The organism is Trujillonella humicola (assembly GCF_046233715.1).
In the GTDB taxonomy this organism is placed as follows: Bacteria; Actinomycetota; Actinomycetes; order Mycobacteriales; family Geodermatophilaceae; genus Trujillonella; species Trujillonella humicola.
This window is the reverse complement of record NZ_JBJNRJ010000005.1, coordinates 1-56746: the sequence shown is the minus strand read 5'-3', so window position 1 is coordinate 56746 and position 56746 is coordinate 1. Positions and strand designations below refer to the sequence as shown.

51 protein-coding genes and 1 pseudogene (1 of these 52 cut by a window edge) are annotated in these 56746 nt (G+C 74.8%); 29 read left to right on the top strand and 23 right to left on the bottom strand.

Annotation, left to right across the window (positions count from 1 at the left end; translation table 11 throughout):
- On the bottom strand, positions 1-201 hold the 5' portion of the coding sequence (locus tag ACK586_RS04460; RefSeq protein ID WP_409329246.1) for an IclR family transcriptional regulator domain-containing protein. 540 nt of this gene lie to the left of the window's left edge; the window shows 201 of its 741 coding nt (coding positions 1-201); the start codon lies at positions 199-201; its stop codon lies off the left edge, out of view.
- 93 nt (positions 202-294) lie between these two features.
- Here ACK586_RS04460 and ACK586_RS04455 point away from each other — a divergent pair, with 93 nt between their 5' ends.
- From ACK586_RS04455 to ACK586_RS04400, 12 genes are all read left to right on the top strand, one after another.
- Positions 295-1740, top strand: a complete 1446-nt coding sequence (locus ACK586_RS04455) for a Rieske 2Fe-2S domain-containing protein (RefSeq protein ID WP_409329245.1) — start codon at positions 295-297, stop codon at positions 1738-1740.
- A complete protein-coding gene (locus ACK586_RS04450; RefSeq protein WP_409329244.1) occupies positions 1737-3182 on the top strand; it encodes a glutamine synthetase family protein in 1446 nt (481 codons plus the stop codon). The genes ACK586_RS04455 and ACK586_RS04450 overlap by 4 nt, the downstream gene beginning before the upstream one ends.
- A gap of 316 nt (positions 3183-3498) precedes the next feature.
- Positions 3499-5229: a 2,3-epoxybenzoyl-CoA dihydrolase gene (gene boxC / locus ACK586_RS04445; protein WP_409329243.1), complete on the top strand. Its 1731-nt coding sequence runs from the start codon at positions 3499-3501 to the stop codon at positions 5227-5229.
- Between the two features lie 3 nt (positions 5230-5232).
- On the top strand, positions 5233-6714 hold the full coding sequence (boxB, locus tag ACK586_RS04440; RefSeq protein ID WP_409329242.1) for a benzoyl-CoA 2,3-epoxidase subunit BoxB: 1482 nt from the start codon (positions 5233-5235) through the stop codon (positions 6712-6714).
- A gap of 106 nt (positions 6715-6820) precedes the next feature.
- Positions 6821-8524, top strand: a complete 1704-nt coding sequence (locus ACK586_RS04435; RefSeq protein ID WP_409329241.1) for a benzoate-CoA ligase family protein — start codon at positions 6821-6823, stop codon at positions 8522-8524.
- Complete coding sequence (locus ACK586_RS04430) at positions 8521-9588, top strand: NAD(P)/FAD-dependent oxidoreductase (protein WP_409329240.1); 1068 nt, start codon at positions 8521-8523, stop codon at positions 9586-9588. Before ACK586_RS04435 ends, ACK586_RS04430 begins: the two co-directional genes overlap by 4 nt.
- A gap of 37 nt (positions 9589-9625) precedes the next feature.
- Entirely contained in the window at positions 9626-9955 is a 330-nt protein-coding gene (gene fdxA, locus ACK586_RS04425) for a ferredoxin (protein WP_409329239.1), read from the top strand.
- The gene (locus tag ACK586_RS04420; protein WP_409329238.1) at positions 9952-10470 is read left to right on the top strand and encodes a gamma carbonic anhydrase family protein; all 519 of its coding nucleotides are present in this window, start codon (positions 9952-9954) and stop codon (positions 10468-10470) included. Before fdxA ends, ACK586_RS04420 begins: the two co-directional genes overlap by 4 nt.
- 85 nt (positions 10471-10555) lie before the next feature.
- Positions 10556-11473, top strand: a complete 918-nt coding sequence (locus tag ACK586_RS04415; RefSeq protein ID WP_409329237.1) for an LLM class flavin-dependent oxidoreductase — start codon at positions 10556-10558, stop codon at positions 11471-11473.
- A 271-nt stretch (positions 11474-11744) separates the two neighbouring features.
- Positions 11745-12668 carry an SDR family NAD(P)-dependent oxidoreductase gene (locus ACK586_RS04410; protein ID WP_409329236.1) on the top strand — a complete coding sequence of 308 codons (924 nt, stop codon included), beginning with the start codon at positions 11745-11747 and terminating at the stop codon, positions 12666-12668.
- Positions 12669-12819: 151 nt separating this feature from the next.
- Positions 12820-13860, top strand: coding sequence for an agmatinase (gene speB / locus ACK586_RS04405; protein ID WP_409329235.1), 1041 nt, complete (start codon positions 12820-12822; stop codon positions 13858-13860).
- Positions 13857-15797, top strand: coding sequence for a primary-amine oxidase (locus tag ACK586_RS04400; protein ID WP_409329234.1), 1941 nt, complete (start codon positions 13857-13859; stop codon positions 15795-15797). The genes speB and ACK586_RS04400 overlap by 4 nt, the downstream gene beginning before the upstream one ends.
- A 22-nt stretch (positions 15798-15819) precedes the next feature.
- Here the strand turns inward: ACK586_RS04400 and ACK586_RS04395 are convergent, their stop codons facing one another.
- Positions 15820-16320: an Lrp/AsnC family transcriptional regulator gene (locus ACK586_RS04395; RefSeq protein WP_409329233.1), complete on the bottom strand. Its 501-nt coding sequence runs from the start codon at positions 16318-16320 to the stop codon at positions 15820-15822.
- A gap of 144 nt (positions 16321-16464) precedes the next feature.
- Between ACK586_RS04395 and ACK586_RS04390 the strand changes: the two genes are divergently transcribed.
- The gene (locus ACK586_RS04390; RefSeq protein WP_409329232.1) at positions 16465-17853 is read left to right on the top strand and encodes an aspartate aminotransferase family protein; all 1389 of its coding nucleotides are present in this window, start codon (positions 16465-16467) and stop codon (positions 17851-17853) included.
- Positions 17854-17904: 51 nt separating this feature from the next.
- On the opposite strand, the gene ACK586_RS04385 is transcribed toward ACK586_RS04390, so the two are convergent.
- Together ACK586_RS04385 and ACK586_RS04380 are read right to left on the bottom strand one after the other, a co-directional pair.
- Entirely contained in the window at positions 17905-18333 is a 429-nt protein-coding gene (locus ACK586_RS04385; protein WP_409329231.1) for a universal stress protein, read from the bottom strand.
- Complete coding sequence (locus ACK586_RS04380) at positions 18330-19838, bottom strand: APC family permease (RefSeq protein WP_409329230.1); 1509 nt, start codon at positions 19836-19838, stop codon at positions 18330-18332. The genes ACK586_RS04385 and ACK586_RS04380 overlap by 4 nt, the downstream gene beginning before the upstream one ends.
- A gap of 107 nt (positions 19839-19945) precedes the next feature.
- Here ACK586_RS04380 and ACK586_RS04375 point away from each other — a divergent pair, with 107 nt between their 5' ends.
- Positions 19946-21154: a saccharopine dehydrogenase family protein gene (locus tag ACK586_RS04375; RefSeq protein WP_409329229.1), complete on the top strand. Its 1209-nt coding sequence runs from the start codon at positions 19946-19948 to the stop codon at positions 21152-21154.
- A gap of 526 nt (positions 21155-21680) precedes the next feature.
- Here ACK586_RS04375 and gabT read toward each other — a convergent pair.
- Positions 21681-23036 (bottom strand): 4-aminobutyrate--2-oxoglutarate transaminase, encoded by a 1356-nt coding sequence (gene gabT, locus ACK586_RS04370; RefSeq protein WP_409329228.1) that lies wholly within the window; start codon positions 23034-23036, stop codon positions 21681-21683.
- Between the two features lie 161 nt (positions 23037-23197).
- Between gabT and ACK586_RS04365 the strand changes: the two genes are divergently transcribed.
- Positions 23198-24700 (top strand): PucR family transcriptional regulator, encoded by a 1503-nt coding sequence (locus tag ACK586_RS04365; protein ID WP_409329330.1) that lies wholly within the window; start codon positions 23198-23200, stop codon positions 24698-24700.
- 49 nt (positions 24701-24749) lie between these two features.
- Here ACK586_RS04365 and ACK586_RS04360 read toward each other — a convergent pair whose 3' ends face one another.
- From ACK586_RS04360 to ACK586_RS04345, 4 genes are all read right to left on the bottom strand, one after another.
- Positions 24750-25796 carry an LLM class flavin-dependent oxidoreductase gene (locus tag ACK586_RS04360; protein WP_409329227.1) on the bottom strand — a complete coding sequence of 349 codons (1047 nt, stop codon included), beginning with the start codon at positions 25794-25796 and terminating at the stop codon, positions 24750-24752.
- Positions 25793-27328: an APC family permease gene (locus tag ACK586_RS04355; protein WP_409329226.1), complete on the bottom strand. Its 1536-nt coding sequence runs from the start codon at positions 27326-27328 to the stop codon at positions 25793-25795. Before ACK586_RS04355 ends, ACK586_RS04360 begins: the two co-directional genes overlap by 4 nt.
- A 162-nt stretch (positions 27329-27490) precedes the next feature.
- Complete coding sequence (locus ACK586_RS04350) at positions 27491-28204, bottom strand: cache domain-containing protein (protein ID WP_409329225.1); 714 nt, start codon at positions 28202-28204, stop codon at positions 27491-27493.
- Entirely contained in the window at positions 28201-28989 is a 789-nt protein-coding gene (locus ACK586_RS04345; protein ID WP_409329224.1) for a FadR/GntR family transcriptional regulator, read from the bottom strand. Before ACK586_RS04345 ends, ACK586_RS04350 begins: the two co-directional genes overlap by 4 nt.
- A gap of 234 nt (positions 28990-29223) precedes the next feature.
- Between ACK586_RS04345 and ACK586_RS04340 the strand changes: the two genes are divergently transcribed.
- The 4 genes from ACK586_RS04340 (at position 29224) to ACK586_RS04325 (ending at position 34202) form a co-directional block, all read left to right on the top strand.
- On the top strand, positions 29224-30717 hold the full coding sequence (locus ACK586_RS04340; protein ID WP_409329223.1) for a (Fe-S)-binding protein: 1494 nt from the start codon (positions 29224-29226) through the stop codon (positions 30715-30717).
- A gap of 2 nt (positions 30718-30719) precedes the next feature.
- A complete protein-coding gene (locus tag ACK586_RS04335; protein ID WP_409329222.1) occupies positions 30720-32294 on the top strand; it encodes an FAD-binding oxidoreductase in 1575 nt (524 codons plus the stop codon).
- Positions 32281-32649 (top strand): hypothetical protein, encoded by a 369-nt coding sequence (locus ACK586_RS04330; protein WP_409329221.1) that lies wholly within the window; start codon positions 32281-32283, stop codon positions 32647-32649. The genes ACK586_RS04335 and ACK586_RS04330 overlap by 14 nt, the downstream gene beginning before the upstream one ends.
- Positions 32650-32756: 107 nt before the next feature.
- A complete protein-coding gene (locus ACK586_RS04325) occupies positions 32757-34202 on the top strand; it encodes a gamma-aminobutyraldehyde dehydrogenase (protein WP_409329220.1) in 1446 nt (481 codons plus the stop codon).
- An 85-nt stretch (positions 34203-34287) separates the two neighbouring features.
- Here ACK586_RS04325 and ACK586_RS04320 read toward each other — a convergent pair whose 3' ends face one another.
- From ACK586_RS04320 to ACK586_RS04310, 3 genes are all read right to left on the bottom strand, one after another.
- Positions 34288-35730 carry an aldehyde dehydrogenase family protein gene (locus tag ACK586_RS04320; RefSeq protein WP_409329219.1) on the bottom strand — a complete coding sequence of 481 codons (1443 nt, stop codon included), beginning with the start codon at positions 35728-35730 and terminating at the stop codon, positions 34288-34290.
- Between the two features lie 144 nt (positions 35731-35874).
- Positions 35875-37488 carry a CYTH and CHAD domain-containing protein gene (locus tag ACK586_RS04315; RefSeq protein ID WP_409329218.1) on the bottom strand — a complete coding sequence of 538 codons (1614 nt, stop codon included), beginning with the start codon at positions 37486-37488 and terminating at the stop codon, positions 35875-35877.
- 67 nt (positions 37489-37555) lie between these two features.
- On the bottom strand, positions 37556-38527 hold the full coding sequence (locus ACK586_RS04310) for an NADPH:quinone oxidoreductase family protein (RefSeq protein WP_409329217.1): 972 nt from the start codon (positions 38525-38527) through the stop codon (positions 37556-37558).
- A gap of 123 nt (positions 38528-38650) precedes the next feature.
- Here ACK586_RS04310 and ACK586_RS04305 point away from each other — a divergent pair, with 123 nt between their 5' ends.
- From ACK586_RS04305 to ACK586_RS04295, 3 genes are all read left to right on the top strand, one after another.
- A complete protein-coding gene (locus ACK586_RS04305) occupies positions 38651-39391 on the top strand; it encodes an SDR family oxidoreductase (RefSeq protein ID WP_409329216.1) in 741 nt (246 codons plus the stop codon).
- Positions 39388-40530 carry a phosphotransferase family protein gene (locus ACK586_RS04300; RefSeq protein WP_409329215.1) on the top strand — a complete coding sequence of 381 codons (1143 nt, stop codon included), beginning with the start codon at positions 39388-39390 and terminating at the stop codon, positions 40528-40530. The genes ACK586_RS04305 and ACK586_RS04300 overlap by 4 nt, the downstream gene beginning before the upstream one ends.
- A gap of 137 nt (positions 40531-40667) precedes the next feature.
- On the top strand, positions 40668-41630 hold the full coding sequence (locus tag ACK586_RS04295; protein ID WP_409329214.1) for an anti-sigma factor RsbA family regulatory protein: 963 nt from the start codon (positions 40668-40670) through the stop codon (positions 41628-41630).
- Here the strand turns inward: ACK586_RS04295 and ACK586_RS04290 are convergent.
- A complete protein-coding gene (locus ACK586_RS04290) occupies positions 41623-42372 on the bottom strand; it encodes an SDR family oxidoreductase (RefSeq protein ID WP_409329213.1) in 750 nt (249 codons plus the stop codon). The genes ACK586_RS04295 and ACK586_RS04290 overlap by 8 nt on opposite strands.
- 144 nt (positions 42373-42516) lie before the next feature.
- On the opposite strand from ACK586_RS04290, the gene sigJ reads away from it, so the two are divergent.
- Complete coding sequence (gene sigJ / locus ACK586_RS04285) at positions 42517-43404, top strand: RNA polymerase sigma factor SigJ (RefSeq protein ID WP_409329212.1); 888 nt, start codon at positions 42517-42519, stop codon at positions 43402-43404.
- 58 nt (positions 43405-43462) lie between these two features.
- On the opposite strand, the gene ACK586_RS04280 is transcribed toward sigJ, so the two are convergent.
- The 5 genes from ACK586_RS04280 to ACK586_RS04260 all read right to left on the bottom strand — a co-directional run bounded on the left by ACK586_RS04280 (position 43463) and on the right by ACK586_RS04260 (position 48915).
- Positions 43463-44206: a YcnI family copper-binding membrane protein gene (locus ACK586_RS04280; RefSeq protein WP_409329211.1), complete on the bottom strand. Its 744-nt coding sequence runs from the start codon at positions 44204-44206 to the stop codon at positions 43463-43465.
- Between the two features lie 172 nt (positions 44207-44378).
- Complete coding sequence (gndA, locus tag ACK586_RS04275; protein ID WP_409329210.1) at positions 44379-45845, bottom strand: NADP-dependent phosphogluconate dehydrogenase; 1467 nt, start codon at positions 45843-45845, stop codon at positions 44379-44381.
- Positions 45846-45882: 37 nt separating this feature from the next.
- On the bottom strand, positions 45883-46950 hold the full coding sequence (locus ACK586_RS04270; RefSeq protein WP_409329209.1) for an oxidoreductase: 1068 nt from the start codon (positions 46948-46950) through the stop codon (positions 45883-45885).
- A gap of 9 nt (positions 46951-46959) precedes the next feature.
- Positions 46960-48567: a PP2C family protein-serine/threonine phosphatase gene (locus ACK586_RS04265; RefSeq protein WP_409329208.1), complete on the bottom strand. Its 1608-nt coding sequence runs from the start codon at positions 48565-48567 to the stop codon at positions 46960-46962.
- Between the two features lie 105 nt (positions 48568-48672).
- Complete coding sequence (locus tag ACK586_RS04260) at positions 48673-48915, bottom strand: hypothetical protein (protein WP_409329207.1); 243 nt, start codon at positions 48913-48915, stop codon at positions 48673-48675.
- A gap of 224 nt (positions 48916-49139) precedes the next feature.
- Here ACK586_RS04260 and ACK586_RS04255 point away from each other — a divergent pair, with 224 nt between their 5' ends.
- Together ACK586_RS04255 and ACK586_RS04250 are read left to right on the top strand one after the other, a co-directional pair.
- A complete protein-coding gene (locus ACK586_RS04255) occupies positions 49140-49343 on the top strand; it encodes a cold-shock protein (protein ID WP_040339721.1) in 204 nt (67 codons plus the stop codon).
- A 130-nt stretch (positions 49344-49473) separates the two neighbouring features.
- Positions 49474-49710, top strand: a complete 237-nt coding sequence (locus tag ACK586_RS04250) for a hypothetical protein (protein ID WP_409329206.1) — start codon at positions 49474-49476, stop codon at positions 49708-49710.
- Between the two features lie 9 nt (positions 49711-49719).
- Here ACK586_RS04250 and ACK586_RS04245 read toward each other — a convergent pair whose 3' ends face one another.
- Positions 49720-50184, bottom strand: a complete 465-nt coding sequence (locus ACK586_RS04245; protein WP_409329205.1) for a hypothetical protein — start codon at positions 50182-50184, stop codon at positions 49720-49722.
- A 72-nt stretch (positions 50185-50256) separates the two neighbouring features.
- Positions 50257-50904: a hypothetical protein gene (locus ACK586_RS04240; RefSeq protein ID WP_409329204.1), complete on the bottom strand. Its 648-nt coding sequence runs from the start codon at positions 50902-50904 to the stop codon at positions 50257-50259.
- A gap of 177 nt (positions 50905-51081) precedes the next feature.
- Here ACK586_RS04240 and ACK586_RS04235 point away from each other — a divergent pair, with 177 nt between their 5' ends.
- The 3 genes from ACK586_RS04235 to msrB are packed head-to-tail and all read left to right on the top strand — an operon-like array spanning position 51082 to position 54364.
- Positions 51082-53250 (top strand): sensor histidine kinase, encoded by a 2169-nt coding sequence (locus ACK586_RS04235; protein ID WP_409329203.1) that lies wholly within the window; start codon positions 51082-51084, stop codon positions 53248-53250.
- Positions 53247-53903: a response regulator transcription factor gene (locus ACK586_RS04230; RefSeq protein WP_409329202.1), complete on the top strand. Its 657-nt coding sequence runs from the start codon at positions 53247-53249 to the stop codon at positions 53901-53903. Before ACK586_RS04235 ends, ACK586_RS04230 begins: the two co-directional genes overlap by 4 nt.
- Positions 53904-53947: 44 nt before the next feature.
- Entirely contained in the window at positions 53948-54364 is a 417-nt protein-coding gene (msrB, locus tag ACK586_RS04225) for a peptide-methionine (R)-S-oxide reductase MsrB (RefSeq protein ID WP_409329201.1), read from the top strand.
- 43 nt (positions 54365-54407) lie between these two features.
- Here msrB and hemQ read toward each other — a convergent pair whose 3' ends face one another.
- From hemQ to ACK586_RS04210, 3 genes are all read right to left on the bottom strand, one after another.
- Positions 54408-55124 carry a hydrogen peroxide-dependent heme synthase gene (gene hemQ, locus ACK586_RS04220; RefSeq protein ID WP_409329200.1) on the bottom strand — a complete coding sequence of 239 codons (717 nt, stop codon included), beginning with the start codon at positions 55122-55124 and terminating at the stop codon, positions 54408-54410.
- Between the two features lie 393 nt (positions 55125-55517).
- Entirely contained in the window at positions 55518-56042 is a 525-nt protein-coding gene (locus tag ACK586_RS04215; RefSeq protein WP_409329199.1) for a YceI family protein, read from the bottom strand.
- Complete coding sequence (locus ACK586_RS04210; RefSeq protein WP_409329198.1) at positions 56039-56401, bottom strand: hypothetical protein; 363 nt, start codon at positions 56399-56401, stop codon at positions 56039-56041. The genes ACK586_RS04215 and ACK586_RS04210 overlap by 4 nt, the downstream gene beginning before the upstream one ends.
- A 119-nt stretch (positions 56402-56520) precedes the next feature.
- Between ACK586_RS04210 and ACK586_RS04205 the strand changes: the two are divergent.
- A pseudogene (locus ACK586_RS04205) lies at positions 56521-56746 on the top strand (IS701 family transposase); the annotation flags it as partial.

The following is a 56746-nucleotide window of genomic DNA, read 5'->3' as shown; positions in this document are numbered from 1 at the left end:
CACCGCCCGGCGCACCGTGGCCCGGGGCAGGTCCAGCTCGCGGGCCAGGTCCGCGAGCGTCTGCCCACCGCCGCCTTCGCCGAGCGCCTCCAGCACCGCAAGGCCGCGGGCCAGCGCCTCGGAGTAGTCGGCCGGCGCGGCGGCGCCCTCCAGCCGGCGGGACGCCCGCCGCTGCGCGGCGTCCGGACTCAGGCGAGGCATTGCGGTCTCCTCCGGATCGCGAGACAGTAGTCGCACAACGAACAGGCGTTCGGTAATCGAACACAGTGAAGCACACGAGGGGTGGACGCCGCCATGGCGATGTCGGCTGCGGACAACGAGCGGATCACGCAGACGGGCCCGGGCACGCCGGCCGGGGAGTTCATGCGCCGGTACTGGCAGCCGGTGGCGCTGGCCGAGGAACTGGCCGGGGACCGGCCCGTCGTGCCGCTGCGCCTGCTGGGCGAGGACCTCGTCCTCTTCCGCGACGACACCGGCGACCTCGGCCTCATCGACCGCCGCTGCCCGCACCGCGGCGCCGACCTGGCGCTGGGCCGCCTGGAGGACGGCGGGCTGCGCTGCTACTTCCACGGTTGGCTGCTCGACGGGGACGGGCGCTGCCTGGAGACGCCCGCCGAGCCGGAGGACAGCACCCTCGCGGCGAAGGTGCGCTTCACCTCCTACCCGGTGCGCGAGCGCAACGGCATCGTGTGGGGCTACCTGGGCCCCGGCGACCCGCCGGAGTTCCCCGCGCTGGACTGCTTCGCCGCGCCGGACGAGTACACCTTCGCCTTCAAGGGCTACCTCGACTGCAACTGGCTGCAGGCGCTGGAGGTCGGCATCGACCCGGCGCACGCCTCCTACCTGCACCGCTTCGAGCAGGACGAGGACCCCGAGGAGAGCTACGGCAAGCAGTTCCGCAGCGCCTCGCTGGGCACCGACCTGCCCATGACCAAGATCCTCCGCGAGTACGGCCGCCCGGAGATCGTCAACGCGCGCACCGACTACGGGCAGCGGATCGTCGCCCTGCGCACGCTGGACCGCGACGGCGAGGACGGGAGCCGGACGCACGTGCGGATCACCCACCAGGTGTTCCCGCACGGGATCACCATCCCGCTGTCGTCGACCATGTCGATCACCCAGTGGCACGTGCCGGTCGACGACGTCTCCTGCTACTGGTACGCGATGTTCACCAGCCTGGACACCCCCGTGGACAAGGAGACGATGCGCGCCCAGCGCCTCGAGGGCATCACGCTGCCGGACTACAAGCCGGTGGCGAACCGGGCGAACAACTACCGGTTCGACCCGGAGGAGCAGCGGACGACGACCTACACCGGCCTGGGCCCGGACATCAACGTGCACGACCAGATGGCCGTCGAGGGCCAGGGGCCGATCCACGACCGGACCCGGGAGAAGCTCAGCCGGTCGGACAAGGCGATCATCACCTACCGGCGGATGCTGATGGCGGCGATCGACGCGGTCGCGGCCGGGCACAGCCCCCAGACGCTGCTCGACGACCGCGCCGAGGTGGAGAGCCGCGGCCCCATCCCGCTGGACGGCATCGGCCCGACCGGGGCCTGGGAGGACTTCTGGGCCGACGCGATCGCCCGGCTGCGGGCCGCGAGCCCCTGGGCGGCCGGGTGGACCGAGGCGCTGCGGACCGGCCCCGCCGGCGTCCGCGCCGAGGACGCCGAACCGGAGGACCCGACCCAGCTGGCCCCGCGCGCCACCTCGGCGGCCGGCACCCCGGACGCCCGGTGAGCCGCCCCGGCTTCGTGGCGCGGCACGGTGACTGGACCGACGAGCAGCGCGCCGCCGCCCGAGAGGTCGCCGAGCGGGTGTCCGCCGAGGAGCTCGAGGCCGTCCGGGTCGGCTTCGTCGACCTGCACGGGCTCGTGCGGTCGAAGACGGTCTCGGCCGAGCACATCCCCGGCGTCCTCGCCGAGGGGCTGCCCATCGTGAGCACCCTGCTGTCCAAGGACACCTCCGGGCGCACCGTGTACCCGGCCTTCTCCCCCGACGGCGGCGTGGGGGTCGCCGGGATGGGCGGCGCCGGCGACGTGGTGATGGTCCCCGACCCCACGACCTTCCAGGTGCTGCCGTGGGCCCGGCGCACCGGCTGGCTGCTCAGCGACCTGCGGCTCAAGGACGGCGCGCCGGTGCCGTTCGACCCCCGCGGCGCGCTGCGGACGGCGTTGCGGCGGGCCGCCTCCCGGGACCTGGACCTGGTCACCGGGCTGGAGCTGGAGTTCCACCTGCTGCAGGTGGAGGAGGGACCGCTCGACCCGCTGGAGGTCAACCGCCCCGGCGCCCCCGGCCGGGCGCGCACGGTGAGCCCGCTGGACCGGGGCTACCAGCTGCTCGGCGACGACCGCGGCGACGCGCTCGAGCCGGTGCTCGGGGAGCTGTCCCGCGTGCTGCGCCGGCTCGGCGTCCCGCTGCGCACCGTCGAGGTCGAGTTCGGCCCGGGGCAGGTGGAGATCACCACCGCACCGCTGCGCGGGCTGGCCAGCGCCGACGCGATGGTCCTGATCCGCTCGGCGGTGCGTGCCGTCGCCCACCGGGCCGGGCTGCTGGCCACCTTCATGTGCCGCCCGCAGATCCCCGAGGGCTGCTCCAGCGGCTGGCACCTGCACCAGTCCCTGGTGCGGGCCGGCGACGGCGGGAACGCGTTCGTCGGCGAGGGCGGCCTGTCCCCCGTCGGCGCCGGCTACCTCGCCGGCCTGCTGCGGCACGCCCGCGCCGGCTGCGTGTTCGCCGTCCCGACGGTCAACGGCTACAAGCGCTTCCAGCCGCACTCCATGGCCCCCGACCGGGTGCTGTGGGCACACGACAACCGGGCCGCGATGCTCCGCGTCGTCGGCTCGGCCGAGCGCGGCGACCTGCACGTGGAGAACCGCGCCGGCGAGCCCGCGGCCAATCCGTACCTGGCGATGGCCGCCCAGCTCGTCGCCGGCCTGGACGGCGTCGACCGCGGCCTGGACCCCGGCCCCTCCGCCGACCAGCCCTACGCCACCGAGGCCCCCCGGCTGCCCACCAGCCTCGCCGAGGCGGTGCGCGCGCTCGACGAGGACACCGAGCTGCGGGAGCTGCTGCCGCCGTCCCTCGTCGACCACTACGCCGGCGTCAAGCGGGCCGAGGTGGCCCGCTTCGAGGCGACGGTGACCGACTGGGAGCAGCGGGAGTACCTGCACCTGTTCTGACCGGCGGTCCGTGACCGTCGACACACCACGGCGGCCGGGCGCCGGCCCGCAGCCGGCCGTCACGGGATCCGGCGGGAGCCTCCGCAGCCCCGCGCCGGCACATCCGCGCAGGTCGGAACCGGGTGCCGACCTCGCGGTCCGGCGGCCCCGGCGTCCCGCGGCCCCTGCACGCCTCCGCGGCCGCGCCTAAGATGGTGACCTGGCCCACACATCTACAGAAAGCCTGCCACTTGCACCCTTTGCTGTAGCACGTCACCATGGGTGCACGAGGCCTGCGGGGATCCCCTGCGCCTGTTCCATCCCCTTGGGAGGCACCGTGACCACGCTGGACGACCGCTCGCCGACGACGACGGAGGGCCCGGCCCCGGTGGCCGAGCCGGCCGCGACCGTGAAGGTCTCGTTCCAGACCTCGCCGGAGCAGTACCGGCACTGGCGGCTGTCGGTGGACGGGGAGATCGCGACGCTGACGCTCGACGTCGACGAGAACGGCGGCCTGGTCCCCGGCTACGAGCTCAAGATGAACAGCTACGACCTCGGCGTCGACATCGAGCTGCACGACGCCGTCCAGCGGCTGCGCTTCGAGCACCCCGAGGTCAAGGCCGTGGTGGTGGCCAGCGGCAAGGAGCGCATGTTCTGCGCCGGCGCCAACATCCGGATGCTGGCCGCCTCGCCGCACAGCTGGAAGGTGAACTTCTGCAAGTTCACCAACGAGACCCGCAACGGCATCGAGGACGCCACCCGCAACTCGGGTCTGCCGTTCGTCGCCGCGGTCAACGGCACCGCGGCCGGTGGCGGCTACGAGCTGGCCCTGGCGTGCGAGCAGATCGTGCTGGTCGACGACAACTCCTCGGCGGTCTCGCTGCCGGAGGTCCCGCTGCTGGGCGTGCTGCCCGGCACCGGCGGCCTGACCCGCGTGGTCGACAAGCGCGGCGTGCGGCGCGACCTGGCCGACATCTTCTCCACCACCGCCGAGGGCGTCCGCGGCGAGCGCGCCGTGCAGTGGCGGCTGGTCGACGCCGTCGCCAAGGCGCGCGACTTCGACGCCGAGGTGGCCCGCCGCGCCGGCGAGCTCGCCGCCGCCTCCTCCCGCCCGGGTGCCGGCGCCCAGGGCGTCGCGCTCACCCCGCTGCAGCGCGAGACCACCGACGACGGCTTCCGCTACGAGCACGTACGCGTCGTCCTGGACCGCGACTCGGGCACCGCGACGATCACGGTGCTCGGCCCCTCCGCCGTCCCGGCCTCGGTCGAGGAGCTGCAGGGCCAGGGCGACGCCGGCTGGTTCCTGGCGATGACCCGCCAGCTCGACGACACGATCCTGCACCTGCGCACCAACGAGCTGGCGCTGGGCACCTGGCTGCTGCGCACCGAGGGCGACCCGGCCACCGTCGCCGCCTACGACGAGTTCCTCCTCGCCCACCGGTCGCACTGGCTGGTCAACGAGCTGATCGGCTTCTACAAGCGCACGGCCAAGCGGCTGGACACCACCTCGCGCAGCCTGTTCGCGCTGGTCGAGCCGGGCAGCTGCTTCGTCGGGGCGCTCGCCGAGATCGCCTTCGCCGCCGACCGGCAGTACATGCTCGAGGGCCAGTTCGAGGACGACGACGACCCGAAGCCCCCGGCGGCCCTCCGGCTCGACGAGTTCAACACCGGCCTGCTCCCGATGGGCAACGACATGACCCGGCTGCAGGTCCGCTTCCTCGGCAGCGCCGACGAGCTGGCCGCCGCCGAGGCCGCGGTGGGCCGCGACCTGCTCGCCGCCGACGCCGAGGAGCTCGGCCTGGTCACGGCGACGCCGGACGACATCGACTGGGAGGACGAGGTCCGCCTCGCCATCGAGGAGCGGGCCAGCTTCTCCCCCGACGCCCTGACCGGCATGGAGGCCAACCTCCGCTTCGCCGGCCGGGAGACCCCGGAGACCAAGGTCTTCGGCCGGCTGACCGCCTGGCAGAACTGGATCTTCCAGCGACCGAACGCCGCTGGCCCCGAAGGAGCACTGCGCCGCTACGGCACCGGCAAGCGGGCCGACTACGACAGGAAGCGGGTCTGAGCCATGACCACCACCGAGAGCACACCGCAGACCGGCACGGTCACCGGGGACGCCCCCGAGCCCACCGGGCCGCTGTCGCGCATCGACTACAGCGAGCGGATCCCCAACAACGTCGACCTGGCCGGCGACCGCAAGCTCCAGCGCGCGCTGGAGGGCTGGCAGCCCAAGTTCCTCGACTGGTGGAAGAACCTGGGCCCGTCCATCCCGACCTCCGACGTGTACCTGCGCACCGCGGTCGCCGTCGGCCGCGACGGCTGGGCGCACTTCGACCGGGTCCCCATGGAGGAGTACCGGTGGGGCATCTTCCTCGCCGAGCGCGACCCGGACCGCAAGGTGAACTTCGGCCAGCACAAGGGCGAGCCGGCCTGGCAGGAGGTCCCCGGTGAGTACCGGTCGGACCTGCGCCGGCTGATCGTGGTGCAGGGCGACACCGAGCCCGCCTCGGTCGAGCAGCAGCGCCACCTCGGCGCGACCGCGCCGTCGCTGTACGACATGCGCAACCTCTTCCAGGTCAACGTGGAGGAGGGCCGCCACCTGTGGGCGATGGTCTACCTGCTGCACGCCTACTTCGGGAAGGACGGCCGCGAGGAGGCCGAGCAGCTGCTCAAGCGCAACTCCGGTGACTACGACAGCCCGCGCATCCTCGGTGCCTTCAACGAGGACACCACCGACTGGCTGCAGTTCTTCATGTTCACCTACTTCACCGACCGGGACGGCAAGTACCAGCTCGGCACGCTGAAGGAGAGCGGCTTCGACCCGCTGGCGCGCACCTGCGAGTTCATGCTCAAGGAGGAGGCGCACCACATGTTCGTCGGCACCACCGGCGTGCAGCGGACCGTGGAGCGCACCGCCGAGCTGATGAAGCAGCACGGCACCGACGACATCTGGGAGCACGGCGGCATCCCGCTGTCGGTCATCCAGAAGTACCTCAACTTCCAGTTCTCGGTGTCGATGGACCTGTTCGGCGCGGAGACGTCGTCGAACGCCGCGGCCTACTACACCGCCGGGCTCAAGGGCCGGTGGATGGAGACCCGCCGCAAGGACGACCACCTGCTGCACGACTACACGATGGAGGTGCCGGTCATCGAGGACGGCCGGCTCACCACCAAGACGGTGCCGATGCTCACCGCCCTCAACCTTGACCTGCGCAACGAGTACGCCGCCGACTGCGAGAACGGCGTCAAGCGCTGGAACCAGGCGCTGGAGGAGGCCGGGCTCTCGGAGCGGCTGACCCTGCCGCACCAGGGCTTCAACCGGAAGGTCGGCGCCTTCGCCGGGCACTCCGTCTCGCCGTCCGGCGAGGTGCTGGACGCCGCCGCCTGGGAGCGGCAGGCCGACCAGTGGCTGCCCACCGCCGAGGACCGCGCCCGGGTGGCCGAGCTGATGAAGCCCTGCCACGAGCCCGGCCAGTTCGCCGGCTGGATCGCCCCGCCCTCGGTCGGCATCAACTCCCTGCCGGTCGAGTACGACTACGTCCGCTTCTGAGCGGGCGGACCCTCCCCCTCGGCGAGATCTGCACACTCGTCGCCATCAGCGCCCGATGGTGACGAGTGTGCAGATCTCGCCTCCCGTGCGAGAAGGGACCTGCACCGTGGCCACCCTCGACACCGCTCCGCCCCCCGCGCCGGCGCCCGTGACCACCGGCCCCGAGCCGTTCAACGCCGCCGAGTGGCTGGTCACCCGGCACGCCCGCGCGACACCCGACCGGCGCGCGATCACGGCCGTCGACCTCGACGGCAGCGTCCGGGTGCTGAGCTACGCCGAGCTCGACGACGCCGTCACCCGGTTCGCGGCCGCACTCGTCGCCTCCGGCGTCCGCCCCGAGGAGCGGCTGCTGCTCTGCATGGGTGACACCCCGGAACTGCTGACCGCGTTCCTGGCCGGTCTGCGCATCGGCGCGGTCCCCGTGCCGGTCAGCACGATGCTCAAGCCCAAGGACATCGCGGCCCTCGCCGGCGACAGCCGCGCCCGGCTGGTCGCGCTGAGCTCGGAGTTCGCCGGACTGGCCGAAGGGCTGGCCGGCCACCGCGACCTCGCCGACGTCGTCGTCCTCGCCACGCCCGCGGAGGCCCCGGCGGCCCTGCCCGAGGTCCCGGACGCGCGGGTGCGGTCCTGGGACGCCTTCGTGGCGGCCGGCGCGGACTTCCTGGAGCAGGTGGCGGCCCCCTACCCGACGGTGGCCGACTCGCCGGCGTTCTGGCTCTACACCTCGGGCACCACCGGCACGCCCAAGGGCGCGATGCACCGGCACGGGTCGCTGCGCGACACCGCCGAGACCTACGCCCGGGACGTGCTGGCCATCGGCCCGGACGACGTCACCTTCTCCGTCGCCAAGTTCTTCTTCGCCTACGGCCTGGGCAACACGCTGACCTTCCCCTTCTCGGTCGGGGCCGGCACGGTGCTCGACCGCTCCCGGCCCAGCCCCGCCGGCACGCTGCGGGTGCTGCAGGAGCACCGCCCGACGCTGTTCTTCGCCGGCCCCACCTTCTACGCCGCGCTGATCAACGCCGGGCTGCCGGACGACGCCTTCGCGGGCGTGCGGGCCTGCGTCTCGGCCGGCGAGGCCTTCCCCGCGCCGCTGTTCGAGCGCTTCACCTCGACGTTCTCCGTGGAGATGCTCGACGGCATCGGCTCCACCGAGATGCTGCACATCTTCATCAGCGGCCGGCCCGGCCGGACCCGGGCCGGGGCGACCGGGGAGATCGTCGCCGGCTACGAGGCCAAGATCGTCGACGACGACGGGAACCCGGTGCCCGACGGGACCCCGGGCAACCTGTGGGTCAAGGGGAGGTCGGCGGCGACCGGCTACTGGCAGCGCACGGACGTGACCCGGCGGGTGTTCCAGGGCGACTGGGTGCGCACCGGCGACACCTACGTGCGCAGCGCCGACGGCTACTTCTCCTCGCTCGGCCGCACCGACGACATCATCAAGGCCGGCGGCATCTGGGTCTCCCCGACCGAGGTCGAGGAGCGGCTGCGGGCCCACCCGGAGGTCAGCCAGGTGGTCGTCGTCTCCGTGCCGGACGAGACGGGCCTGGACAAGCCGGTGGCCTGCGTCGTCCTCGCCGCCGGAGCGACCGTCACGGACGACGGGCTGGTCGCCTTCTGCCGCGACGGGCTGGCGGCGTTCAAGCGGCCGCGCAACATCCTCGTCTTCGACGAGCTGCCGCAGACGGCGACCGGGAAGCTGCAGCGCTTCCGCGTCCGCGAGCTCGCGCTCGAGCGGCTGGGCAGCGCCCGCGCCGACGCGATCCGGCCCGACCTGACCGCCACCACCCCCGGGAGCCCCGCATGACGGCCACCGCCGCGCCCCACCCCGTCGCCGGCACCGGCGGCGGAGGACGCGACGTCCAGGTGGACCTGCTGGTCGTCGGCGCGGGTCCGGCCGGCCTGTATGCGGCCTACTACGCCGGCTTCCGCGGCCTGCGCACCGCCGTCGTCGACAGCCTGCCCGAGCCCGGCGGGCAGGTGATGGCGCTGTACCCGGAGAAGGCGATCTACGACGTCGCCGGCTTCCCCGGCATCCGCGGCCGCGACCTGGTCGCCAACCTGGTGGCCCAGGCGGCGCGCTTCGACCCCGTCCACGTCCTCGGCGAGCGCGCCGAGACGCTGACGAACGAGGCCGGCGCCACCCCGCGCGCCGGGGACCGGCTCGTCGTCACCACCGACAAGGGCACCCGTATCCACTGCGGTGCGGTCGTGATCACCGGCGGCATCGGCACCTTCACCCCCCGCCCGCTGCCCGGCGGCGACGCGTGGGAGGGCCGCGGCCTGACCTACGTGGTCCGCGAGCTCGCCGCCCACGCCGGCCAGGACGTCGTCATCGTCGGCGGCGGGGACAGCGCCGTGGACTGGGCGCTCGCGCTCACCGGCATCGCCGGCTCGGTCACCCTCGTCCACCGCCGGAAGGCCTTCCGCGCGCACGCGGCCAGCGTCACGGAGATGGTGGCCGGCCCCACCACCGTCGTCACCGACGCCCAGGTGTCGCACCTGGAGGGGGACGACCGCCTGCGCACCGTGCACGTGGAGCACAAGGACGGGACCGTCACCGCGCACCGCGCGGACGCGGTCATCGCCGCGCTCGGCTTCACCGCCGACATCGGCCCGCTGGAGCGCTGGGGCATCGACATCGCCGACCGCAAGATCCTCGTCGACACCGCCATGCGCACCACCGTCCCCGGCGTCTACTCCGCCGGCGACATCACCGAGTACCCCGGCAAGGTCCGTTTGATCGCCGTGGGATTCGGGGAGGCCGCCACGGCCGTCAACAACGCCGCGACCTACCTCGACCCGGACCAGCCGCTCTTCCCCGGGCACAGCAGCGACGACCCCGCCGGCCTCGGCGCGGCCGCCGCCTGACCGCCCGCACACCGCCCTTCACCGAGGAGACACCCCCGTGCCCTACGTCATCGGCTCCGAGTGCATCGACACCACGGACATGTCCTGCGTGGACGAGTGCCCGGTCGACTGCATCTACGAGGGTGACCGGAAGCTCTACATCAACCCCAAGGAGTGCATCGACTGCGGGGCGTGCGAGCCGGTGTGCCCGGTCGAGGCGATCTCGCAGGACCGCCGGGTGACCGAGGAGAACGAGCCGCACATCGCGGACAACCGGCGCTTCTTCATCGAGCCGCTCCCCGGCCGCGACCAGCCGCTGGGCAGCCCCGGTGGCGCGTCGAAGGTGGGCAAGATCGGCGTGGACACCGAGCTCGTCGCCGACGCGTGACGCTCTGGGCGCTCGACGGCATCGCGCCGGTCGTGCACCCCACCGCCTGGGTGCACCCCGACGCGACGGTCATCGGCCGGGTGGAGCTCGGCCCGGAGGTCAGCATCTGGCCGCAGGCGGTGCTGCGCGGGGACTACGGCGAGATCCGGGTGGGGGCGCGCACCTCCATCCAGGACGGCACGGTCCTGCACACCACCGCGGACTGGCCGACCGTCGTCGGCGCCGAGTGCGTGGTCGGCCACCTCGCCCACCTCGAGGGCTGCACGATCGGCGACCGCTGCCTGATCGGGTCCCAGTCCGTCGTCCTGAACCGGGTGGTCGTCGGGGACGAGGCCCTGGTCGGCGCCGGTGCCCTGGTGTCCGAGGGCACCGCGGTCCCGCCGGGGTCCCGCGCGCTCGGCGTCCCCGCCCGCGTCCGCGAGGGCACCGGGACCGGCGCGTGGGTGGAGGACGCCGTCGCCCTGTACGTCGAGAACGCGCGCCGGTACCGCTCGGGCCTGACCCGCGTCGGCTGACCCCCGCTCCCCCGCGGACCGCGCCGTGCCCGCGGACCGCCGGAGCTGCCGCGACCCCCTGCCCCGACATCGGAAGGAGAACCGGATGCGGGTCTTCCTGACCCTGAGCTTCGACGGCCGCACCGCCGCCGCCGAGGCGCGGGCGGCCGAGGCCGCCGGGTACGACGGCGTGGCGACCGGCGAGCACCTGTTCTTCCACGGGCCGCAGACCAACGGCTTCGTGTCCCTCGCCGCGGCCGCCGGGGCCACCGAGCGCATCCGGCTGCTCAGCTCCCTCACCGTCCTCCCCCTGTACCCGGCCGCGCTCGCCGCGAAGCTGGCCACGACGCTCGACCAGGTCTCCGGGGGCCGGTTCGACATGGGCGTCGGGGTCGGCGGCGAGTACCCGCCGGAGTTCGTCGCCGCCGGCGTCGACGTCACCGAGCGCGGCGCGCGCACCGACGAGGCGCTGACCCTCCTGCAGCAGCTGTCGTCGGGCGGGCCGGTCGACTTCGACGGCCGCTTCACCCGGGTCCCCGGGCTGGCGCTCGACCCCGGCGTGGTCCAGCCGGGTGGCCCACCCATCTGGCTCGGCGGGCGGAGCCCGGCCGCGATCCGCCGCGCGGGCCGCTTCGCCGACGTGTGGATGCCGTACATGTACACCCCCGAGCAGCTGGCCGGCAGCCTCGCCGAGGTGCGGGCGGCCGCCGAGGCGGCCGGCCGCGACCCCGCCGCCGTCCGCGGCTCGGTGTTCTGCTGGGGCGGCGTCGACCCGGACGCCGCGCGCTCCCGGCAGGAGGTCGTGGACGGCGTCAGCGCCGTCTACCAGCAGGACTTCAGCCGCCTCGCCGACCGGTACCTGCTGCACGGCGATCCGGACCGGGTCGCCGCGCGCGTCCGCGAGTACGCCGACGCCGGCGCGGAGACGGTGATCTTCTCCCCGGTCGGGGACGGCGCGCGCCGGCGGGAGATCGTCGGCACCTTCACGGCCGGCGTGCTCCCGCGCGTCCGGCCGGGGTCCTGAGGAGCGGCGCACGCCGGGACGCGCGGGCCGTCGTCGGCCGAAGTCGGCGGGCCGACGGCACCGGCGGACCGGGCGAGTCCTGCGAGCCCGGCCGACGGCACCTTCTTCGCAGTTCCGCCGACGGGCGGCAGGCAGGCCCGATCCCCCCGCCCGCCGCGGGCGGCGGGGCACCGGCACCGCACGCCCGCGCTCCCCGGCGGCCCCGCGTCGGGCAGCATCTGCGCACCGTCGGCCGGAGCACGGGCCGGCACCCCAGCACGAGGAGCGCGACATGAGCACCGACTTCACCGGCCGGGTGGCGGTCATCACCGGTGCCGGACGGGGGCTGGGGCGCAGCTACGCCCTGGCGCTCGCGCAGCGCGGTGCCAGGGTCGTGGTGAACGACCCGGGGTCGGCGGTGGACGGCGGCGCCGGCGAGGAGGACGCGGCGGGCAGCGTCGTGGCCGAGATCCGGGCCGCCGGCGGCGAGGCGATCGCCGACCGCGCCAGCGTCACCGACCCCGCCGGGGTGCAGGGGATGGTCGACGCCACCCTCGACGCGTTCGGCCGGGTCGACATCCTGGTCAACAACGCCGGCATCCTGCGCGACCGGTCGTTCCACAAGGTCGACCTCGACGACCTGCTCGCCGTCCTCGACGTCCACCTCACCGGGTCGCTGCGCTGCACCCACGCCGTCTGGCCGCTGATGCGCGACCAGGGCTACGGCCGCGTGCTCCTCACGTCCTCGCAGAACGGCACCTACGGCAACTTCGGCCAGGCCGGCTACGCCACCGCCAAGGCCGGGGTGCTCGGGCTGATGAAGGTCCTGGCCATCGAGGGCGCCGCCAGGGGCGTGCACACCAACACCATCGTCCCGGTCGCCCGGTCCCGCATGACCGAGGGCACGATCATCGGCGACCGGAGCGACGCCGAGAGCCTCCCCCCGGAGTCGGTCACGGCGGGCGTCCTGCACCTGGTGGGCGAGGACGCACCCAACGGCGTCATCCTCAACGCCGGCGGCGGCGCCTTCTCCGTCACCGAGCTCCCCGAGACCCGCGGGGTGTTCCTGGGCCGGGACGCCCGGCCCGAGGACGTCCGGGCGCACTGGGACCAGATCTGCGCCGGCGGCTACGTCGACGTCCTGGAGGACGGGCCCGCCCAGTTCACCAAGTTCCTGGGCATGGCCCGCGCCGGGCGGTCCGGCGAGGACGCCTGAGACCGATCCGCTCCACCGGAACCGGCGCGCTCGACCGCCCCGGCGACGGGATCGGTCGCCGCAGCCACTTGACACCACCGATCGGGTGGCCACGATGGCAGCCGTACCCTGCGGCCATGCGGACCGCCCGACCGATCGGACCTCCGACGCGATGACGCGCTACGGCGCCCAGTACGGGCCCGACATCACCTTCCTCGGCGTCGACCGCTGCGACCTGGACGACCCGGCGTCCTTCGCCGGCGCCGACGTGGTCGTGCTGGGCGCGCCCTTCGACGGCGGCACCTCGCACCGGCCCGGCACCCGGTTCGGTCCCCAGGCCATCCGGATGACCGACTACCTGCCCCACGACGGGTCGCGGCCGAGCCTGGCGCTGCGCACCGACGGGCTGCGCGACCTGCGGGTCCTGGACGCCGGCGACCTGGAGATGTACTCCGGGGACATCGAGACCGCGCTGCCGGCGCTGGAGGCCGCGGTGGAGACCGTCGCGCGTTCCGGCGCGATCCCGGTGGTGCTCGGCGGCGACCACTCGATCGCCTTCGCCGACGCGAAGGGCGTGGCGAACGTGCTCGGCCACGGACGGGTGTCGATGGTCCACTTCGACGCGCACGCCGACACCGGCGACATCGAGTTCGGCTCGCTGTGGGGCCACGGCCAGCCGATGCGCCGGCTGATCGAGTCCGGCGCGCTGCGCGGCGACCGGTTCCTGCAGATCGGCCTGCGCGGCTACTGGCCGCCGCCGGCCACGCTGGACTGGATGGCGGCGCAGCGGATGCGCTCCTACGAGATGACCGAGATCGGCCACCGCGGGCTCGAGGAGTGCCTGACGGAGGCCTTCGGCATCGCCACCGACGAGTGCGAGGGCGTCTTCCTCTCCGTCGACATCGACGTCTGCGACCCCGGGCACGCCCCCGGCACGGGCACGCCCGAGCCCGGCGGGCTGACCGCCCGCCAGCTGCTGGACGCCGTGCGCCGCGCCTGCCTGGAGCTGCCCGTCGTCGGCGTCGACGTCGTCGAGGTCAGCCCGCCCCACGACCACGCCGACATCACCGCCGCGCTGGCCAACCGGGTGGTCCTGGAGGCGCTGTCGGCCATCGCCCGCCGCCGGCGGGACGCCCGGGAGGGGAGCCGGTGGGACCCGTCGCTGCCGCTGCTCGCCGACCGCCCCGACCCTGCCCAGGAGAGGCCCTCATGACCGAGCACGCGCCGTCCTGCCACCCCTCCGGCAGCAGCGGCCGCCCGGCCGGTGCCGGCACGCCCCACCCGCTGGACCCGCTGACCGCCGACGAGTTCCGGGCCGCCGCAGCGATCCTGCGCCGGGACCGGGGGGTGGACGAGCGCTGGCGGTTCGCCTCGATCGAGCTGCGCGAGCCGGCCAAGGACGTCGTCCGCGCCTTCGCGCCCGGCGACCCGATCGTCCGGGAGGCCCGGGTGACGGCCTGGAGCCGGGACGAGGGGATCCCGTACAAGGCGGTCGTCTCGCTGACCGGCGACGCCGTCCTGTCCTGGGAGGCGGTGCCCGGCCGGCAGGCGAACATGACCCTCGACGAGTGGCACGAGGCGCACGAGGCGCTCATCGCCCACCCCGCCGTCGTCGAGGCGCTCGAGAAGCGCGGGATCACCGACCTGGACCTGGTCCTGATCGACACCTGGGCCTACGGCCACTCGCTCGTCCCCCAGGGCCTGCAGGACCGCCGGGTCGGCTGGACCGACGTGTGGCGGCGCTCGACGCCGAACGGCAACCCCTACGCCAATCCCGTCATGGGCCTGCACTTCGTCGTCGACCTCAACACGATGGAGCTGCTGGAGGTCGAGGACACCCCGCCACCGGCGCAGCCCGACGTCATGGGCGAGTACGTGCCCTCGCTGGTCCCCGGCCTGGCCCAGCGCAGCGACGTCCGCACCCTGGAGATCACCCAGCCCGACGGCGTCTCGTTCGAGCTCGACGGCGGCGAGCTGCGCTGGCAGAAGTGGACGATGCGGCTGGGCTTCACCCACCGCGAGGGCCTGGTGATCCACCGGGTCGCCTACGACGGGCGCCCGGTGGCCCACCGCATGTCCTTCGCCGAGATGGTCGTCCCCTACCGCGACCCCAGCCCCGACCACCACCGGCGCACCGCCTTCGACATCGGCGAGTGGGGCCTGGGGTTCATGACGACGTCGCTGAAGCTCGGCTGCGACTGCCTGGGCGACATCACCTACGTCGACGCGGTCCTGCACGACAGCCGCGGCGAGCCGTACACCATCGAGAACGCGATCTGCCTGCACGAGGAGGACGACGGCGTGCTCTGGAAGCACGTCGACGAGCGCGCCGGGGCCGAGGTCCGGCGGTCCCGGCGGATGGTCGTCTCGTTCCACGCCACGGTGGCCAACTACGAGTACCTGACGTACTGGCGCTTCTACCAGGACGGCACGATCCAGTGCGAGGTCCGCGCCACCGGGATCATGGTGACCAGCGCCTACGAGGGCGACCCGCCGCCGTTCGGCACGGTGGTCGACGAGCGCACCTACGCGCCGATCCACCAGCACTTCATCGTGGCCCGCCTGGACATGGAGGTCGACGGGCCGGACAACACCGTCGTCGTCACCGAGAGCGAGGCGCTGCCGGTGACGGCGGCCAACCCGTACGGGCTGGCCGTGGTCACCCGCAGCCGGGTCGTGGAGAGCGAGGCGCAGGGGCGGGTCGACCTCGACTTCGCCACCCAGCGCAGCGTGAAGGTCGTCAACCGGACGGCGCCCACCCGGCTCGGGACGGCGCCGGGCTACAAGCTGTACCCGACCTCGGCGATCCCCTCGCTGGCGCACCCCGACGCCCCGTTCCGCCGGCGGGCGCAGGTGATCGACCACCCGGTGTGGGTGAGCCGGTTCGACGCCGAGGAGCGCTGGCCCTCCGGCGAGTTCTGCAACCAGAGCCTCGACGACGCCGGGCTGCCGGTCTGGCAGCAGGCCGACCGCCCGCTGGTCGACACCGACGTCGTGCTCTGGCACGTCTTCGGCATCCACCACGTCCCCCGGCCCGAGGACTGGCCGGTCATGCCGGTGGACGTCGTCTCCTTCGAACTGAAGCCGGTCGGCTTCTTCGACCGCAACCCGGCCCTGGACGTGCCGCCGGCCCCGGGCGCCTGCCACTGACCGCCGCGGCGGCGGCCGGGGGTCAGAGCCCGGCCGCGCCGCCGGAGGGGTGGGCCTGCGGCCCGCGGGTCCCCCAGGCGTAGGTCTGCTTGGCCAGCGCCAGGTACAGGTGCGTCTCGGTGGACTCCACGCCGTCGACGGCGCGGATGCGGGCGACGACGTCGAGCAGCTGGTCGTCGTCCTCGCAGACCACCTCGACGAGCAGGTCCACCGACCCCGCCGTGATGACGACGTAGTCGACCTCGGCGAACTCGGCGATCCGGTCGGCCGCCGTCCGGGGGTCACCGCTGGTCCGCACCCCGACCATCGCCTGCCGCGAGAAGCCGACCTGCAGCGGGTCGGTGACCCCGACGATCTGCATCACGCCGGCGTCCAGCAGCCGCTGCACGCGCTGCCGGACGGCGGCCTCGGACAGCCCCACCGCCGTGGCGATCCGGGCGTAGGGGCGGCGGCCGTCCTCCTGCAGCTGCTCGATGATCGCCCGTGAGACGTCGTCCAGCGCGAACTGCCGACGGATGCTCATCCCAGCCACTCCCCGTTCGTCCCCGGCCGATCCGGGTCCCTCGGATCGTAGCCAGCGACGGCTACTGCCGGTCTGGTCCGGGGAACCGCCCGGCACGTACGATTCGGATCGTCTCATGCCGTGCCGACGACGGGATCCGAAGTCATGACCACGACCGAGCAGGACGTCACGACGCGCCGGCCCGTCGGGGCGGAGGCGACCGCGAACCTGTGGCTGCACTTCTCCCGGACGGGCGCCTACCGGGACACCCCTCCCCCGGTGATCGTGCGCGGCGAGGGCGCGAGGATCTACGACGACCGGGGCCGCAGCTACCTCGACGGGCTGTCCGGCCTGTTCGTCGTCCAGGCCGGGCACGGGCGGCGGGTGCTGGCCGAGGCGGCCGCCCGCCAGGCGGAGGAGCTCGCGTTCTTCCCGCTGTGGTCCTACGCCCACCCGACCGCGATCGAGCTCTCGCAGCGGCTGGCGGCCGCGGCCCCCGGCGACCTGGACCGGGTCTTCTTCACCACCGGCGGCAGCGAGGCCGTCGAGACCGCCTGGAAGGTCGCCAAGCAGTACTTCAAGCTCACCGGCCGGCCGCAGAAGACCAAGGTGATCAGCCGGGCGGTCGCCTACCACGGCACCACCCACGGCGCGCTGTCCATCACCGGCATCCCCGCGCTGAAGCAGCCCTTCGAGCCCCTGGTCCCCGGCAGCATCCGGGTGCCCAACACCAACATCTACCGCGCGCCGCTGTTCGGCGACGACCCCGAGGCCTTCGGCCGGTGGGCCGCCGACCAGATCGAGCAGGCGATCCTCTTCGAGGGCCCGGAGACCGTCGCCGCCGTGTTCCTGGAGCCGGTACAGAACGCCGGCGGCTGCTTCCCGCCGCCGCCGGGCTACTTCGCGCGGGTCCGCGAGATCTGCGACCGCCACGACGTCCTGCTGGTCAGCGACGAGGTGATCTGCGCGTTCGGCCGGCTCGGCACGACCTTCGCCTGCGAGAAGTTCGGCTACGTGCCGGACATGATCACGTGCGCGAAGGGGATGACCTCGGGCTACTCCCCCATCGGCGCGATGATCGCGACCGGCCGGGTGGTCGAGCCGTTCCTGCGCGACGGGGTGACCTTCGCGCACGGCTACACCTTCGGCGGCCACCCGGTCAGCTGCGCGGTGGCCCTGGCCAACCTCGACGTGTTCGCAGACGAGGGGCTCGACGAGCGGGTGCTCGACAACGAGGGCGCCTTCCGCGCCACCCTCGAGCGGCTGCGCGACCTGCCCATCGTCGGCGACGTCCGCGGCGACGGGTACTTCTACGGCATCGAGCTGGTCAAGGACCGCGCCACCAAGGAGACCTTCGACGCCGACGAGTCCGAGCGGCTGCTGCGCGGGTTCCTCTCCGGTGCGCTGTTCGAGGCCGGCCTGTACTGCCGGGCCGACGACCGCGGCGACCCGGTCGTCCAGCTGGCGCCCCCGCTGATCTGCGGCCCGGCGGAGTTCGACGAGATGGAGCAGATCCTGCGCAGCGTGCTCACCGAGGCGTGGGCCAGGCTCTGACCCCTGCCCGATCCTGACCCCCGCCGCCCGCGACGTCCGCGGCGGCGGGCGTCAGGACTCCTCGTCCTCCGCCACCGGCACGCACAGCACCGGGCGGTCGGACAGGTGCAGCAGCTTGTGCGACACCGACCCCAGGACGGCGCCGCGCAGCGGGCTCTCCCCGCGGGTGCCGACCACGATGACCCGGCCGTCGTGCCGGTGCGCGGCCTCGATGAGGGCCTGCGCGGGCTTCTGCGACAGCACCTCGACGACCGTCGCGACGCCGGCCGCCTCGGCCTCCGCGACCGCGTGCGACACCGCCGTCCGCCCCATCTCGGTCAGCGCGCGCTGGTGGGCCTGGAACTCCTCGCCCATCCCGCCGGGTGGCTCGACGCCGTAGACGAGCACGAGCGGCTCGTCGAAGCGCGCGGCCAGCGAGACCGCCATGGCCAGCGCCGGGCGGGATCCCGGCGACTCGTCGTACCCCAGCACGATGCTCACCGCAGGTCCTCGTCCACCTCGATGCGGTCGCCGGCGATCCCGGGCCGCTCCTGCCAGTACCGGCCGTCCCGCGTCCGCCAGACCAGCATCAGCACCAGTCCCACGACGAAGATCCCGAGGCCGATCACCAGCGGCGGGCCCACCCCCAGCCACGCCTGGCCGGTGTAGGAGTTGTCGGGGTCGGCGAGGTCGCGGATCGCCAGAGCCAGCAGCCAGATCAGCAGGCCGGCGCCGGCCAGGGGGCCGATGCCGATGAGCAGGAACGACGACACGCTGCGCGTCAGCTGCCGGCGGTGGTACACGGCGCAGGCGATGCCGGTGAGCGCGTAGTAGAAGGCGATGAGCAGCGAGAGCGCGGTGATCGAGTCGAACAGCGCGTTCTCGCTGAGCAGGCTGACCGCCACGAACCACACGCTGGCGATGACGCCGACCCACCAGGTCGAGACGTCGGGGGTCCGGTGGCGCGGCGAGATGTGCCCGAACCGCTTGGGCAGCGCGTGCCGGCGGGCCATCGACAGCCCGGTCCGCGACGCCGGGAGGATGGTGGTCTGGGTCGAGGCGATCGCCGCGGTGGCCACCGCCAGCAGGACCACCCAGTCCCAGCCGCCCATCACCTCGGTGGAGAGCAGCGCGAAGATCGCCTCCTCCTCGTCGGCGTTGTCGGCCAGGTAGTCGGTGCCGGCGAAGGCCAGGACGGCGATCGCGACGCCCACGTAGGTGACCAGCAGGACGACGGTGGACACGATCGCCGCGCGGCCCGGCGCCGAGGTCGAGTCGCGGGTCTCCTCGGTCAGGTTCACCGCCGACTCCCACCCCCAGTAGGCGAAGACCCCCAGGAGCAGCCCGCCGGACAGGGCCGCGCCGCCGGCGCCGAAGGGGTTGAGCCAGTCCCAGGCCGGGTCCAGGCCGCCCAGCGGGCTGTCCCCGCTGACCCCGCGGTAGAAGGCGACGGCGGCGAACACCAGCAGGGCGACGGTCTGGGCGAGGATCAGCGCGTTCTGCAGCTTCGCCGACAGCTCGGTGCCCAGCACGCAGATCCAGGTCATGAGCAGGATCAGCGCCACGGTCAGCACGATGACGAGCGCGGTGTTCTCGGCCAGCGAGTCCAGGTTGAGCGTGCGCAGCGTGAAGACGACGCCCACGTTCGCCAGCGACCCGATGATGAGGACGCCGGTCATGGCGATCGCCCAGCCGCCGATCCAGCCGGCCCACGGCCCCATCGCCCGGGTGACCCAGGAGAACGTCGTCCCGCAGTCGGGGTCGACCCGGTTCAGCGCGGCGAAGGCCGAGGCGATGAGCACCATCGGCACGAACGAGGCCAGCAGGATCCCCGGCGCGTGGACTCCGGCGAGCGCCACCAGCGCGCCGATGATCGCGGCCAGGGTGTAGGCCGGCGAGGTGGAGGCCAGGCCGATCACGAGGGCATCGACGAAGCCGATGGCCCCCGGCCGGAGGGTCGCCTCCTCCCCGGGACCGACCACGGCGGGGGCGCGCTCCGGCTTCATGCGACGGTTATGGCAGTTCCCGGCCCGTTCGACAAGGGTTATGCGGCCAGAAACCTGCCAGGACGACGGAAGTCGTGGCTAGGGTGGGGTCTCCCGTGGAGGTGGACATGCGCATCCTGCTGGTCGGTGCCGGCGGTGTCGGCAGCGCCGTGGCGGCCATCGCGGCGCGCCGCGACTTCGTGGAGCGGCTCGTCGTCGCCGACTTCGACCCCGCCCGGGCGGAGAAGGCCGTCGCTGCCGCCGGCGACCCGCGGTTCGTCGCCGCCCGCGTCGACGCCTCGGACGAGGCCGGCGTCCGGGCCCTGATCGCCGAGCACCGCTGCGGCGTCGTCCTCAACGCGACCGACCCGCGGTTCGTGATGCCGCTGTTCCGCGCGTCGCTGGCCGCCGGTGCCGACTACCTGGACATGGCGATGTCCCTGTCGCGCCCGCACCCGGAGCGCCCCTACGAGCAGACGGGCGTCAAGCTCGGCGACGAGCAGTTCGCGCTGGCGCCCGAGTGGGAGGCGGCCGGGCGGCTGGCGCTGGTGGGCATGGGCGTGGAGCCGGGGCTGTCCGACGTGTTCGCCCGCTACGCCGCCGACCACCTCTTCGCCGAGATCGACGAGCTCGGCGTCCGGGACGGGGCGGACCTGACCGTGCGGGGCCACGGGTTCGCGCCCTCGTTCAACATCTGGACCACGATCGAGGAGTGCCTGAACCCGCCCGTCGTGTGGGAGCGCGACCGGGGCTGGTACACCACCGAGCCGTTCAGCGAGCCGGAGGTCTTCGACTTCCCCGAGGGGATCGGGCCCGTGGAGTGCGTCAACGTGGAGCACGAGGAGGTGCTCCTCATGCCCCGCTGGATCGACGCCCGCCGGGTCACCTTCAAGTACGGCCTCGGCTCGCACGTCATCGAGGTCCTGAGGGTGCTGCACGAGACCGGCCTGGACTCCACCGCGCCCGTGCGGGTCGGCGACGTCGAGGTGGCGCCGCGGGACCTGGTCGCCGCGGCCCTGCCCGACCCGGCCTCGCTCGGCGAGCTGATGACGGGGAAGACCTGCGCGGGCCTGTGGGTGAGCGGCACGGGCACCGACGGCCGGCCCCGGCAGGTCTACCTCCACCACGTGGTCGACAACGCCTGGTCGATGGCGGAGTACGGATCGCAGGCCGTGGTCTGGCAGACCGCGGTCAACCCCGTCGTGGCCCTCGAGCTGCTCGCGACCGGCCGGTGGCGGGGCAGCGGCGTCCTGGGCCCGGAGGCCTTCGACGCCGTGCCGTTCCTGGACCTGCTCACCGCCTACGGCTCGCCCTGGGGGATGCGCGAGGGCGGCTAGCCGGACGGACCGGACCGGCCGGCCGATGCGGAGCAGGCATCCGGCTGTGTGTCTCTCCCAACGGCGCGCCGAGCCGAGGGCCAAGGGCGCTCGAGGCTCCGCTGGCTCGTCTCCCCGCCCCCCGGGCCGCCACGCCGTCGCGCAGGAACGGAGCGCGGTCGCACCGAATGCCGGACTCGAACCGGCTCGATCGCTATGCGAGTTGCTCGCGCCACCGAGGCGGCGCGGGCGCCTTCGTTCTCATAGGCCCTTGACGATGCGACCGCCCGGCCAGCGCAGTGGTCGAGGCACGGTCGCAGGGCTGGCTCCTGTCCCTGAGCGGCCCACTCGAGGACACCGGTCTGCAGCGGTCGCAGCGGCGACAGTGTGCGCTGATGGGTAGTTCTCGAGCCGGAAGCTGCACATCAGCGCACAGCGTCCCGACTCGTGCGGCTGTGTCCCATCAGCCGCTTTCAGGGCGATCGTCGGTGGATCGGCACGAGCCGCACGGACCGGGGCGGCCGGCCGATGCCGGCCGCCCCGGGGGTCACCGGGCCGCGTGCGCGTCGAAGACAGCGTCCAGGACGTCGAGCGCCTCACCGAGCAGGTCCTGCCCGATCACCAGCGGTGGGAGGAAGCGCAGCACGTTGCCGTGCGTGCCCGCCGTCAGGGCGATGACGCCCTCGGCGTGGCAGGCCTTGGCGACGGCACTGGTCAGCGCGGCGTCGGGCTCGTCGGTCCCCGGCCGCACCAGCTCCATCGCGAGCATGGCGCCGCGGCCCCGGACGTCGCCGACCACACCGGTGCGCTCGGCGAGCGCGCGCAGCCGCGGCAGCATGGTGGCCTCGATCGCCCGGGCGGCGGCATTGAGGTCCAGCTCCCGCATGGTGCGGATGCTGGCCAGCGCGGCGGCGCAGGCCACCGGGTTGCCGCCGTACGTGCCGCCGAGCCCGCCGGTGTGCACGGCGTCCATCAGCTCGGCCCGCCCGGTGAGCCCGGCCAGCGGCAGCCCGCCGGCGATGCCCTTGGCGGTGGTCACCAGGTCGGGGACGACGTCCTCGTGCTCCGAGGCGAACCACGACCCGGTCCGGCAGAAGCCGGTCTGCACCTCGTCGGCGATGAACACCGCGCCCGAGCGGGCGCACCACTGCGCCAGGGCGGGCAGGAAGCCCGGCGCGGGGACGACGAACCCGCCCTCGCCCTGGATCGGCTCGATGAGGACCGCGGCCACGTTGTGGGCGCCGATCTGCGTCTCGACGAGGTCCAGGACCCGAGCCGCGGCCTGCTCGCCGGTCGTGCCCGGCGCGTCGCGGTAGGGGTAGGACATCGGCACCCGGTAGACCTCGCCGGCGAACGGCCCGAACCCGTTCTTGTAGGGCATGTTCTTCGCGGTCAGCGCCATCGTGAGGTTGGTGCGCCCGTGGTAGGCGTGGTCGAACACGACGACGGCCGAGCGGCCGGTGGCCACGCGCGCCACCTTGACCGCGTTCTCCACGGCCTCGGCCCCGGAGTTGAACAGCGCCGACCGCTTCTCGTGGTCCCCGGGGGTGAGCCGGTCGAGCTCCTCGGCCACGGCGACGTAGCCCTCGTAGGGCCCGACCATGAAGCAGGTGTGGGTGAAGGCGGCGACCTGCGCCTGCACGGCGGCGACGACCTCGGGCGCGGCGTGCCCCACGTTGGTCACGGCGATGCCCGACCCCAGGTCGATGAAGGAGTTGCCGTCGACGTCGACCACCACGCCCCCGGCGGCCTGCTCGACGTAGACCGGCAGGACGCTGCCCACGGCGGAGGTCACCGCGGCCGAGCGGCGGGCGGCGAGCTCACGGGACCGGGGCCCGGGGATCTCGGTGACCAGCCGCCGCTCCTGGGCGATCGAGCCGGTGTCGGTCAGCAGGTCGGTCATCGCTGTCTCCTCGCGGGCGCCGACCTCCCCCGGTCCGGGGAGGTCCGGCCTCCAGGGTGGGTGCCCGGCCGCTCCCCCGGTACCGTCCGGACCGGCACCTGGGACCCTCCGGGGTGTCCACTTCGTCAGCAGCCGCGTCGGCGGGAGGGGTGCCCGTGCCGATGACCGTCGCGGCCCTGCTGGGGACCGCGTCGCTGGAGCTGAGCCTGCACACGCGCGCCGCGCCGGTGGACCGCCCCCTGTCGTGGGTGCACGTCAGCGAGCTGGCCGACCCGACACCCTTCCTCGAGGGCGGTGAGCTGCTCCTGACCACCGGGCTGTCCCTGACGCCGGAGGACGCCCCCGGCTACGTGCGCCGGCTGGCCGGGGCCGGCGTGGTGGCCCTCGGCCTGGGCACCGGGCTCAGCCACGCCCGCGTGCCGCCGGAGCTCGTGGCGGCCGCCGACGAGTCCGGGCTGGCCGTGGTCGAGGTGCCGCGCCGCACGCCGTTCATCGCCCTGTCGCGGGCGGTGTCGAGCGCCCTCGCGGCCGAGGAGTACGCGGCCGTGACCCGGACCGCCGCGGTGCAGCGGGAGCTGACCCGGGCGGCGGTGGCCCCCGACGCCCCCGGGGCCGTGCTCGACCGGCTGGCCCGCCACCTCGGTGGCTGGGCGCTGCTGCTCGACGCCGCCGGCGCCCCGCTCGAGGCGTCGCCGCCGTCGGCCCGGGCCCGCGCCGGCGACCTGGCGGCGACGGTCGACCGGCTGCGCACCGCCCGCCCGCCCGCCGGGGCCGCGCTCACCGAGCCCGGGGAGACCGTCGTGGTGCAGTCGCTGGGCACCGGCACCCGGGTGCGGGGCCTGCTCGCCGTCGGCCGGCGGTCCCCGCTGTCCCCCGGCGACCGGCACGTGGTCAACGCCGCCGCGCTGCTGCTGACGCTGCGGATGGAGCAGTCGCGCGCCCTGGACAGCGGGACGGCGGCGCTGCGCGCGGCGATCCTGCAGCTGCTGCTGTCCGGGCAGACCGCCGCGGCGGGCCGGGTCGTCGCGGCCCTCGGTGAGTCGCTGCCGCCGGAGCCGGTCGCGGTCCTGGCGGTGCTGGGCAGTGCGGAGGAGCGGGCGGCCGCCGTCGACGTCGCCGCCGACGCCGCGGCATCCGCCCGCGAGCCGGTCCTGTCCGCGCAGGCCGACGACGCCCTGGTCGTCCTGGCGCCCGGCGAGGGGCCGCTGGCCGGCCGGCTCCCGGGCCTGCTCGGACAGGTGGCCGGCGCCGTGGTGGGCACCGCGCCGCCGGTGCCCTGGTCGCGGCTGGACGACGGCGTGCGGCAGGCCCGCCAGGCCGCCGGGCACGGCCGGGTGGCCGGCCGGCCGGTGACCGCGTTCGCCGACCTGGCCGGCCAGGGTCTGGCCCGCCTGCTGGACCCAGCCGCCACGGGCGCCTTCGCCGAGGCCGCGCTCGCCCCGCTGGTCGCCGCCGACCGGGCCGGCGCCGGCGACCTGGTCGAGTCGCTGCGGGCCTGGCTGGCCGCGCACGGCCAGTGGGAGCCGGCCGCGGCCCGGCTCGGCGTCCACCGGCACACCCTGCGCAAGCGGATCCGGCGGGCCGAGCAGCTGCTCGGGCGCGACCTGGACTCCCCCGGTGTGCGGGCCGAGCTCTGGCTGGCCCTCCACCCGCCCGCGCGGTGACCACGACCGGCGGGTCCGGTCCCCTCCCGGGGACCGGACCCGCCGGAGCTCAGGCGAACGCGGGCATGACCTCGTCGTGGATCAGCCGCAGCTGCTCCTCCACCGTGGCCACCCCGGCGAGCTCGCGGCCGGTGAACGCCTTGACCAGCGAGGCGTCGGTGATGGCCGCGATGACGTGGTTGACCCCGGCCGGCTCGATCTCCTTGATCTTCGCGGTGACCTCCTCCGGCGTCCCGGAGAAGGAGAGCTTGTCGGCGAGCTCCGGGCTGGTCAGCTCGATGCCCCGGGCCAGGTCACCGCCGGCGATGGCGTCGATGATCGGCTTGAGGCTGTCGGGGTCCACCCCGTTGCGCTCGAGCTGCTCGGCCGGCATGGAGGAGGCGTAGATGCCGACCATGCTGCGCGCGGCGTCCTTGGCGGCCGCCGAGTCCCGGCCGACCGCCAGGACGACCCAGGCGCCGAAGTCCAGCGTCGTCCAGTCCTTGCCGGCCCGCTCCGCGCCGATCCGCAGGTTCTCCGCGGCGTAGTCGTACGCCGCCCGGGTGTAGCTCAGCGCGTGGTGGCAGCCGTCGGAGTGCTCGGCCGCCGCCTGGAAGGACTTCGGGCCGCGCATCGCACCCATCTTCACCGGCAGCCGCTCCTGCACCGGCCGCGCGAAGGTGAACAGCCCGTCGTAGGAGAAGAACTCGCCGTCGAAGGTGATCGCGCCGTCGTCGAGGAAGGTCCGCAGCACCTTCACGCCCTCCACGACCCGCGACAGCGGCTTGGTCTTCGTCCAGTCCATCTTGTACTGCGCCAGCAGCCCGAAGTTGCCGCTGGAGAGGACGACCTCGGCCCGGCCACCGGTCAGCTCGTCGAGGGTGGCCGCGGCCTGCGCGATGAGCGTCGGCTCGCGCAGCGTGACCGCCGAGACGCTCGGGCCCATGCGGACGCGCGAGGTCTGCGCGGCCGCGGCGGCGAACAGCAGCCACAGGTCCTTGTGCCACGTCTCGTCGGCCGCGTACACCGCGTGGAAGCCGAGCTCGTCGGCGAGCGTGATCGCTCGCAGCGACTCCTCGAGGGGGTAGTCGGGCAGCATCGCGTAGCTGAACCTCATCGGATCTCCTCACGGACCTGGGCGGGGACGCCCTCTCGGATCTGGCGGAGCTGGGCGGCGACCTCACGGGCGTCGCCCTCGGGGACGTGCGCAGAATGGCGGTCCGGCCGCGCGATGGCCAGGTACAGCAGGCCGCTGCCGGCCACGACCGCCAGCCCGATCGCGACGATCCAGCGGTCGAGGAAGGTCTCGGTGCCCGGCGCCGGCTTGATCAGCAGGACGATGGCGAACAGGCCGTAGGCCAGGGCGAGCACGTTGACCACCAGGCCCGCGGTACCGAGGTTCCACAGCCCCGCCGGCCGCCAGCCCTTGAGCCGCTGGCGGAGCGCGGCGAGCACCACGGCCTGGAACGAGACGTAGATGCCCAGGACGGCGAAGGCGGTCACCCGCGCCAGGATGTCCTCCTGGAAGTAGACGAAGACCGCGATGAGCACCGGCACCACGCACACGACGAGCAGCGCGTTGGTGGGGACGGCGTGCCGGCTCGACACGTGCGACAGCCACCCGCTGGCCGGCAGCATGCGGTCACGGGCGAAGGCGTAGAGCAGCCGGCTGCCCGCCGCCTGCAGGGAGAGCACGCAGGACAGGAACGCGATGACGATGACGACGAGGAACACCTTCGAGCCCGTCGTCCCCAGGGAGCTCTCCAGGATCGACGGGATGGGGTCGGCGTCCTCGCCGGCCACGATCGCCTGCAGGTCGGGCGCGGCCAGCACGTACCCGGCGTAGGACAGGAAGCCGGAGACGCCGCCGACGAGGATGGTCAGGATCATCGCGCGCGGGATCTGGCGCGTGGGGTCGGCGACCTCCTCGGCGACGTCGCCGCACGCCTCGAAGCCGTAGAAGAGGAAGAGGCCGGACAGCGACGCGGCGAGGAACACCCCGAGGTAGCCGTCACCGCCGCCCGCGCCGAGGGAGTCGAAGAAGACCGAGAACGGCTGCTCCCGGCGGAAGAGCAGCAGGAACAGCCCGAGGGCGATGACGCCGACGAGCTCGGCGGCCAGCCCGATCTGGGCGATGCGCGCCAGCGTGCGGGTGCCGCTGTAGTTGACGAGGAAGGCCACCAGGAGCAGGCCGACGGCGGTGCCGAGGACGACGCCGGCGGTCGGTTCCAGGTCGAACAGCGCGGCCACGAAACCGCCGCCGAACTCGGCGACCGCCGTGACGGTGACGATGATCGCCCAGATGTAGATCCAGGAGACGATCCAGGCGTAGCGGCGGTTCCACAGCCGGCGGGTCCACGGGTAGATGCCGCCGGCCAGCGGGTACTGCGAGACCACCTCGCCGAAGACCAGCGAGACCATCAGCTGGCCGACCCCCACGATCACGATCCACCAGATCGCCGGCGGCCCGCCGATGGAGAGGCTGTAGGCGAACAGGGAGTACACGCCGACCAGCGGCGAGAGGTACGTGAACCCGAGAGCCATGTTGGCCCACAGACCCATGCTGCGGTGGAACTCGCCGGTGTAACCGAGGGCGGCGAGCTGCGCGTCGTCGTCGGTCTGCCCGGCGCGCGCTCCAGGTGGGGTCACGGAGGTCTCCTCGGATCAGGGGCGGCACAGCCGAGGGCCGGGTGTGCCGCGGGCCACAAAACGGGGAAAACCTATAGAGCCAGAGGTCAGAGGACAAGATCTCGCCGGTTGACACTGCGTTTCGCCCACGTTGCCCGCCCCCGGCCGGCTGCCGCCTCCCGGTCAGGCGGTGAGCGCCGACCCCTCGTCGACCAGCAGCAGCCGCCAGGGCACGCCCGGCACGGGGACGGCCGGGCCCACCACCCCGGCGCCGGTCGGCAGGTCGCCCACCAGCCAGCGCGCGGCGGTCGACAGCACCACCCGCCCCTCCCCGTCGAGCACGACGAAGGGCACCGGCAGCCGGCCCAGCCGCTCGAGGAGGTGGCGCTCGAAGCGGTGCACCGAGACGTCGACGCCGGCGACGCCGACGAACTCACCACCGGCCACGACCGGTTCGGTCAGCGTCAGCACGTAGCGGCCGGTGCCGTGGACGTCCACGTACGGGCCCACGACGTGCCGGCGGCCGCTGCGGCGGGGGACGTCGAACCACTCGGTGGCCGTGTAGTCGTAGTACCCCAGGCTGGTCGGCTTGAGGTCGGGCTCCAGCCGGCGCAGCCGGTCGCTGCCCGGCTCGACCTGCCACCACTCCAGCCGCAGGGGCAGCCCGCTCTCCGGCCGCGGCGCCAGCACCAGCCCCAGGCCGACGGCGAGCTGGCCGGGCTCGAGCAGCACCTCCCGCACGCCGTCGTCGAGCAGCGGCCGGCCGGCGCGGACGGCGTCGTCCAGCTCCGGGCACAGCGCCGCGTGCACCGTCGCCACCGTGCCGAACGCGCGCTCCACGGCCTCGGCCACCGTGGCGCCGACGCGGCGGACCTCCTCGTCGCGGTCGGTGGTCACGACACCTCCCGCCCGGCCGTCGCCCCCTCCGCGGGCGGCGGCGCGATCCCGGCGCGCAGCCGCAGCTCGATCGACCAGACGGTCCGGCGTGCCACGTGCTCCTCGGTGAGCACGCGGGCCAGCGTGGCGTCGCGCGCCTCGATCGCGTCGACGACGGCCCGGTGGCCGGCCACGATGACGCCGAGCAGCTCCGGCACGTGCGCCGGCGGCCAGGGCAGCTGCCCCAGCTCCAGGTGCAGGTCCATCTCCTGCATGGTCAGCCGCACCGACTGCGCGCAGGCCGCCAGCTCGATGTAGTACCGGCCCTCGATCCGCCGCTGGGCGGTCACCGACCCCGCTCCCGCCAGCCGGTCGACGATCTCCCGGAGGCGGGCGATCTCCGCCGCCGACGCCCGGGAGGCCGCCAGCCGGGCCGCGGTCGACGCGATGGCGGTGTGCACGTCGCCGAGCTCGCGCAGGTCGGCGGTGCTGAGCTCGACCAGCCGCGCGCTGGCCAGCTCGCCGAGGACGTCGTCGCGGGCACGGACGAAGCTGCCGCCCCCGCGGCCGCGGCGGGTCTCCACCAGGCCGAGGTTGCGCAGCTCGGCCAGCGCCTCGCGCAGGGTCATCGTGGAGACGTTGAGCATGGTGGCCAGCTCGGTCTCGGCCGGCAGCTGCTCGCCGTCGCCGAGCAGCCCGAGGGCGATCGCGCTCCCGACCCGGCGCACGACCGCCTCGCTGCGCAGGGCGCCGTCGTCGAGAGGTGCGAAGACCGCACGCCGGGCGTCCCCGCTGAGCAGTTGCACGGTCGCCTCCTGTCACGGAACACCGTCAGTGTGTCACTCGCGGGGCACGTCCCCGCGACTCGCGCCGTCGCCCACCCTGGGCCCGGCCCTCGCCGTGCGCCGTGCCCCGTGCGCCGCGATCCCGTCCCCTGCCGCGACGGGCGGCGCGCCGATCATCCCCCCATAACCATTGATTCCAAAGGTTTTCGTGGATAGCGTGGCCCCCACACCAGCCCCCTGTGACGAGGAGCACCAGTGACACAGGTCGAGCCGGAGCGCACCGCCCCGCCGGACGCGCTCTCCCACCCCTTCACCCCGGGGGCACCGTCGAACCCCTCGGAGCTCGCCGACTACCCGGAGACCCTCGCCGGGCCCGTGCCCCCGCCGAACCAGGACCCGAAGACGGCCGCGTTCGTCGAGCAGTGGCGCAACACCTCCTACAACTGCTTCTCCTCCGGCCACAAGTTCTGCCGCGAGGTCTGCCCGGTCACCCAGGTGGAGCGCAACGAGTCGTGGACGCCGACCGCGTTCCACGCCAACGTGGTGGCGATGGAGCGCGGCGAGCTCGGCATCGAGGACATCGCCGCCGACTACGTCAACTGCACGCAGTGCGGCGCCTGCGAGCTGCGCTGCCCCAACACCCTGTTCACCGGGGACTTCTACCGGTTCCGCACCCGCACCGTCGACGTCGTCAAGGCGGTGCGGTCGCTCGCGGTCGAGAGCGGCGTCCACCAGCCGAACTGGCAGATCTGGAACGAGCGCACCGACCTGCGCACGCACGAGCCGGTCCTCGGCGAGACGCCGGTCAGCCAGGAGAAGGTCCGCGACTGGGCCGAGGGCCTGGACATCCCGATCGGCGGCGAGACGGTCCTGTTCGTCGACTGCGAGGCGGCGTTCTACCGGACGTCGGTGCCGCGGGCGGTGGCGCAGATGCTGCAGATGGCCGGCTACGAGTTCGGCCTGATGGAGGAGCAGTGGTGCTGCGGCGGCCCGGCCGCCGAGATGGGCTACGCCGAGCAGGCCCAGCGCTTCGCCCGGCACAACCTGGACAACTGGCGGAAGACGGGGACCAAGCGGCTGCTGGTGCTCGACCCGCACGACTACATCAGCTTCACCGAGGACTACCCGAAGTACTTCGGCGAGGAGTTCGACATCGAGGTCGTCCTCGTCATCGAGGTCCTGGCCCAGCTGCTGCGCGAGGGGAAGCTGACGCCGTCGGTCCCGGTCGACCGCGCGATCACCTACCACGACCCGTGCCGGCTCAACAAGCGCAAGGGCATCTGGGCCGAGCCGCGCGAGCTGCTGCGCGCCATCCCCGGCCTGCGCTTCGAGGACGTCGACCGGGTCACCCAGTGGTCCTACTGCTCGGGCGGAGGCGGTGGCCTGCCGGTCGAGAAGCCCGAGCTGACCGCCAAGATCAGCGCGATGCGGCTGGAGCGGGCCGCCGAGCTCGACGTCGACACCCTGGTCAGCGCCTGCCCGTGGTCGGAGCGGCCGCTGAGCGAGGCCGGCGACGCCGAGGACATCGACGTCGTCGACCTGCACGAGCTGTTCGCCCAGTCGCTGGGGATCACCGTGGGCGGTTCCCGCGGCGACGTCGGCGACCGGCGGCTGGCGCAGGAGCGCACCGGCGTGCCCGGTCGGGCGCGGCGGGCGCACGGCTCCGGCCGCGGCGGCTGCGGCGGTGGCGGCGGATGCGGCGGCGGGTGCGGGAACGGTTCCGGCGGCTGCGGGTGCGGGGGGCACTGACCATGACCACGACCGAGCAGAACCCGGCGACCATCGGGTCCGAGCCGTTCAGCCGCGAGCCGCTCAGCGAGGACCGGCTCCACCAGCTGGTCACCGCGCTGCGGCCGATCCTGGGCGACGACCAGATCCTGCTGGCCAAGACCGACCGCTACAACCGGGCCCGCGTGCCCGCCCCGTTCCCGGTGCACCGCTGGTCGGAGCGGGTGCCCGACCTGGTCGTCATGCCGACCTCCACCGAGCAGGTCGCGGCCGTCGTGAAGGTCGCCAACGAGCTGCGCGTCCCCGTCGTCCCGCGCGACGGCGGCACCGGCCTGACCGACGGCGCGGTGCCGATGCGCCGCGGCATCGTCGTCGACGTCAAGAAGATGAACCAGATCCACGAGCTGGACCTGGTGAACCGGACCGTCACCGTCGGCACGGGCATCAGCATGCTCAAGCTCAACGAGCGGCTGGCGCAGCACGGGCTGTTCTACCCCGACGACCCGGCGTCCTACCCGTGCTCGCTGGTCGGCGGCCGCATCGGCACCAGCGGCTGGTCGCTCATCGGCTCCCGCTACGGCCACACCCGCGACCTGGTGCTGAGCTTCGACCACGTGCTGCCCACCGGGGAGGTGCTGCACGTCGGCGACGGGATCGGGCAGAAGATCAGCAAGTCCTCCAGCGGCTACCAGCTCAAGCACCTGTTCATGGGCCACCAGGGCACGCTGGGCATCGCGACGAAGGCGACGCTCAAGCTGTTCCCCAAGCCCGAGGCCGAGCTGTCGCCGTTCTGGGCGTTCGACAACTACGACGACGCGCACGCCTGCACCGGCGCGCTGGCCCGGGCCGGCGTGGCCACCTTCGCCGGGGCGGTGCTCTTCGACGAGCACAAGGTCGCCTACCTGCGGCGCGACGACGAGGCCTACATCCCGCAGCCGACCGACGTCCGCGCCCTGGTCTGCTCGGTCATGTACGGCTACGAGGACGAGGTGCGCGCCGGCGGCAAGCGGCTGTTCCGCATCGCCAAGGAGCACGGCGCCCGCTACCTGGGCGACGAGATCTCCGAGGGCGACTGGGCCGCGCGGCACGACCGCTACGCCACCCCGCTGCACGGGCGGACCAAGGACGGCCAGGTCATCCCCATGTCCTGGCACTGCGAGGACGCCGCGGTCAACTTCTCGAACGTCCCGGCGGTCAGCCGCGCCTGGCACGGGATCCTGGCCGACCTGCGCCGCAAGACCGACGTCTTCGACGACTGGGGGATGTTCGCCTACACCTCGGCCGCGACCGGCGTCGACTACCTCACCGAGATCGACGTCGGCATCTGGGAGCAGCGCCTCGACGACGCCGCCTGGGACGCCTGGGTGCAGGCCAAGCGGGAGATCGCCGCGGTCGCGATCGCCCACGGCGGCTCGATGAGCGCCTGCCACGGCTCCTGCCGCGAGGGCGAGGTCGACCTGCTGCCCCAGGAGCTGGGCAAGGGATTCGACGTGATGCTCGACGTCAAGCGGGCGCTGGACCCGAACAACATCATGAACCCCGGCAAGTACCTGCTCGACCGGGCGTACGGGAGGGACGTGACCGATGAGGGACGTTGACGCCGGCCCGCAGCACGACGCCGGGGAGATGGTGTCCGGCGAGCCCGGCCACGACTCCGCCCCGGCCGCCACAGCGCCGTACCGCTTCGCCGAGCAGCACACCCCGCCGCCGGCCCAGCGGGTCAGCGAGGTGGCGCAGACGACGTTCGAGCACGTCTTCGAGGTCGATCCGCGGCTGATGGAGGTGCACGTGCTCCAGCAGGTGTTCCCCAACTGGGACACGCTGCGGATCATGCGCAGCCGGCACGACCACCTGGCCTGGATGCACCGGCACTTCGCTGAGAAGGTGGTCACGGGCTCGGAGATCCTCGCCGAGGTCGAGCGGGAGAGCGCGCCGACACCCCCACCCCTGTAACGACCGCGACCACCCGGCCGGGAGCCGCCGCACGGCGCTCCCGGCCGGCGCGTCGCCGGACCCGTCCCCCGTGCGCCGCGCACGGACCCCGAGGCGAGAGGGAACCCATGAGCGACAAGCCCGAGCTGCGCAACTTCGTCGGAGGCGAGGCGGTCGACACCGCCGACGGCCGCCGCATGGATTTGGTCGACCCCTCGACGGGCGAGGTGTTCGCCTCGGCGCCCGTGTCGGGCCCGGAGGACGTCGACCGCGCCTACCGCGTCGCCGCCGACGCCTTCGAGACCTGGCGGGACACCACGCCGTCGGAGCGGCAGCGCGCGCTGCTGAAGCTCGCCGACCTCGTCGAGGAGAACGCCGACGAGCTGATCCGGCTGGAGAGCCAGAACACCGGCAAGCCGCTGGCGCTGACCGCCAGCGAGGAGATCCCGCCGATGGTGGACCAGATCCGCTTCTTCGCCGGCGCCGCCCGCACGCTGGAGGGCAAGGCGGCCGCGGAGTACATGGCCGGGCACACCTCGTGGATCCGCCGCGAGCCGATCGGGGTCGTCGGGCAGGTCACGCCCTGGAACTACCCGATGATGATGGCCGTCTGGAAGATCGCACCGGCCCTCGCCGCCGGGAACACCGTCGTCCTCAAGCCGTCGGACACCACCCCGGTGAGCACGCTGCGGCTGGCGGAGCTGGCCGCGGAGGCCTTCCCGGCCGGGGTGCTCAACGTCGTCTGCGGCGACCGGGACACCGGCCGCGCGCTGGTCGAGCACCCCACCCCGCAGCTGGTGGCGATCACCGGCTCGGTGCGCGCGGGCATGGAGGTCGCCGGATCGGCGGCCAAGGACGTCAAGCGGGTGCACCTGGAGCTGGGCGGCAAGGCGCCGGTCGTGGTGTTCGACGACGCCGACCTGGAGGCCGCCGCGGAGGCGATCGCCGTCTCCGGGTACTTCAACGCCGGGCAGGACTGCACCGCCGCCTCCCGGGTGCTCGCCGGCCCGGGGATCCACGACGACTTCGTCGCCGCGCTGAGCGAGCAGGCTCGCGGCACCGCCACCACCTACGCCAACGGCGCAGCCGACGAGGACGCGATGGTCCCGCCGGTGAACAACGCCAACCAGCTCGCCCACGTGACCGGCTTCCTCGACCGGGCGCCGGGCCACGTCGAGGTCACCGCCGGCGGCCACCGCCAGGGCGACCGCGGGTTCTACGTCGAGCCGACCGTGGTCGCCGGGCTGCGGCAGGACGACGAGATGGTGCAGAAGGAGATCTTCGGCCCGGTCATCACGGTGCAGCGCTTCACCGACGAGGACGAGGCCGTCCGCTGGGCCAACGGCGTGGAGCTGGGTCTGGCCTCCAGCGTCTGGACCAAGGACTTCGGCCGCGCGATGCGGATGAGCAAGCGGCTGGACTTCGGGTGCGTGTGGATCAACACCCACATCCCGCTCGTCGCCGAGATGCCGCACGGCGGGTTCAAGCACTCCGGCTACGGCAAGGACCTCTCGCTGTACGGCCTGGAGGACTACACCCGGGTCAAGCACGTCATGGCCAACATCGAGAGCTGATCACGCGCGACGAGGCCCCGGTCCGGACGGACCGGGGCCTCGCTGCATCCCGGCCGCGGGCGATCGCCCCGCGCGGCCGGGGAGCTCAGACCGCGACGCCGGTCAGGACGAGCACCCGCTCCTCGGTGAGGTCCTCCATCGCGGCGTGCACGCCCTCGCGCCCGGTGCCGGAGTCCTTGACCCCGCCGTAGGGCATCTGGTCGGCGCGGAAGCTGGGCACGTCGCCGACGACGACTCCCCCGACCTCGAGCTCCTGCGCCGCCCGGAAGGCCAGCTGCAGGTCGCGGGTGAAGACCCCGGCCTGCAGGCCGAAGCGGCTGTCGTTCACCCGGGCGAAGGCCTCGTCGACGGAGTCGACCGTGTCGAGGACGACGACCGGCCCGAACACCTCCTCGCACGACACCCTCGCGTCGGCCGGCACGTCGGCCAGCACGGTCGGCGCGTAGGAGGCGCCGTCGCGGGTGCCCCCGGCGAGCAGGCGGGCGCCGGCGGACACCGCCTCCTGCACCCAGTCCTCCACCCGGCGGGCGGCCTGCTCATCGATCAGCGGGCCGACGTCGGTCGCCTCGTCGGCCGGGTCCCCGGTGACCAGCTCCCCGACCGCCTTCACCACGCGGTCGGTGAGCGCGGCGGCGACGTCGCGGTGGGCGAGCACCCGCTGCACCGACACGCACGACTGGCCGGCCTGGTACATGGCGAAGGTGGCGATCCGCGACGCCGCCCAGTCCAGCGCCGCCTCGTCCTGGTCGGGGGCGACGACCGCCGCGGCGTTGCCGCCGAGCTCCAGGGTGACGTGCTTGCGCGGCGCGGACTCCCGGATCGACCAGCCGACCGGCACCGAACCGGTGAACGAGACGACGGGCAGCCGCGGGTCGCGGACCAGCTCGGCGGCGGTCTCGTTCGGCACCGGCAGCACCGACCAGGACCCGGCGGGGAGGTCGGTCTCGGCGAGCAGCTCGCCGAGCAGCAGCGCCGACAGCGGCGTGGCCGGCGCCGGCTTGAGCACGATCGGCGCCCCGACCGCGACCGCCGGCGCCACCTTGTGCGCGACCAGGTTCAGCGGGAAGTTGAAGGGCGCGATGCCGAGCACCGGCCCGCGGGGTACGCGCCGCACCAGGGCCATCCGCCCCGTCGCGGCCGGGTCGGTATCCAGCCGCTGCAGGGTGCCCGACCAGCGGCGGGCCTCCTCGGCGCCCCAGCGGAAGGTCGACACCGCGCGCGCGGCCTCGATCCGGGCCCACTTGAGCGGCTTCCCCGACTCCGCGGTGATGAGCGCCGCCACCTCGTCGCCGCGCTCGGCCAGCCGGCGGGACACGTGGTCGAGGGCAGCGGCCCGCACGTGCGCCGGTGCCGCGGCCGCCTGCGCCCGCACCCGGTCGGCAGCGGCGACGGCGGCCTCGACGTCCTCCGCCGTCGCGTTCGTGGTCCGCCCGGCGAGGGCTCCGTCGTGCGGCGAGCGGACCTCGAGCACCTCGGTGCCGGTCGCCGGACGGCCGGCGACCCAGTAGGGAGTGGTCGGCGTGGTCATGGATCTCCTCGGGGCGTGCTCTCCGCGGGCGGGGCGCCGCCGAGCGTCCCCGACGCCGCGTCCCGGACGCGAGCGCCGATGTGTCCACCTCCCGCTCCGCGGAGCGCCGGGATGGCGAGCGGCCGGAGCTCCCGCGCCGTCGGGTCAGCGCGTCCAGCGGTGCAGCCGCTTGCGCCCCGCGGCCCGCCAGGCCTCGTCGAAGCGGTCGCGGGACCGCTCCGCCTTGGCCTCCTCGAGCGCGTGCAACCGCCCGTAGAGGAACGCCGCCTCGGTGGAGGTCGCCGAGAGCCCCAGCGAGCGCAGCCGCTCCCGCGTCAGCACCGAGTCCTGGTGCTCGCCCAGCGCCTCCTGCACGTCCTCCATGGCGCGGGCGAACGCCGCGGCGTCGGCCCCGAAGACCCCGGACACCGACTCGCCGGCGTAGCGGGCCGCCTTGGCGGCCTTGCGCGCGTCGTGCAGCAGCTCCTCCCGCTCCGGCCCGGCCGGCCGGGCCCCGGCCTCGTCGACGAGCCGGCGGACGGCGGTGTAGCTGCGGCCCACCAGCCGCGGCAGCACCCTGCCGGCGCGCCGCCGGGCGCGGGGGGTGACCGGCGGAGCCGTCACGAGTGCGTCGAGGTCGCGCAGGAGCTGGTGGTACCGCTCGCCGTCCAGCGCGGCGAGGACCTCGTCGTGCGCCTCCCGGTAGACGTCGTCCAGTTCCTCGACCGCCTGGCCGGACGCGGCGGCGTCGACCGCTCCGTCACCGTCCACGGTCGCGGCGACGCGGTCGCGCAGGACCTCGGCGTCCCGCGCGGCGCCCAGCTCCGCGGCCAGCCACTTGAGCTCCCCGCGCAGCGGCCGGACGACGTCGGCGTCGAACAGCGGCTTGTACGTCGTCAGCGCGCTGCGCAGCCGCCGGGTGGCCACGCGCATCCGGTGCACGCTGTCGGCGGCGTCCAGCCGTACCGGCAGGTCCTGGGCGCGGACCTGGTCGACCTGCTCGCGCAGGTGCGCCAGGACGACGTCGCCGGCCGCCGACCGCGGCGTCAGCCCGCCCCTGCCCTTCTCCTCACCGCTGCCCTTGCCCTTGCCCTTGCCCTTCCGCTCGTCCCCGGACCGCGCGTCGACCAGCAGCCCGGCGAACGCGGCGGAGCCGCGGGCCTCGGCCAGCCCCTGCTCCCGCAGCCGCGCGTCGACCGCCTCGAGCAGGCCCGCCCCGCCCTCGGCGGAACCGACCTCGATCTGCCGCCAGGACCGGGCGGCGCCGGGGAGGTCGTCGTCCCCGGCCGGGACCAGGCGGCGGGCCGTCACCCGGTCGTCGGCCACCTCGGCGAGGACCTGCCCCGTGGCGTCCACCAGCCGGCGCAGCACCCGGTCGGTGGTGATCTCGGCGACCGGGGTCAGCAGCTCTCCCCGGCTGTGCGCGCGGACCATCCGCCGCAGCGTCTGCGGCACGGTGCGCCACGCCCGGCCCAGGGGCAACCGGACGTCGGACCGGCCGTCGGATCCGCCGGCAGCCGGGACCTCCAGGTGCCAGCCGGCGTGGTCCCCGCCCGTGCGCCGCAGCAGCGCGAGGCCGGCGGCGGTCAGGCGCAGGTCCGCGGTGTCGAAGCAGGTGGTCACGAGCTGCTGGTGCACCGGCTCGCCCTCGGCGACCGGGCCACCGGCACCCGCCGGCGCCCCGTCGTCCCCGCGCGGGACCAGCTCCAGCAGCGACGGGAGCCGGAAGGCGTCGTCGGCGGTGTACCTCTTCTCGGCACCCGGGTGAACAGCAGGCATGCCGAAGGTGTACCGCACGGAGGTGAACGGCCGGGGGGACGCCGTCCCCGGCCCGCGGGGCCCGTGCTCAGCGGACGGCGAGCAGGACCTTTCCGCGGGCCCGGCGCCGGTCGAGCTCGAGCAGCGCCTGCGCCGCCTCCTCCAGCGGGTACGCGGTGCCGAGGACGGGGTCGAGCCGGCCCGCCTCCATCAGCGGCAGCAGGTCGGCCCACTGCTCCTGCAGGTACTCCACGCCGGCGCGCGTCCAGAAGGCGCCCCAGCCGACGCCGACGACCGAGATGTTGTTGAGCAGCAGCCGGTTGACCTTCACCGTGGGGATCTCCCCGCCCGTGAAGCCGATGACGAGCAGCCGCCCCTCGACGGCGAGGCCGCGCAGCGAGTCGGTGAACCGGTCGCCGCCGACGGGGTCGACGACGATGTCGACGCCCTTCCCGCCGGTCAGCTCCGAGACCTGCTCGCGGAATCCGTCGGCGAGGACGACGTCCGACGCGCCGGCGGCCCGGGCGGTCGCGGCCTTCTCCTCCGACGAGGTCACCGCGATCACCCGCGCGCCGAGGGCCGCGGCCAGCTGCACGGCCGCCGTCCCGACGCCGCCGGCGGCGCCGTGCACCAGGACGCTGTCCCCCGCGCGCAGCCCGCCGCGGCGGGTGAGCCCGAAGTGCACGGTCAGGTAGTTCATGGGCAGCGCCGCCCCCTGCGCGAAGGACAGGTTCTCCGGCAGCGGGAAGACCATCCGCGGGTCGGCGGCGACCACCTCGGCGAAGCCGCCGGTGCCCGGGAACGCCGCGACCCGGTCGCCGGCGCGGACGGCGGCGCCCTCCGGGGCGTACCGGACGACGCCGGCGACCTCGGAGCCCGGCACGAACGGCAGCGCCGGCTTGATCTGGTACTCGCCGCGGCTCTGCAGCACCTCGGGGAACGTGACGCCGGCCGCGTGCACGTCCACGACCACCCGGTCCCCGCCGGTGGCGGGCTCGTCGACCTCGACGACGCGCAGCGCCTCGGGACCCTCCAGGGTCTGGATCTGGACAGCGCGCACGGGAACTCCTCGGCTCGGCGGGGGTGGACGGCCCCTGTCTACCCGAGGCCGCAGGCGCCCGCGTGCGCACCTACGCTCGCGCCGGCCGGTACCGCCGACCGGCCCGAACGGAACAGGAGCACCATGAGCGTCGTCCTCGTCACCGGCGCCAGTTCCGGCCTCGGCGCCGAGATGGCCCGCCAGTTCGCCGCCGGCGGCCACGACCTGGCCCTCTGCGCGCGGCGCACCGACCGGCTCGACGCCCTGGCCGCGGAGATCCGCGCCGGCACCGGACGGCGGGTCGAGACCGCCGCCCTCGACGTCACCGACGCCGGGGCCGTGCCGGCGGTCTTCGCGCGCTTCGCCGACTCGTTCGGGACACTCGACCGGGTCGTGGTCAACGCCGGCCTGGGCAAGGGCGCCCCGCTGGGCACCGGCCGCGCCGACGCCAACCGCGAGACCGCCATGACCAACTTCGTCGGCGCGCTGGCCCAGTGCGAGGCCGCACTGGAGGTCTTCCGCCGGCAGCGCCACGGCCACCTGGTGCTGATCTCCTCGGTGTCGGCGCTGCGCGGCATGCGCCGGTCGATGACCACCTACGCCGCGACCAAGGCCGGCGTCGCCGCGCTCGCCGAGGGACTGCGGTCCGAGCGCATCCCCGGCGTCGACGTGTCGGTGGTCTACCCGGGCTACATCCGCTCGGAGATGAACGAGCACGTGCAGCAGGCGACCCGCTTCATGGTCGACACCGAGACCGGCGTGCGCGCGATGGTGGCGGCGATCGAGGCCCGTCGGACGAAGGCCTACGTCCCGGCCTGGCCGTGGGTGCCGATCGCGGCCCTGCTGCGGGTGCTCCCGCTGCCGGTCGTCCGGCGGCTCACGTGACCGTCCCCGGAGGCGATCCCGCCGGGGCCCGCGACGTCCGCGCGGAGGACGCCTTCGACGTCCCCGCCGTCGCCACCTGGCTGGCGGCGCACGCCGACCCGGAGCGCGCCGGCGTGGACCTGTCCGCCGTGCCGGAGGTCCGCCAGTTCTCCGGCGGCGTGTCCAACCCGACCTACCTGCTGCGCTACCCGGACGGCGACCTGGTCCTGCGCCGGCCACCGACGGGCACGCACCGCGGCTCCGCCCACGACGTGGCGCGCGAGCACCGCATCCAGACCGCGCTGGGCCGGGTCCTGCCCTCCGTGCCGCGGACCGTGGCGCTGTGCGAGGACACCACCGTCGTCGGCACACCGTTCTCCGTCATGCGGCGGATCGCCGGGCCCATCCCGCGCAGGGAGCTCCCGCCCGGGGTCCGGCTGGACCGCGAGCAGGTCGCCGCGCTGTGCCGCAACGTGGTCGACCTGCTGGCCGACCTGCACGCGGTCGACGTCGAGGCGGCCGGACTGGCCGACCTGGGCCGGGGGCCGGGCTACGTGCGCCGCCAGGTCGAGAACTGGAGCGACCGCTACCGCCGGGCGCGGACGTGGAACGTCGGCACCTTCGGGCCGGTGATGCGCTGGCTGGCCGACCACCAGCCCGCCGACCGGCGGCACACGCTGGTGCACAACGACTTCCGGTTCGACAACGTCGTCCTCGACCCGGCCGACCCCACCCGCCCGGTCGGCCTGCTCGACTGGGAGCTGGCCACCGTCGGCGACCCGCTGATGGACCTCGCCGGCTCCCTCGGGTACTGGATCCAGGCCGACGACGGCCGGCTGCTGCAGGCGTTCCGGCGCCAGCCCACCCACCTGCCCGGGATGCTGACCCGCGAGCAGGTCGTCGCCCGCTACTGCGCCCGGACCGGGCAGCGGGTGACCCGCGCGGAGTGGGCCTGGTACGAGGTCTTCGGGCTGTTCCGGGTCGCCGTCATCGCCCAGCAGGTCTACGCCCGCTACCTGGCCGGGCAGACCACGAACCGGCAGTTCCGGCTGTTCGGCGTCGCCGTCGTCGTCCTGGAGCTGCGCTGCCGCCGGCTCATCGCGCGCGCCCGCCGGATGGCTCCGGCGCACGCCGCCGCACCGGTGGGCGGCACCGCGTGACCCCCGGCTGACCGCCTCCCGCCTCCGACGCGGTGGCGCACGGACGGGTACCGTTTCGGATGGCCCTCCCCTGTGCGTCCCCACGGTCGCGCCACGTCCCGGGCGGGCCGCACGGTCTCGGACGGCAGGGGGGCGCGGTGTCGCTGGCGGAGCGCCTCCCGCCCGCGGCCGGCGGCTTCCACCACGACGCGCTGCTCTTCGACGACGCCGGCCGGCTGGCCGCGGCCGCCGGCCGCTTCGCGGCCGAGGGGTTGGCCGCCGGCGACGCCGTCGTCGTGGCCACCGGCGCCTGGGCCGCCGGGGTCATCCGGGACGCCGTCGACGACGACCGGCTGCTCGTGCTCGACCGGCGCGACGTCTACCGCGCCCGCACCCCCGCGGCGATCACGGCGTTCCGCGAGCTGGGCGAGCGGCACGCGACGGGCGGGGTGACCCGGGTACGGGTGATCGGCGAGGTCGACTTCGGCAGCAGCGAGCAGGACCGCATCGAGTGGCAGCGCTACGAGGCGGTCGTCAACCACGCCCTGGCGGCGTGGCCGCTGTGGGGCCTGTGCGTGTTCGACACCCAGCGGCTGCCCGACCCGGTGCTCGACGCGGCCCTCCGGACCCACGGCGGCCTCGCCGGCCCCGGCGGCCGGGCCGGCAACCCCGACTTCGTCGACCCGGCCGCGTACGTGCGCGCCCTGCCCGTGGCCCGCGAGCCGCTGGAGGAGACCGAGCCGCTGCTGCAGGCCCGGGCGGTGACCGACTTCATCCGGCTGCGGCACAGCGTCGCCGCCGAGCTGGCGCGCACCCCCGGCCCGCGGGACGCCGTCGAGGATTTCCTGCTGGCCGTCGACGAGATGACCTCCAACGCCGTGCGGCACGGCCGCCCGCCGGTCGACCTGCGGCTGTGGGCCTCGGCCGACCGGCTGGTCTGCCGGATCGCCGACTCCGGCGAGGGCGTGGCCGATCCCTTCGCCGGCTACGGCCCCGCGCACGGCGAGGACCTGTCACGCGGTGGCATGGGGCTGTGGCTGGCCCGGCAGCTGTGCGACCACGTCGACGTCATCCGGGACCGGAGCGGCGCGCAGGTGCGCCTGATCACCCACCTCAGGTGACCGCGGCTGCGGCCAGCCAGGCGTCGAAGGTCAGCCGACCCCGGTCGGCGCCCGGGCCGGGGAGCAGGGCACCGTCGCGCATCCGCCGTCCGGCCCGCCCGGGCAGCGGCACGCGCAGGACCCGGCCGCGCCGCCCCGCGGCGGCGAGCCGGCGCCGGACGAGATCGGCGAGCTCGGCCTCCTCCGGGCCGCCCAGGTCGGGCACCCGGCCCCGCGGCGGCCCCTCGGCCAGCCCGAGCAGCGCGGCGGCCACCTCCTCGGCGGCGACCGTCGCGGTGCGCATCGCCGGCACGACGACGAGCGGCCCGACGGCGGTACGTGCGGCGATCTGCCCCGCGAACTCGTGGAACTGGGTGGCGCGCAGCAGCGTCCACGGCAGCGGTCCGTCGGCCAGCAGCCGCTCCTGCGCCACCTTGCCGGCGTAGTAGCCGCTGGTCTCCCCGTCGATGCCCACGATCGACAGGACGACGTGGTGCCCGACCCCGGCGTCCCGTCCGGCGGCGAGCAGGTTCTCGGTGGCGCGGGTGAAGAAGCCGACCGCGGTGCGGGTGGACGTCGTCGTCACGCTGGTCACGTCGACCACGACGTCGGCGCCACGCAGCGCCTCGGGCAGCCCGGCGCCGGTCGACACGTCCTGTCCCCCCGACCGGGACAGCGGGACGACGTCGTGCCCGGCGGCCCGGGCGCGCTCGGTCAGGTGGGCGCCGACCGCGCCGGTGGCACCGGCGACGACGAGCCTCACCGCGCGCCACCGGTGGAGGCGGCAGGCGGGCAGGGGACGGGAGTGCGGGCGAGGAGTGTCATGCCCTGGTGACGACGCGGCCGACTCCGGTGTGAGGGAAGGTGACCGGGTTCACTCCCGGGTCGCGTCTGCGAGGCTGCGCCGGTGACCGAGGCCGTCCCCGACCAGCTCGCCGCGGACCGCCGGCACCTCCTCGGTGTCGCCTACCGGATGCTCGGCTCCGTCGCCGACGCCGAGGACGCCGTCCAGGAGACCCTCGCCCGCTGGTACCGGCTTCCCGAGGCCGACCGCGCGGAGGTCGCCGTCCCGCGCGCGTGGCTCACCCGCGTGGTCGGGCGGGTCTGCCTCGACGTCCTCGGCTCCGCCCGCGCCCGGCGGGAACGCTACGTCGGCGAGTGGCTGCCCGAGCCCGTGCCGGCCGACTTCGCCGCGCCGCGCGACCCCGCGGCCGACCCGGCCGAGCGGGCCGCGCTGTCGGAGTCGGTCGGGCTGGCGCTGCTGGTGGTGCTGGACTCCCTGCCCCCGGCCGAACGGGTGGTGCTCGTCCTGCACGACGTCTTCGCCGTCCCCTTCGACGAGGTGGCCGCGGCGGTCGGCCGCTCCCCCGCCGCCTGCCGGCAGCTGGCCGTGGCCGCGCGCCGCCGGGTCGCCGCCGCCCGGCCGCGGCCGGCGGGCCGCAGCCGGCACGACGCCGTCACCCGCGCCTTCGCCGCGGCCTGCGCCGGAGGCGACCTGACCGCCCTGGTCGCGGTGCTGGACCCCGACGTCACGCTGCGCTCCGACGGCGGCGGCGTGGTCAGCGCCGCCCGGCACCCGGTGCGCGGCGCCGACCGGGTGGCCCGGTTCCTCCTCGGCGTCCTCGCCAAGGACCCCGACGGCCGGGTCGAGGAGGTGCGCACCGGGGACGGCCTCGCCTACCTGGTGCGGGCCGGCGAGCGGCCGCGGGCGCTGCTCTCGCTCGGCACCGACGGCGACCGGGCCACCGACGTGTGGATCGTCATGAACCCCGCGAAGCTCGGCTGCTGGGCCTGACGCGGCGGGCGCACCGCGGCGGGCGCACCGCGCCGCCGGCGCGGTGCGCCCGCCCGGGTCAGCTGCGCCGGCGTGCCGCCAGCCCCAGCGCCAGCCCGGCCAGGCCCGCGACCAGGCCGGCGATCCCGACGACCAGCGCGGTGACGGCCAGCCCCGAGCCGTCGGAGTCGCCGGCGGCGTCGGTCCCCGAGGAGGCCTCCGACACCGACGGGGAGTCGGAGTCGCCCCCGTGCGCATCGGTGCCGCCCTGCGAGCCGGCGCCCCCCGCGGTGAGGTCGAGGACCGGAGCGGGGCTGTCCGGCTCCTCCTGCCCGTCGACGGTCGGCTCGATCCAGGCCTGCTCCATCCCGTCGTCGTAGGTCTGGATCGCCGGGAAGGTGATCGAGTCGACCTCCGGCAGCGGACCGGCGCTGATCGAGAAGGTCTGGTACTCGCCCGGGCGGATGCCGCCACCCGGATCGGCGGTCCAGGTGATCTCGGTGACGGCCTCGGTGACCTCGGTGCCGTGCACCTCGACCGGCGGGTCGATCGGCCCGGTGGTGGTGGCCACCGTCCAGCCGGGCACCGGCTTGACGCTGACGAAGGCCAGGGGCGTGTCGGCCGGGACCGAGACGCGCAGGGAGACCGTCGAGGCGGTGTCGCTCTCGTTCGGCACCCGGAAGGTCAGCTCGCCGAAGCCGCCGGGGGTCGCGTCGGCCGACGACACCCGCACGTGCGCCGCGGCGGTGCCGACGCCGGTCATGAGGAGCGCGGCCGTGGCGACCGCGGCGGCGGTCAGGACGCGCAGGGGACGGACGGGCACGAGCAGCTCCTTCGTCGACCGCCGGGTGCGGCCCGCTGCCGGACCCGTGCGCTGCTGTGGCATTGGTCGTCCGGGCCGCCCTCCTGGTTCCCGCGGTGACCGCCGTCACCGGTCGCGGAGGGGTGCAGAGGAGTTCTGCGGGCGTTACGCCCGCAGAACTCCTCCGCGACGGTCAGTGGCTGGAGGGGACGGTCTCGATCTCGCTGCGGTCGCCGGACCAGAGCGTGTGGAAGACCCCCTCGGCGTCGGTCCGGCGGTAGGTGTGCGCGCCGAAGAAGTCCCGCTGGCCCTGGATCAGCGCGGCGGGCAGCCGCTCGGAGGCCAGCGCGTCGTGGTAGGCCAGGGCGGAGGAGAAGCCCGGCGCCGGCACACCCGACAGCGCCGCGGTCGACACGATCCGCCGCCAGGCGTCCTCCCCGGCGGCGACGGCGTCGGCGAAGTAGGCGTCGGCCAGCAGCGTCGGCAGGTCCGGGTCGCGCCGGTAGGCCTCCACGATCCGGTTCAGGAAGCGGGCGCGGATGATGCACCCGCCGCGCCAGATGGCGGCGACCTCCCCCAGGTCGATGTCCCAGCCGTACTGGCGCGCGCCGGCCACGAGGATGTCGAAGCCCTGGGCGTAGGCCACGACCTTGGAGGAGTACAGCGCCGCGCGGACGTCGTCGGCGAACCGGTCGTCGACGGCGGCCGCCGCCGGCCGCCGCGAGACGGTGGCCCGCACCGCGGCCCGCTGGGCGGGCTTGCTCGACACCGCCCGCGCGAACACCGCCTCGCCGATCCCCGACACCGGCACCCCGAGGCCGACCGCGTTCTGCACCGTCCACACCCCGGTCCCCTTGGAGCCGGCCTCGTCGACGATGACGTCGACGAGGGGCCGGCCGGTCCGGGCGTCGGTCTGCCGCAGCACCTGCGCGGTGATCTCGATCAGGTAGGACTCCAGGTCGCCGGTGTTCCACTCGGCGAAGACCTCGGCGATCGCCGGCACGTCCAGCCCGCCGACCCGGCGCAGCAGGTCGTAGGACTCGGCGATCAGCTGCATGTCGGCGTACTCGATGCCGTTGTGCACCATCTTGACGAAGTGCCCGGCGCCGTCGGTGCCCACGTGGGTCACGCACGGCCGCCCCTCGGCCACCGCCGCGATCGAGGCCAGGATCGGTCCCAGCGTCGCGTAGGCCTCCGCCGACCCGCCGGGCATGATCGAGGGCCCGCGCAGCGCCCCCTCCTCCCCGCCGGAGATGCCCGCGCCGACGAACTCCAGGCCGCGCTCGCGCAGCGCCCGCTCGCGGCGGATGGTGTCGTGGAAGTCGGCGTTGCCGCCGTCCACGATGATGTCGCCGGGCTCGAACCGCGCCGCCAGCTGCTCGATCACCGCGTCGGTGCCGGGCCCGGCCTGCACCATCACGATCGCCGTCCGCGGCCGGGCGAGCGCCGCCACGAAGTCGTCGACGGTGTCGGCGGCGACGAAGCCGGTCTCCGGGAACTGGTCGACCAGCGCCTGGGTGCGCGCCGGCGAGCGGTTCCACACCGCCACCGTGTTGCCCTCGCGGCCGGCGAGGTTGCGGGCCAGGTTCGCCCCCATCACCGCCAGGCCCACCACCCCGATGTTCGCCCGGGCCGTCCCCTGCTGCGCCGCCTCGCTCATCGTCGTCCTCTCCTCGCTCGTGGAGCCGGTCCGCCGGCTAGGGCGCCACGATGCCGCGGAAGTCGGTCCGCAGGTAGTCGACGAAGACCGGGGAGACGTCCTCGGCGGCCAGGTGGTCGGGGCCGACCGGCAGCGGCACCGGCTCCCAGTCCGGGTCCCGGGCCAGCGAGGGCCAGCCGGCGTTCGCGAGGGCGGCCCGCCCGACGAAGGCGAAGTCGGCGCCGCGCTCGAGCACGTCGACGGCGTCGGCCGGCGTCCGGACCTTCCCGGCGACGCCGAGCCGCACCTCCCCGCGCGGCAGCTCGGCGAACAGGTCGAGCAGCGGCCGGCCCTGCGCCTCCTCGTCCACCGGGTCCTTGGTGACGTCCCACAGCGACAGGTCCAGGTAGTCCAGCCCGCCCCGCCGGTACAGCTCGGTCACCAGGTCACGCATCTCCAGCGTGCGCAGCCCGAACCGCTCGACCGACAGCCGCAGGCCCAGCTGGAACTCCGGTCCGCACACGGCCCGCACACCGTCGAGCACCTCCAGCAGCAGGCGGGCCCTGTTCTCCAGGGCGCCGCCGTAGGCGTCGGTGCGCCGGTTGGTCTCCGCCGACAGGAACTGGGTGAGCACGTAGCCGTGCGCGCCGTGGACCTCGACGCCGTCGAAGCCGGCGCGCTCGGCGCGGACGGCGGCGGCCACGAAGTCCTCCCGCAGCTGCTCGACCTCGCCGGTGGTCAGCGCGCGGGCGCCGTCGAGGTCGGAGGGGGCGACCGGGTCGGCGACCTCCGCACGCTCGGCCCGGGCGCCGGCGTGGTGCAGCTGGACGACGGCGAGCGTGCCGGTCGCGCGCAGGTCGGCGGCCAGCCGGATGAGCCCGTCGAGGTGGGCGTCGGAGTGGACCGCCAGCTGCCCACCCCAGCCCCGGCCGTTCGGCTGCACGTGCGACGCGCAGGTCATGGTCAGCCCGAACCCGCCGCGCGCGCGGCGCACCAGCCAGCGGCGCTCGGCCTCGGACAGTGTCCCGTCGGCGTGGCTCTGCCGGTTGGTCAGCGGGGCGAGGGCCAGCCGGTTGGGCATCGGGCGGCCGTGGGCGAGGGGCAGCGGCGCGAAGAGGTCGGGCACGCCGGCAACCTAGCCCTGCCCCGTCGCTCCCCCGCCGGCCGTCCAGCGCAGGCCCAGCAGCACGGTGTCGTCCCGGGCGCGGTCGCTGCCCAGGGCGGCCATCACCTCGTCGAGTGCCGCCTCCAGCGGCTGGTCGTCGACCACGGCGGCGGCCGCGTGCAGCCGAGCCAGTCCCTCGTCGAGGTCCTCGCCGCGGCGCTCCACCAGCCCGTCGGTGAACGCCAGCAGGGTCCCCCGGGCGGGCAGGTCGAAGCTCTGGGCCACCGACGGGGCGCGCACGTCCACCCCGATCGGCGGGTCGACCGGGCCCTCCAGCCAGGCGACCGTCCGGCCGGCGGCCAGCAGCGGCGGGAAGTGGCCGGCCCGGACCAGCCGCACGCGTCGGGCACGGGTGTCCAGCTCGCCCAGGAGCACGGTCGCGAACCGGTGCCCGGTGGCGACGTCGAGCAGGCCGCGCAGCTTGGCGGCCACCACCTCGACGTCGTCGCCCTGCGCGAGGTAGGCGCGGACGGCGAAGCGCAGCTCGGCCATGGTGGTGGCCGCCGGCAGCCCGTGCCCGGTGATGTCGCCGACCACGAACACGCAGCAGCCGGGCCCGCGGTCGACCACGTCGAACCAGTCGCCGCCGACGTCGAGCTCCTCCGCACCGGCGACGTAGCGGGCGGCGACCTCGACGCCGTCCAACCGGGGCACGTCGGGCAGCAGCGCGTGCTGGAGGGTCCCGGCGATCCCGCGCTGCTCCTCGTACAGCCGCCGGTTGTCCGCGGCCAGCCGCTCGGCGACGGCCCGCCGGCCCGCGAGCGCGGACACCACCAGACCGCTTCCGGCGGCCAGCGCGACGCCCACCCCGAGCACGATCGCCCACAGCGCCGACGACAGGGTGCCCGTGAGCGGCTCGGGCGAGGCGCCCACCAAGGTCAGCGCCCCGTCGCCGAAGGGCACGGTGACCATGGCGGTGTCGTCGCCGTCCGGCACCGGCTCGGTCGCACCGATCAACTGGTCGCCATCGGGGGCGGTCCCGAGGTATATCGCGAAGTCGAGACCGCTGAACGGGCCGCCCTCCGACTCGGGCAGCCGCCGGTCCGCGGCCACCCGGGTCTCGGCGTAGACGACCAGCCCCGCGTCGTCGTCGGCGAGCCGCAGCCCGTAGCCGAAAGCCTCGGACTCGCCGTCGGTGACGACACCGGCGACCGTCAGCCGCCCGTCGGCCGGGACTCCCTCCACGAACGACGTGTCGGCACCCGGCCCGGACAGCACCGGCGCCCCGCCCTGCTGGGCCAGCAGCTCGGCGCCGTCGGGGCCGGCCCGCCACAGGGACAGCGACAGCCCGCGGTTCCGCTCCACCGCACGGGCGGCGATGCTCTCGAAGGGGCCGGACTGGCCGCCCGTGGCGGCGGCGACCCGGCCGGCGTCGGCCATCTGGGTCTCCAGGACGGCGACCTGCGTCGTCAGCAGGGCGCCGGCCTGCTCGACCTCCTTCTGCAGCAGCTCCTGGTGGGCTCGGTCGTCGACCTCGGCGGCCAGCCAGGCCAGCGCGGCCGCGACGACGGCGACGAGCGCGGCGACCAGGAGCCCGGCGCGGCGCGGGGACGTGCCGGACCGGCCGGTCCCCGCCATGCGACCCCTCCCGCCCGCCGGTGCGCCGTGTGCGCCGTGTGCGCCGTCGCGGAACGGTATCGGGCGCGTGCCGCGGGCGGCGGCCCGCCGGGGACGCCGCCCGGGTCAGGCCAGGAGCGCCGCGGCGGAGGCGCCGAGCCCGTGGGCGTGCACCGCGGTGCGCCGGTCCCGGACGACGGTCCAGGCGGTGACCACGGCGTCGACCTCGGCCTGGCGGGCCGCGGGTGGGGCGGGCAGCCGGCGCGGGGCCACGACGGGCGGCATGCCGATCTCGGCGATGCGGGCGGCGAGGTCGCCGTCCTCCAGGTCGTCGACGTCGACCAGGCGGTACGGGGCGGTGGTGCTCATGACGGGGCTCCCTGCGTGTCCGTGGCCGGCTCCTCCGGCAGGGACGACACTGAGCCCGGCGCCGCACGGCACCCGCCCGGATTCCGCAGGATCGGCGCAAGGACCGCGCGACGGGCGCGCTCCCCCGCTCCTCAGCGGGGCGATCACCCGCTAGGGTCTGATTCGTCGGGAAGGCCCTGCGCTATGGCAGGACCCCGGTGCACCACCGCAGCTAGGAGCGAGCAATGCCCGAAGGAACAGTGAAGTGGTTCAACGCTGAGAAGGGGTTCGGCTTCGCCACCCCCGACGGTGGCGGACCGGACGTCTTCGTCCACTACTCGGCCATCCAGACCAGCGGGTACCGCTCGCTCGACGAGGGCCAGCGGATCGCGTTCGACATCGAGCAGGGCCAGAAGGGCCCGCAGGCGGCGAACGTCACCCCCCTCTGATCCTCCCCGATCAGCTCGCAGCGCCCCGTCCGGCTCCGCCGGGCGGGGCGCTGTCGTTCCCGGGAGCGGTGTGATCGGTCCCGGTGCGGGGAAGGGACGGGAGGTCGACGCGGCGCGGCGAGGAGGGACCATGGCGGTCTGCGAGGTCTGCGGCAACGACTACGACATGAGCTTCGAGGTGGTCGCCGCCGGCGTCCGGCACGTCTTCGACAGCTTCGAGTGCGCGATCCACCGCATGGCCCCGGTGTGCGAGCACTGCGGGTGCAAGGTGATCGGCCACGGCGTCGTCGTCGACGGCCACTTCTACTGCTGCGCGCACTGCGCCCGGCACGAGCACGACGGCGCCGCGGTCGCCGATCGCGCCTGACCGCCCGGCTCAGCGGGCGCGGGGCACGTACCCGCCGACGAGCGCCTGCATGAGCAGCGCCCCGGCGTCCTCCCCGACCGCCGCCGCCGCGTCGGCGAGGGTCTGCCAGCGCTGCCGCTCCACGTCGGTCGGTGCGTTCGCCGCCCGGACGGCGAGCTGCTCCAGCAGCCGCTCCCACTCGCCCTGCGGCGTCGGCCAGAGCCCGGCGAGCCGCCGCGCCTCGCCGGAGATGCCGGTGATCCGCACGATGTCGCCGGCGTGGTTGGTGAGCGCCTCGATGTAGCCCGTCGCCGCCAGCGCCCTCGCGGCGGCGACCACGTCCGCCTTCGGCAGGCCGCTGGCCGGCACGACCGCCCCCAGCAGGTACGGCGCGCCCCCGTGCTTCGGCTCGTCGACCAGCCGGGCGATGGCCCGCAGCACCGGCAGGTCTCGGGTGAACCAGACGTCGGGCAGCGGGCCGTCGGGGGCGGTCATGACGTCAGCTTGCCAGCGCGCATGCCGCCGCCCCCGCGTCCGGTCGGGACGCGGGGGCGGCGGGGTCCTCGTTCAGTCGCGCGCCCCGGTCAGCTCGGGCCGCAGCGCCAGGACCACGCCGAGCGCCGCGTACCCGACGAGGAGGTGACCGGCGGCGACGTAGGGCGACAGCGCCGGCAGGGCGCCGGCGATCGGGATGTTGATCGGCGCCCAGCTCTCGGCGCCCAGCGGCCACCAGCGGGCTGCACCGGTCCAGCGGCCGGCGACGGCGATGCGGATGCCGATGGCGAACATGCCGATCATCGACAGCGGCCAGAAGGCGTCCAGTGCGAGGAACCAGCCCTCCTCGCGGTGCTCCGGGAAGAAGGCGTAGAGGAGGGTCGACACCATCGCCAGGCCCAGCAGCACGTGCTCGGCGTGCAGGAGGAACCGGGCCAGCCGGCCCGTGCCGATCGCGCCGGTGCGCAACTGCACCGACACCAGGGCCACGAGGCCGACCTGGAAGAGGAACGAGGTCAGGTTGTAGGTCAGCCCCTGCCAACCGTCCTGCGGGTCCAGCCCGAAGGCGAGGATCCCCCCGGCCCAGATGGCGGACCCGGCGGCGACGGCGGCACCGGCCCGGCGGACCGACCGGGTGGACGCCGGCGGGCGGGGCGGGGCACCGGCGGCGCGGGGAGCCCCGTCGGTGCGGGCGGCGGCGGGGGTGGTGGTGAGGGACATGGCGTCTCCCGGAGTCGTGGTCGCGGTGCCCGGTGCACCGCCTGGGAGAACCGTCGCGGGGCGCCGTCCCGGGCACCCAGGGCCGGCCGCCCTCGATCCGGTCCTCGTCGCCGTCCCGGGCGACACGGGACACCTGCCTCGTGACGGGCGGGACGGCGACGGGCGAGGATCCTGCGCGTGCAGGTGGCTGCCCCCGTGGCGGGGCTCGATGCGACGGTGCCGGAGGGCCCTCCCGCGCCGGCGCGCCCCGACCCCGAGGAGGTCCGCGGCTGGGTCCGCGCGACGGCCTGGGCCCTCCTCTGCCTCACCCTGGCCGCGGGCCTGACGGCGGTCGTCCTCGACGTCGTCACCCCCGCCGCGGCGCGGGCGGCCGCCGACACGACGCCGGGCTGGGTGTTCGGGCTGCCGGGGCTCGGCCTGCTCGTCCCGGCCGCCCTGCTGCTGCGCCGCCGGCCACGCAACGCGGTGTCCTGGGTCGTCGGCACGACGGGGCTCCTGTGGGCGGTCGACGGCGCCGCGCAGTCGTACCTGACCTACGCCCTGCAGAGCGACCCGCCGCTGCCGGGGTCCAGCCTCGCGTTCTGGCTGGTGCAGCGGTTCGGTGCCTGGCTGCTGCTCGGGCTCCCCCTGCTCCTGCTGCTCTACCCGGACGGCCGGCTCCCCGCGGGACGGTGGCGGCCGGTGGCGCTGGCGAGCCTGGCGTCCACGGCGCTGCTGCCCACCCTGCTCATGGTCGTGCCCTCGGAGATCGCCGACGCCCGGGCCGGGACGCAGGTCCCCGAGATCTACCGGTCGCTCGACCTCGACCCCACCAGCCTGCCGCTGCCCGAGGCGGTCGTGCTACCGCTGCTGCGCATCGCCTTCCCCGCGGCGCTGCTCGGTGTGGTCGTCCCGCTCGCGATCGTGGTCGGCCGCTACCGCCGGGCGGTCGGGGAGGACCGCGGTCGGATGCGCTGGCTGCTGTGGGCCGGCGTCGCCGATGCGCTCGTCATGCTCGCGACCCTGCTGGCACCCGGCGACCTCAGCTCCGCGAGCCTGTCCGTCGCCGTCACCCTGACCGGGTCCGCCGTGGCCGTCGGGATCCTGCGGCCGCGGCTGGTCGACATCGACCGGCTCCTCGGCGGCACCCTGGTCTACGGCGGCCTGGCCGTCGGCGTGGTGCTGATCGACCTGGCGGTCCTCGCCGGCATCGGGACGGTCGTCGACGGCCGGATCGGGGAGCGCGACGCCACGCTGCTCACCCTGCTCCTGGTGGCCGGCCTGTACGTGCCGCTGCGCGCTCCGCTGTGGCGGGTCGTCCGCCGCTGGGTGCTCGGCGAGCGGGAGGACCCCTACCGGGTGGTGTCGGGGCTCGCCGAGCGGCTCGAGCGCTCCGAGGGCCCCGAGGCGCAGCTGACGGCCGTCACCGCCGCCGTCGCCGAGGCGTTCCGGTCCCCCTACGTGGGCGTCGAGGTCGACTCCGCCTCCGGCGAGCGGTTGCTGGCCGAGTCCGGCCGGCGTCCGGCGGCGGTGCAGACGCTGCCGATCGCCTACCGCGGCGAGGAGGTCGGCCGGCTGCTGCTCCCCCGCGACGGCGTCCGCGCCTCGCTGGTCGCCCGTGACGAGCGGCTACTCGCCGACGTCGTCCGGCAGGCCGCCGCCGCGGCGCGGGCCAGCGCGCTCGCCGGCGCGCTGCAGACCAGCCGCGAGCAGCTGGTCGCCGCGCGCGAGGAGGAGCGTCGACGGCTGCGCCGCGACCTGCACGACGGGCTCGGCCCGGCGCTGGGCGCGGTCGTGCTGCGCATCGACACCGCCCGCAACCTGGCCGGCACCCGCCCCGACGACGCCGACGCCGTGCTGCGGCAGGCCCGCGACGAGGTGGCCGGGGCGCTGGCCGACGTCCGCCGGCTGGTGCACGACCTGCGCCCGCCCGCGCTGGACGACCTCGGGCTGGCCGGAGCGGTGCGCCAGCAGGCCGAGCGGCTGCTGCCCGCCACCGTCGCCACCACGGTGACCGCCGGGCCCGACGCCGACGGGCTGCCCGCCGCGGTGGAGGTGGCCGCCTACCGGATCGCGTCGGAGGCGCTGGCCAACGTCGCCCGGCACGCCCGCGCCACCGCGGTGCGGGTGTCGCTGGAGCGCGACGCAGCCGGCCGGCTGGTGGTGACCGTGGCCGACGACGGCGTCGGCATCGACCCGGCGGCCCCGGCCGGGGTGGGGCTGGTGTCGCTGCGCGAGCGCGCCGCCGAGCTGGGCGGCCGCTGCTCGGTGACCTGCCCGCCGGAGGGCGGGACCGTGGTGCGGGCGGAGCTGCCCGTCGAGGGAGGGATGCGGGCCGCGCCCGCGGGAGGAGGGGAGCCAGGGTGAGCGAAGCGGAGGAGCCGCTGCGGGTGATGGTGGTCGACGACCACCCCGTCTACCGCGACGGGCTGGCCGTGCTGCTGGGCTCGGTGCCGGGGCTCGCCGTCGTGGGCACCGCCGCCGACGGGGCGAGCGCGGTCGAGCTGGCCCTCGACGAGCAGCCCGACGTCGTCGTCATGGACGTGCAGATGCCGGTGCTCGACGGGATCGAGGCCACCCGGCGGATCACCGCGGAGAGCCCCTCGGTCGGCGTCGTCGTCCTCACCATGAGCGAGGACGACGGCACGGTGTTCGCCGCCGTCCGCGCCGGTGCCCGCGGGTACCTGCTCAAGGGCGCCGACCAGGAGGAGGTCGTACGGGCCATCACCACCGTCGCGGCCGGTGGCGCGGTGTTCGGCGCGGCGCTCGCCCGGCGGATCGCCGAGTTCTTCGCCGGCCGCCCGAGCGGTCCCGACGCAGCCTTCCCGCAGCTGACCGCCCGCGAGCGGGAGGTCCTGGACCTGGTGGCCGCCGGCCGGTCCAACGCGCAGATCGCCGCGGCGCTGTACCTGTCGCCCAAGACGGTGCGCAACAACGTGTCCAACGTGCTCACCAAGCTGCAGGTCACCGACCGGGCGCAGGCCATCGTGCGGGCCCGGGAGGCCGGGCTCGGGCGGTGATCGGAGGGCCGCTGCGGCTGGCGCCGCCGCCGTACCGTGGGGGCATGTCGACGTCCGCGGAGCAGCAGCCGAAGGTCACCAGGAGCGACGCCGAGTGGCGCGCGCAGCTCTCCCCCGAGGAGTACGCGGTGCTGCGCCAGGCCGGCACCGAGCGGCCGTGGACCGGCGAGTACGTCGACACGAAGACCGTCGGCGTCTACACCTGCCGGGCCTGCGGCGCGGACCTGTTCACCTCGGAGACGAAGTTCGACAGCCACTGCGGGTGGCCGTCGTTCTACGAGCCGTCGGCCGCCGACAACGTCGTCCTCCGGGAGGACCGCAGCCACGGGATGCTGCGCACCGAGATCCTCTGCGGCAGCTGCCACAGCCACCTCGGGCACGTCTTCGACGACGCCCCGCAGACCCCGACCGGCGACCGCTACTGCATCAACAGCGTCTCGATCCGCCTGCGCCCGGCCTGAGGGGAGTGCGCGAGTGCAGATTTCCTGAACTCCCGCACTCCACTCACGCGAGGTCGGTGACCAGCTCGGCGACCGACTTGCGGACGCCGGTGTAGAACGGCACCTCCTCGCGCACGTGCCGCCGGGCGCGGCTGGCCCGCAGGTCGCGCATCAGGTCGACGATGCGGTGCAGCTCGTCGCACTCGAAGGCCAGCATCCACTCGTAGTCGCCGAGCGCGAACGAGGCCACGGTGTTGGCCCGCACGTCCGGGTAGGGCCGGGCCTGCATGCCGTGCTCCTTGAGCATGTCCCGCCGCTCCTCGTCGGGCAGCAGGTACCACTCGTAGGACCGGACGAAGGGGTAGACGCAGACGAACCGGCGCGGCTCCTCGTCGGCGAGGAACGCCGGGATGTGCGAGCGGTTGAACTCCGCCGGGCGGTGCAGGGCGAACTGCGACCAGACCGGCTCGAGCTGCCGCCCCAGGGCGGTGCGGCGCAGCCGGGTGTAGGCCTCCTGCAGGGCCTCGGCGCCGGGTGCGTGCCACCAGACCATGAGGTCGGCGTCGGCCCGGAAGCCGGCGACGTCGTAGGTGCCGCGGACGACGACGTCCTTGCCGGCGAGCTCGTCGAACAGCCCCTGGACCTCGTCGGCCATCGCGGCCCGCTGCTCGTCGTCGACCGTGCTGGTCAGCCGAAACACCGACCACATCGTGTAGCGGATCTGGGCGTTGAGCTCGTTGGCCCGCTTGCCGATGCTCTTCTGCTCGGTCTGCTCGCTCATGCCGCCATTGTCCCGCGCCCCGGCCGGCGACGGGCCAGGGCCCGCAGACGCGACGTCCCCCCGCACCCGGAGGCGCGGGGGGACGTGGGTCGGGCCGTCGGTCACGCGGCTGACGCGGACGATCGCGGCGCTCGGGTCGAGCGGTCGCGGTGCGCGTCGCGGCAGTCCTGGCAGGCGGCCATCCAGACCCGGTGCCGGAGGCACCGGAGCGGCCGGGCCGCGGCGGACACGGCGGTGCGGACGGGGGTGTGCGGGGCGTGCTGGATGCTCACGTCTGCTCAACAGCGGCAGCACCGCGGGGATGCCCCGGTCCGTCGTGGCGGCGGCCACGTCCGGCGCCGCCGGGCGCTCCCCCGGGCTCGGGACGACGACGCACGGCGGGTGCGGCCGGGGTCAGCCGGTCCGGGCCGGCGCCAGCTCGGCCTCGACCACGATGCGGACCTCCGTGCCGATCACCAGGCGGGGCGCGCGGATGCCCACCGATCGGCGGTCCACCGTGGCGGTGGCGCGCAGCAGCAGCCGGCCGTCGCGCAGCTCGGGAACCGCCCGCACGGCCAGCGGCGTCGAAGTGCCGCGCAGGGCGAGCACGCCGTCGGCGGTCCAGGACCCGTCCGCTCCGCGGGTGAAGCGGTCGGCCGACCAGGTCATCGCCGGGCGGCGGTCGGCGTCGAGCAGGGACGGCTTGCGCAGGTCGGCGTCGCGCCGGGTGATGCCGGTGTCCACGGTGCGCAGGTCCAGCTCGGCGCGCGCGTGCCGCGGGGTGCCGGCGGCGTCGACCTCGACCTCGCCGTGGCTGAGCGCGAGGGTGCCGGTGACCGGTCCGGTGAGGCCGCGGACGGTGAAGGCGGCGCGGGTGCGGCAGTCCGAGGCGACCCAGGTGCCGGCCGCCACGACCGGGACCCGCACGTCGGCGGTCACGACGCGACCGCCGTCGGCAGATCGGCCGACACGACGCGCACCAGGTCGATGCGGTCGGCGCCGGTCAGCAGCGCCGGGTCCTCGTCGGGCAGGAGCGGCGTCGCGGCGATCGTCCGCTGGACGGCCTGGTGCGTCTCGCGTCCGGTGGCCATGCCGACGACGACGACGCGGTGGTCGGCGCTGCGCAGGGCCAGCACCTCGACGATCCCGTCGATGTCCCGGACGGCGGGCCAGATGCGGTCGCGGCCACCGTGCTCGGCGGCGTCGGCCCGCACGGGGTCGCCGTCCCCGTTGAGCCAGGTGAGCTGCGCGAACAGCGGCCGGCGGCCCGCGGCGCGGCCGTGGAACACGTCGGTCACGCGGTACACCCGCCCTCCGGCGGCCGCGGCGGCGGACGCCTAGTACTACAGCTGCACGGCCGCGGATCGCTGCGGCGTGTCTACCGGAGTGAGGCGGAGACGCGGACGACGGTCGGCGGATGTCCGACGATGTCTGCATGGCCGAGGTGCAGGGATGGGCGGCGGGGCTGGAGGAGGTGTCCTGGCGGATCGGGCCGCGGTTCGCCCGTCCGCAGCCGCGGGCGCAGGCCGGGCGGTATCTGCAGGGGCTGCTGTCGGGCTTGGAGCGCAAGAATGGGTGGACGCTGGCCGAGCAGGCCGGTGACCGGACGCCGGATGCGACGCAGCGGCTGCTCAACCACGCCG

What these genes read in the sequence shown, in the direction of transcription:
- ACK586_RS04455 (WP_409329245.1), top strand. Translation starts at nt 295, where the DNA reads ATGGCGATGTCGGCTGCGGACAACGAGCGGATCACGCAGACGGGCCCG.
- boxB (WP_409329242.1), top strand. Translation starts at nt 5,233, where the DNA reads ATGACCACCACCGAGAGCACACCGCAGACCGGCACGGTCACCGGGGAC.
- ACK586_RS04430 (WP_409329240.1), top strand. Translation starts at nt 8,521, where the DNA reads ATGACGGCCACCGCCGCGCCCCACCCCGTCGCCGGCACCGGCGGCGGA.
- ACK586_RS04415 (WP_409329237.1), top strand. Translation starts at nt 10,556, where the DNA reads ATGCGGGTCTTCCTGACCCTGAGCTTCGACGGCCGCACCGCCGCCGCC.
- ACK586_RS04410 (WP_409329236.1), top strand. Translation starts at nt 11,745, where the DNA reads ATGAGCACCGACTTCACCGGCCGGGTGGCGGTCATCACCGGTGCCGGA.
- speB (WP_409329235.1), top strand. Translation starts at nt 12,820, where the DNA reads ATGACGCGCTACGGCGCCCAGTACGGGCCCGACATCACCTTCCTCGGC.
- ACK586_RS04400 (WP_409329234.1), top strand. Translation starts at nt 13,857, where the DNA reads ATGACCGAGCACGCGCCGTCCTGCCACCCCTCCGGCAGCAGCGGCCGC.
- ACK586_RS04395 (WP_409329233.1), bottom strand. Translation starts at nt 16,320, where the DNA reads ATGAGCATCCGTCGGCAGTTCGCGCTGGACGACGTCTCACGGGCGATC.
- ACK586_RS04390 (WP_409329232.1), top strand. Translation starts at nt 16,465, where the DNA reads ATGACCACGACCGAGCAGGACGTCACGACGCGCCGGCCCGTCGGGGCG.
- ACK586_RS04380 (WP_409329230.1), bottom strand. Translation starts at nt 19,838, where the DNA reads ATGAAGCCGGAGCGCGCCCCCGCCGTGGTCGGTCCCGGGGAGGAGGCG.
- ACK586_RS04375 (WP_409329229.1), top strand. Translation starts at nt 19,946, where the DNA reads ATGCGCATCCTGCTGGTCGGTGCCGGCGGTGTCGGCAGCGCCGTGGCG.
- gabT (WP_409329228.1), bottom strand. Translation starts at nt 23,036, where the DNA reads ATGACCGACCTGCTGACCGACACCGGCTCGATCGCCCAGGAGCGGCGG.
- ACK586_RS04365 (WP_409329330.1), top strand. Translation starts at nt 23,198, where the DNA reads ATGACCGTCGCGGCCCTGCTGGGGACCGCGTCGCTGGAGCTGAGCCTG.
- ACK586_RS04360 (WP_409329227.1), bottom strand. Translation starts at nt 25,796, where the DNA reads ATGAGGTTCAGCTACGCGATGCTGCCCGACTACCCCCTCGAGGAGTCG.
- ACK586_RS04335 (WP_409329222.1), top strand. Translation starts at nt 30,720, where the DNA reads ATGACCACGACCGAGCAGAACCCGGCGACCATCGGGTCCGAGCCGTTC.
- ACK586_RS04330 (WP_409329221.1), top strand. Translation starts at nt 32,281, where the DNA reads ATGAGGGACGTTGACGCCGGCCCGCAGCACGACGCCGGGGAGATGGTG.
- ACK586_RS04325 (WP_409329220.1), top strand. Translation starts at nt 32,757, where the DNA reads ATGAGCGACAAGCCCGAGCTGCGCAACTTCGTCGGAGGCGAGGCGGTC.
- ACK586_RS04320 (WP_409329219.1), bottom strand. Translation starts at nt 35,730, where the DNA reads ATGACCACGCCGACCACTCCCTACTGGGTCGCCGGCCGTCCGGCGACC.
- ACK586_RS04315 (WP_409329218.1), bottom strand. Translation starts at nt 37,488, where the DNA reads ATGCCTGCTGTTCACCCGGGTGCCGAGAAGAGGTACACCGCCGACGAC.
- ACK586_RS04305 (WP_409329216.1), top strand. Translation starts at nt 38,651, where the DNA reads ATGAGCGTCGTCCTCGTCACCGGCGCCAGTTCCGGCCTCGGCGCCGAG.
- gndA (WP_409329210.1), bottom strand. Translation starts at nt 45,845, where the DNA reads ATGAGCGAGGCGGCGCAGCAGGGGACGGCCCGGGCGAACATCGGGGTG.
- ACK586_RS04265 (WP_409329208.1), bottom strand. Translation starts at nt 48,567, where the DNA reads ATGGCGGGGACCGGCCGGTCCGGCACGTCCCCGCGCCGCGCCGGGCTC.
- ACK586_RS04260 (WP_409329207.1), bottom strand. Translation starts at nt 48,915, where the DNA reads ATGAGCACCACCGCCCCGTACCGCCTGGTCGACGTCGACGACCTGGAG.
- ACK586_RS04255 (WP_040339721.1), top strand. Translation starts at nt 49,140, where the DNA reads ATGCCCGAAGGAACAGTGAAGTGGTTCAACGCTGAGAAGGGGTTCGGC.
- ACK586_RS04250 (WP_409329206.1), top strand. Translation starts at nt 49,474, where the DNA reads ATGGCGGTCTGCGAGGTCTGCGGCAACGACTACGACATGAGCTTCGAG.
- ACK586_RS04245 (WP_409329205.1), bottom strand. Translation starts at nt 50,184, where the DNA reads ATGACCGCCCCCGACGGCCCGCTGCCCGACGTCTGGTTCACCCGAGAC.
- ACK586_RS04240 (WP_409329204.1), bottom strand. Translation starts at nt 50,904, where the DNA reads ATGTCCCTCACCACCACCCCCGCCGCCGCCCGCACCGACGGGGCTCCC.
- msrB (WP_409329201.1), top strand. Translation starts at nt 53,948, where the DNA reads ATGTCGACGTCCGCGGAGCAGCAGCCGAAGGTCACCAGGAGCGACGCC.
- hemQ (WP_409329200.1), bottom strand. Translation starts at nt 55,124, where the DNA reads ATGAGCGAGCAGACCGAGCAGAAGAGCATCGGCAAGCGGGCCAACGAG.